Origin of the sequence: Merdimonas faecis (genome assembly GCF_001754075.1) — a bacterium.
In the GTDB taxonomy this organism is placed as follows: domain Bacteria; phylum Bacillota; class Clostridia; order Lachnospirales; family Lachnospiraceae; genus Merdimonas; species Merdimonas faecis.
This window is the reverse complement of sequence record NZ_MIEH01000023.1, coordinates 57672-115342: the sequence shown is the minus strand read 5'-3', so window position 1 is coordinate 115342 and position 57671 is coordinate 57672. Positions and strand designations below refer to the sequence as shown.

59 protein-coding genes, 1 tRNA gene and 1 riboswitch (2 of these 61 cut by a window edge) are annotated in these 57671 nt (G+C 48.2%); of the genes, 9 read left to right on the top strand and 51 right to left on the bottom strand.

Translation table 11 applies throughout. The annotated features are described in order from the left end of the window. Both BKD12_RS13435 and BKD12_RS13430 read right to left on the bottom strand, forming a co-directional pair. A protein-coding gene (locus tag BKD12_RS13435) for a flavin reductase family protein (protein WP_070089859.1) crosses the window boundary here: on the bottom strand, nt 1-110 show its 5' portion. Its footprint begins 457 nt before the window's first position; 110 of the gene's 567 nt are visible here — the first part of the coding sequence; it begins with the start codon at nt 108-110; its stop codon lies off the left edge, out of view. Nucleotides 111-140: 30 nt separating this feature from the next. Continuing rightward, complete coding sequence (locus BKD12_RS13430) at nt 141-1787, bottom strand: putative manganese-dependent inorganic diphosphatase (protein ID WP_070089858.1); 1647 nt, start codon at nt 1785-1787, stop codon at nt 141-143. A gap of 198 nt (nt 1788-1985) precedes the next feature. On the opposite strand from BKD12_RS13430, the gene BKD12_RS13425 reads away from it, so the two are divergent. Then, nucleotides 1986-2657: a S1 RNA-binding domain-containing protein gene (locus BKD12_RS13425; RefSeq protein ID WP_070089857.1), complete on the top strand. Its 672-nt coding sequence runs from the start codon at nt 1986-1988 to the stop codon at nt 2655-2657. Nucleotides 2658-2692: 35 nt separating this feature from the next. Here BKD12_RS13425 and BKD12_RS13420 read toward each other — a convergent pair whose 3' ends face one another. The 8 genes from BKD12_RS13420 to pth form a co-directional block, all read right to left on the bottom strand. Next, nucleotides 2693-4090 carry a sensor histidine kinase gene (locus tag BKD12_RS13420; RefSeq protein ID WP_176730973.1) on the bottom strand — a complete coding sequence of 466 codons (1398 nt, stop codon included), beginning with the start codon at nt 4088-4090 and terminating at the stop codon, nt 2693-2695. Then, on the bottom strand, nt 4087-4758 hold the full coding sequence (locus BKD12_RS13415) for a response regulator transcription factor (RefSeq protein WP_070089855.1): 672 nt from the start codon (nt 4756-4758) through the stop codon (nt 4087-4089). The genes BKD12_RS13420 and BKD12_RS13415 overlap by 4 nt, the downstream gene beginning before the upstream one ends. Then, nucleotides 4755-5516 (bottom strand): lantibiotic immunity ABC transporter MutG family permease subunit, encoded by a 762-nt coding sequence (locus BKD12_RS13410; RefSeq protein ID WP_070089854.1) that lies wholly within the window; start codon nt 5514-5516, stop codon nt 4755-4757. The genes BKD12_RS13415 and BKD12_RS13410 overlap by 4 nt, the downstream gene beginning before the upstream one ends. Further along, nucleotides 5513-6292, bottom strand: coding sequence for a lantibiotic immunity ABC transporter MutE/EpiE family permease subunit (locus BKD12_RS13405; RefSeq protein ID WP_070089853.1), 780 nt, complete (start codon nt 6290-6292; stop codon nt 5513-5515). The genes BKD12_RS13410 and BKD12_RS13405 overlap by 4 nt, the downstream gene beginning before the upstream one ends. Beyond that, nucleotides 6289-7008, bottom strand: coding sequence for a lantibiotic protection ABC transporter ATP-binding protein (locus BKD12_RS13400; RefSeq protein WP_070089852.1), 720 nt, complete (start codon nt 7006-7008; stop codon nt 6289-6291). The genes BKD12_RS13405 and BKD12_RS13400 overlap by 4 nt, the downstream gene beginning before the upstream one ends. A 161-nt stretch (nt 7009-7169) precedes the next feature. Next, nucleotides 7170-8273 carry a peptidylprolyl isomerase gene (locus tag BKD12_RS13395; RefSeq protein WP_070089851.1) on the bottom strand — a complete coding sequence of 368 codons (1104 nt, stop codon included), beginning with the start codon at nt 8271-8273 and terminating at the stop codon, nt 7170-7172. Nucleotides 8274-8325: 52 nt separating this feature from the next. Further along, a complete protein-coding gene (mfd, locus tag BKD12_RS13390; RefSeq protein ID WP_070089850.1) occupies nt 8326-11670 on the bottom strand; it encodes a transcription-repair coupling factor in 3345 nt (1114 codons plus the stop codon). Further along, entirely contained in the window at nt 11671-12261 is a 591-nt protein-coding gene (gene pth / locus BKD12_RS13385; protein ID WP_070089849.1) for an aminoacyl-tRNA hydrolase, read from the bottom strand. A 143-nt stretch (nt 12262-12404) separates the two neighbouring features. Between pth and BKD12_RS13380 the strand changes: the two genes are divergently transcribed. Next, nucleotides 12405-12839 carry an FMN-binding protein gene (locus BKD12_RS13380; protein ID WP_070089848.1) on the top strand — a complete coding sequence of 145 codons (435 nt, stop codon included), beginning with the start codon at nt 12405-12407 and terminating at the stop codon, nt 12837-12839. Between the two features lie 29 nt (nt 12840-12868). Here the strand turns inward: BKD12_RS13380 and BKD12_RS13375 are convergent, their stop codons facing one another. From BKD12_RS13375 to pflB, 20 genes are all read right to left on the bottom strand, one after another. After that, nucleotides 12869-13132, bottom strand: a complete 264-nt coding sequence (locus BKD12_RS13375; protein WP_070089847.1) for a glyoxalase — start codon at nt 13130-13132, stop codon at nt 12869-12871. Between the two features lie 67 nt (nt 13133-13199). Further along, nucleotides 13200-13847 (bottom strand): HAD family hydrolase, encoded by a 648-nt coding sequence (locus tag BKD12_RS13370; RefSeq protein WP_070089846.1) that lies wholly within the window; start codon nt 13845-13847, stop codon nt 13200-13202. Nucleotides 13848-13977: 130 nt separating this feature from the next. After that, entirely contained in the window at nt 13978-14754 is a 777-nt protein-coding gene (gene sigG, locus BKD12_RS13365) for an RNA polymerase sporulation sigma factor SigG (protein WP_070089845.1), read from the bottom strand. A gap of 146 nt (nt 14755-14900) precedes the next feature. After that, nucleotides 14901-16508 (bottom strand): MBL fold metallo-hydrolase, encoded by a 1608-nt coding sequence (locus BKD12_RS13360; RefSeq protein ID WP_070089844.1) that lies wholly within the window; start codon nt 16506-16508, stop codon nt 14901-14903. 50 nt (nt 16509-16558) lie between these two features. Beyond that, complete coding sequence (gene sigE, locus BKD12_RS13355; RefSeq protein WP_070089843.1) at nt 16559-17299, bottom strand: RNA polymerase sporulation sigma factor SigE; 741 nt, start codon at nt 17297-17299, stop codon at nt 16559-16561. Nucleotides 17300-17315: 16 nt separating this feature from the next. Further along, nucleotides 17316-18107, bottom strand: a complete 792-nt coding sequence (locus BKD12_RS13350) for a sigma-E processing peptidase SpoIIGA (RefSeq protein ID WP_070089842.1) — start codon at nt 18105-18107, stop codon at nt 17316-17318. A gap of 237 nt (nt 18108-18344) precedes the next feature. Further along, the gene (ftsZ, locus tag BKD12_RS13345) at nt 18345-19607 is read right to left on the bottom strand and encodes a cell division protein FtsZ (RefSeq protein WP_070089841.1); all 1263 of its coding nucleotides are present in this window, start codon (nt 19605-19607) and stop codon (nt 18345-18347) included. Nucleotides 19608-19749: 142 nt separating this feature from the next. Continuing rightward, complete coding sequence (locus BKD12_RS13340) at nt 19750-20487, bottom strand: cell division protein FtsQ/DivIB (RefSeq protein ID WP_070089840.1); 738 nt, start codon at nt 20485-20487, stop codon at nt 19750-19752. Nucleotides 20488-20537: 50 nt separating this feature from the next. After that, the gene (locus BKD12_RS13335) at nt 20538-21584 is read right to left on the bottom strand and encodes an FtsW/RodA/SpoVE family cell cycle protein (protein ID WP_070089891.1); all 1047 of its coding nucleotides are present in this window, start codon (nt 21582-21584) and stop codon (nt 20538-20540) included. Nucleotides 21585-21633: 49 nt separating this feature from the next. Beyond that, a complete protein-coding gene (gene murD, locus BKD12_RS13330) occupies nt 21634-22989 on the bottom strand; it encodes a UDP-N-acetylmuramoyl-L-alanine--D-glutamate ligase (protein ID WP_070089839.1) in 1356 nt (451 codons plus the stop codon). 13 nt (nt 22990-23002) lie between these two features. Further along, entirely contained in the window at nt 23003-23959 is a 957-nt protein-coding gene (gene mraY, locus BKD12_RS13325; protein WP_070089838.1) for a phospho-N-acetylmuramoyl-pentapeptide-transferase, read from the bottom strand. A 62-nt stretch (nt 23960-24021) separates the two neighbouring features. Then, nucleotides 24022-25746 (bottom strand): peptidoglycan D,D-transpeptidase FtsI family protein, encoded by a 1725-nt coding sequence (locus BKD12_RS13320; RefSeq protein ID WP_070089837.1) that lies wholly within the window; start codon nt 25744-25746, stop codon nt 24022-24024. A gap of 60 nt (nt 25747-25806) precedes the next feature. After that, nucleotides 25807-27663 carry a peptidoglycan D,D-transpeptidase FtsI family protein gene (locus BKD12_RS13315; RefSeq protein ID WP_070089836.1) on the bottom strand — a complete coding sequence of 619 codons (1857 nt, stop codon included), beginning with the start codon at nt 27661-27663 and terminating at the stop codon, nt 25807-25809. Between the two features lie 8 nt (nt 27664-27671). After that, nucleotides 27672-28226, bottom strand: coding sequence for a hypothetical protein (locus BKD12_RS13310; RefSeq protein ID WP_070089835.1), 555 nt, complete (start codon nt 28224-28226; stop codon nt 27672-27674). A 28-nt stretch (nt 28227-28254) separates the two neighbouring features. Beyond that, a complete protein-coding gene (rsmH, locus tag BKD12_RS13305; protein WP_070089834.1) occupies nt 28255-29190 on the bottom strand; it encodes a 16S rRNA (cytosine(1402)-N(4))-methyltransferase RsmH in 936 nt (311 codons plus the stop codon). A gap of 12 nt (nt 29191-29202) precedes the next feature. Continuing rightward, nucleotides 29203-29643 (bottom strand): division/cell wall cluster transcriptional repressor MraZ, encoded by a 441-nt coding sequence (gene mraZ, locus BKD12_RS13300; protein WP_070089833.1) that lies wholly within the window; start codon nt 29641-29643, stop codon nt 29203-29205. A 263-nt stretch (nt 29644-29906) separates the two neighbouring features. Beyond that, on the bottom strand, nt 29907-30173 hold the full coding sequence (locus tag BKD12_RS13295) for a hypothetical protein (RefSeq protein ID WP_070089832.1): 267 nt from the start codon (nt 30171-30173) through the stop codon (nt 29907-29909). 56 nt (nt 30174-30229) lie between these two features. Further along, on the bottom strand, nt 30230-31069 hold the full coding sequence (locus tag BKD12_RS13290) for a DegV family protein (RefSeq protein ID WP_070089831.1): 840 nt from the start codon (nt 31067-31069) through the stop codon (nt 30230-30232). Between the two features lie 119 nt (nt 31070-31188). Continuing rightward, nucleotides 31189-32346 carry an FtsW/RodA/SpoVE family cell cycle protein gene (locus tag BKD12_RS13285; RefSeq protein ID WP_070089830.1) on the bottom strand — a complete coding sequence of 386 codons (1158 nt, stop codon included), beginning with the start codon at nt 32344-32346 and terminating at the stop codon, nt 31189-31191. Nucleotides 32347-32419: 73 nt separating this feature from the next. Further along, nucleotides 32420-34651 (bottom strand): formate C-acetyltransferase, encoded by a 2232-nt coding sequence (pflB, locus tag BKD12_RS13280; RefSeq protein ID WP_070089829.1) that lies wholly within the window; start codon nt 34649-34651, stop codon nt 32420-32422. Between the two features lie 119 nt (nt 34652-34770). Further along, nucleotides 34771-34854: riboswitch (ZMP/ZTP riboswitch) on the bottom strand. Nucleotides 34855-35081: 227 nt separating this feature from the next. Here pflB and BKD12_RS13275 point away from each other — a divergent pair. From BKD12_RS13275 to BKD12_RS13265, 3 genes are read left to right on the top strand one after another with little or no spacing between them, the layout of a single operon-like run. Next, nucleotides 35082-35375: a spore coat associated protein CotJA gene (locus BKD12_RS13275; RefSeq protein WP_070089828.1), complete on the top strand. Its 294-nt coding sequence runs from the start codon at nt 35082-35084 to the stop codon at nt 35373-35375. Beyond that, nucleotides 35362-35634: a spore coat protein CotJB gene (locus BKD12_RS13270; protein WP_070089827.1), complete on the top strand. Its 273-nt coding sequence runs from the start codon at nt 35362-35364 to the stop codon at nt 35632-35634. The genes BKD12_RS13275 and BKD12_RS13270 overlap by 14 nt, the downstream gene beginning before the upstream one ends. A 3-nt stretch (nt 35635-35637) precedes the next feature. After that, nucleotides 35638-36243, top strand: coding sequence for a manganese catalase family protein (locus BKD12_RS13265; protein WP_070089826.1), 606 nt, complete (start codon nt 35638-35640; stop codon nt 36241-36243). A 29-nt stretch (nt 36244-36272) separates the two neighbouring features. Here the strand turns inward: BKD12_RS13265 and BKD12_RS13260 are convergent, their stop codons facing one another. From BKD12_RS13260 to argS, 11 genes are all read right to left on the bottom strand, one after another. Then, nucleotides 36273-37370 carry a uroporphyrinogen decarboxylase family protein gene (locus tag BKD12_RS13260; protein ID WP_070089825.1) on the bottom strand — a complete coding sequence of 366 codons (1098 nt, stop codon included), beginning with the start codon at nt 37368-37370 and terminating at the stop codon, nt 36273-36275. A gap of 91 nt (nt 37371-37461) precedes the next feature. Further along, the gene (locus tag BKD12_RS13255; RefSeq protein WP_070089824.1) at nt 37462-38295 is read right to left on the bottom strand and encodes a MetQ/NlpA family ABC transporter substrate-binding protein; all 834 of its coding nucleotides are present in this window, start codon (nt 38293-38295) and stop codon (nt 37462-37464) included. Nucleotides 38296-38365: 70 nt separating this feature from the next. Further along, entirely contained in the window at nt 38366-39034 is a 669-nt protein-coding gene (locus BKD12_RS13250; protein WP_070089823.1) for a methionine ABC transporter permease, read from the bottom strand. 20 nt (nt 39035-39054) lie between these two features. After that, a complete protein-coding gene (locus tag BKD12_RS13245; protein ID WP_070089822.1) occupies nt 39055-40044 on the bottom strand; it encodes a methionine ABC transporter ATP-binding protein in 990 nt (329 codons plus the stop codon). 267 nt (nt 40045-40311) lie between these two features. Then, the gene (locus BKD12_RS13240; RefSeq protein WP_070089821.1) at nt 40312-41463 is read right to left on the bottom strand and encodes a double-cubane-cluster-containing anaerobic reductase; all 1152 of its coding nucleotides are present in this window, start codon (nt 41461-41463) and stop codon (nt 40312-40314) included. A gap of 59 nt (nt 41464-41522) precedes the next feature. Continuing rightward, nucleotides 41523-42734 carry a PucR family transcriptional regulator gene (locus BKD12_RS13235; protein WP_070089820.1) on the bottom strand — a complete coding sequence of 404 codons (1212 nt, stop codon included), beginning with the start codon at nt 42732-42734 and terminating at the stop codon, nt 41523-41525. A 227-nt stretch (nt 42735-42961) separates the two neighbouring features. Then, on the bottom strand, nt 42962-43387 hold the full coding sequence (locus BKD12_RS13230) for a hypothetical protein (RefSeq protein WP_070089819.1): 426 nt from the start codon (nt 43385-43387) through the stop codon (nt 42962-42964). Between the two features lie 98 nt (nt 43388-43485). Further along, complete coding sequence (locus tag BKD12_RS13225) at nt 43486-44355, bottom strand: sulfite exporter TauE/SafE family protein (RefSeq protein ID WP_070089818.1); 870 nt, start codon at nt 44353-44355, stop codon at nt 43486-43488. A gap of 197 nt (nt 44356-44552) precedes the next feature. Then, on the bottom strand, nt 44553-45851 hold the full coding sequence (locus BKD12_RS13220) for a S1C family serine protease (protein ID WP_070089817.1): 1299 nt from the start codon (nt 45849-45851) through the stop codon (nt 44553-44555). A 108-nt stretch (nt 45852-45959) separates the two neighbouring features. Continuing rightward, nucleotides 45960-47108, bottom strand: coding sequence for an alanyl-tRNA editing protein (locus BKD12_RS13215; protein WP_070089816.1), 1149 nt, complete (start codon nt 47106-47108; stop codon nt 45960-45962). A 4-nt stretch (nt 47109-47112) separates the two neighbouring features. Further along, the gene (argS, locus tag BKD12_RS13210; protein ID WP_070089815.1) at nt 47113-48879 is read right to left on the bottom strand and encodes an arginine--tRNA ligase; all 1767 of its coding nucleotides are present in this window, start codon (nt 48877-48879) and stop codon (nt 47113-47115) included. Nucleotides 48880-49037: 158 nt separating this feature from the next. Here argS and BKD12_RS13205 point away from each other — a divergent pair, with 158 nt between their 5' ends. From BKD12_RS13205 to BKD12_RS13190, 4 genes are all read left to right on the top strand, one after another. Continuing rightward, nucleotides 49038-49676, top strand: a complete 639-nt coding sequence (locus BKD12_RS13205; protein ID WP_070089814.1) for a flavin reductase — start codon at nt 49038-49040, stop codon at nt 49674-49676. A 121-nt stretch (nt 49677-49797) separates the two neighbouring features. Continuing rightward, nucleotides 49798-50172 carry a GntR family transcriptional regulator gene (locus BKD12_RS13200; RefSeq protein WP_070089813.1) on the top strand — a complete coding sequence of 125 codons (375 nt, stop codon included), beginning with the start codon at nt 49798-49800 and terminating at the stop codon, nt 50170-50172. After that, nucleotides 50169-50870: an ABC transporter ATP-binding protein gene (locus tag BKD12_RS13195; RefSeq protein ID WP_070089812.1), complete on the top strand. Its 702-nt coding sequence runs from the start codon at nt 50169-50171 to the stop codon at nt 50868-50870. The genes BKD12_RS13200 and BKD12_RS13195 overlap by 4 nt, the downstream gene beginning before the upstream one ends. Continuing rightward, nucleotides 50864-51691 carry a hypothetical protein gene (locus tag BKD12_RS13190; RefSeq protein WP_070089811.1) on the top strand — a complete coding sequence of 276 codons (828 nt, stop codon included), beginning with the start codon at nt 50864-50866 and terminating at the stop codon, nt 51689-51691. Before BKD12_RS13195 ends, BKD12_RS13190 begins: the two co-directional genes overlap by 7 nt. Nucleotides 51692-51747: 56 nt before the next feature. Here BKD12_RS13190 and BKD12_RS13185 read toward each other — a convergent pair whose 3' ends face one another. The 10 genes from BKD12_RS13185 to BKD12_RS13140 all read right to left on the bottom strand — a co-directional run. Then, nucleotides 51748-52080, bottom strand: coding sequence for a branched-chain amino acid transporter permease (locus BKD12_RS13185; protein WP_070089810.1), 333 nt, complete (start codon nt 52078-52080; stop codon nt 51748-51750). Further along, nucleotides 52080-52778: an AzlC family ABC transporter permease gene (locus BKD12_RS13180; RefSeq protein WP_070089809.1), complete on the bottom strand. Its 699-nt coding sequence runs from the start codon at nt 52776-52778 to the stop codon at nt 52080-52082. Before BKD12_RS13180 ends, BKD12_RS13185 begins: the two co-directional genes overlap by 1 nt. 92 nt (nt 52779-52870) lie before the next feature. Continuing rightward, a complete protein-coding gene (locus tag BKD12_RS13175; RefSeq protein ID WP_070089808.1) occupies nt 52871-53488 on the bottom strand; it encodes a hypothetical protein in 618 nt (205 codons plus the stop codon). Between the two features lie 102 nt (nt 53489-53590). After that, a tRNA-Arg gene (locus BKD12_RS13170) sits at nt 53591-53662 on the bottom strand. Between the two features lie 109 nt (nt 53663-53771). After that, nucleotides 53772-54677, bottom strand: coding sequence for a DUF5688 family protein (locus tag BKD12_RS13165; RefSeq protein WP_070089807.1), 906 nt, complete (start codon nt 54675-54677; stop codon nt 53772-53774). Between the two features lie 183 nt (nt 54678-54860). Next, nucleotides 54861-55424 (bottom strand): elongation factor P, encoded by a 564-nt coding sequence (gene efp, locus BKD12_RS13160; protein WP_070089806.1) that lies wholly within the window; start codon nt 55422-55424, stop codon nt 54861-54863. Between the two features lie 85 nt (nt 55425-55509). Then, nucleotides 55510-56019, bottom strand: coding sequence for a YqeG family HAD IIIA-type phosphatase (locus BKD12_RS13155; RefSeq protein WP_070089805.1), 510 nt, complete (start codon nt 56017-56019; stop codon nt 55510-55512). Further along, complete coding sequence (locus tag BKD12_RS13150; protein ID WP_070089804.1) at nt 56012-56803, bottom strand: shikimate kinase; 792 nt, start codon at nt 56801-56803, stop codon at nt 56012-56014. The genes BKD12_RS13155 and BKD12_RS13150 overlap by 8 nt, the downstream gene beginning before the upstream one ends. Nucleotides 56804-56851: 48 nt before the next feature. Continuing rightward, nucleotides 56852-57547: a peptidoglycan recognition protein family protein gene (locus BKD12_RS13145; protein ID WP_070089803.1), complete on the bottom strand. Its 696-nt coding sequence runs from the start codon at nt 57545-57547 to the stop codon at nt 56852-56854. A 71-nt stretch (nt 57548-57618) separates the two neighbouring features. Further along, nucleotides 57619-57671, bottom strand: the end of a protein-coding gene (locus BKD12_RS13140) for an aldose epimerase family protein (protein WP_070089802.1). The gene runs 988 nt beyond the window's last position; 53 of the gene's 1041 nt are visible here — the last part of the coding sequence; its start codon lies beyond the right edge, outside the window; the stop codon is at nt 57619-57621.

Sequence of the window (57671 nt, the reverse complement as noted above, 5' to 3'; positions counted from 1 at the left end):
GTCCAGGCCACCGTCAGTATATTTGCATTGCCTTCCTTGTCGGCGGCGCTCACCATCACCGCCGGAAGCGGATACAGCATATTCCCCGGCTTCCACACTTGTCTTCCCATAGCATATTATCCTTTCTTTCCTGTCATCTCCTACTGCTGCATTGTGCTCACAAGCGTAGGGATCAGCTGCTTCTTCCTGGATACCACGCCTTTCAGAATGATCCGGTCTGTATCCTCCCTGAGATCAAAGGCCTCCAGCACCTTTTCCTTTGCCCCGGCTCCACAGCACAGAAGCTCTGTGGACTCTTCCAGGATATCTGTCAGCATGAAGAAGATCATCTGCAGATTGTGGTCCTTCAATACCTTTGGAAGATGAGGATCCAGGGTCTGCCGGATCTCATCCAGTTCTTCTTTATTCATCGAATTGATCTGTCCTACGCCGAATACCATATCGTTGACCGTAAACTGCTTAAAGTCCTGGAAGCAGATTTCTTCCGCACTCTTGCCCTGCAGATTGCTTCCTGCCCGGAACATCTCACTGGCCAGCTGTTCCAGATCGACCTCTGCGATCTTCGCAAGCTTTTTGGCCGTCTTTTCATCCACTGCCGTACATGTAGGCGAACGGAACAACAATGTATCCGAAATGATCGCGGAGCACAAAAGCCCGGCAATCGTCCGGCTGATCTTAACCTCGGCCTCCTGATACATCTGATACACGATCGTCGCTGTACAGCCCACCGGCTGATTCCGGAAAAATACAGGTCCTACCGTCTCAATATTTCCCAGCCGGTGATGGTCGATGATCTCCACGATCTCCGCCTCCTCGATGCCGTCTACGGCCTGGGATTTCTCATTGTGGTCTACCAGGATAACCTTTTTCTTACTTACATCCAGGAATCGCCGCCTGGAAATAAAGCCGCGGAACCGTCCGTGCCGGTCCAGGATCGGGAAATCACGGAACTTCTTTTTCGTCATGACTTCCTTGATATCATCCACATAATCATTGAGCTGGAAGCTGGTCAGCGGTGTCTTTGTCATAAAATATTTCACCGGGATACTCTGGTTGATCAGCCTTGCCACCGTAAATGTATCATGCGGCGTGCGGATGATGACAATACTCTGCTCCTCCGCCTTTTTAATCAGCTCATCCGGCACTTCCGCATTCTGGCATACCACCAGGCAGCTGGCGTCGATATCCACCGCACAGGCCTGAGACTCATACCGGTTTCCCAGGATGACCAGATCGTCTTTCTCGATAAACTGTTCCATCAGATCCGGATTGGATGCGCCAATCGCCACTTTTCCTTTGGTGAAATGCCCGTGCTCGTTGCCGGTTACCAGCGTACCGTCCAGCGTTTTGATAATATTACGGTACTGAGTCTTTGCAGCTGACAGTACCCGGTTGTCATATACGTCCATATAGGATGTAGCTATATCTCCGGTAGAGATTACACCAACCAGCTCTTCATCCTTCAGAACAGGAATTGTTTTGATATTATTTTCTTTCATTTTCTGCCAGGTATCTTTAATAGACATCTGCGGATCCACACCGTCGATCTTGTGGATATCGATATCCTTCACCTGGAGTTTGACATTCTGCAGAAGAGGCGGTGCGTCCACACCGAACCGCTGAAGAACGTAGGCTGTTTCTTCATTGATAAGCCCGGCTCTTCTGGGAACATACTCTTCTCCTGTAATTTCTTTTTTCAAATGAGCATATGCGATTGCAGAACAGATGGAATCTGTATCCGGATTCTTATGCCCTACCACATATACTTTTCCTGATTTCTTTCCCATAAATTCCTACACCTCACTCGACATCTGCCATAAAAGATGACCCTAAATTTAAGCTTGCCATCTTTTCTTCCTTTCGTCAACCATAAATTTAGATAAAGAATTCATTTTTCTTTGAACAAGTCCGGAAAATTATGCTATACTGAAAGAAATATGTAAATATGGATACAAAAACTACTCTGAGAAAGGAACTTTAAGACTATGAGCGAAGAATTATTACAGGAAGAAACAACAATGGCTGACCTGGAGGAGCATTTTGATGATGCTAATCCCTGGAACGTTGTACAGTCATACATGGAAAACAAGACCATCCTTCCGGTCAAGGTAGAAGGAATCGTCAATGGCGGCGCCATTGCTATGGTAGAAGGACTGCGCGGCTTTATTCCAGCATCCAAGCTTTCCCTTTCCTATATTGAGGATCTGGAGACCTATCTTCTGAAAGATATTGAAGTCCGGGTCATCGAAGCAGACGAGGCAGAAAACCGTCTGGTGCTGTCTGCCCGTGAGATCCTGAAGGAAAAAGAGAAAAAAGCGATGGAAGAAAAAATCGCAAATATCCAGATCGGCACTGTCATGACAGGAACCGTAGAGTCTCTGCAGAATTACGGAGCCTTTGTCCGTCTGGAGGACGGTCTGTCCGGCCTGGTACACGTTTCACAAATCAGCCAGAAACGGGTAAAATCTCCGAAAGATGTGCTGAATGTCGGGGACGAGGTGAAAGTAAAGATCATCGGCATCAAGGATGGCAAGATCAGCCTCAGCATGAAAGCCCTGGAAGAGCCTGAAGAAGCTCCGGTAGAAAAGGTAGAGATCCCGAAATCAGAAAATATCGGGACAAACCTGGGAGATCTCTTTAAAAACCTGAAACTCTAATTTTTAAGGTGGCCAAATGATCTGGCCACCTTTCTTTATGCCGTAATCGGAAAATGGATGACTACCATTCCTCCTGCATCTCCAGAGTTTCCAAGTTCCAGCCGTCCCCCGTGTTTCTGAAGCAGCGTAGATGTAATATAAAGCCCCATTCCATAGTGTGCGGTCCCTTTCCGGCTCTTGTCCGCCTGGTAAAACTGTTCCGTCCCATGGAGCAGCGCCTCTTCTGTGAATCCCGGACCGCTGTCTGTGACCGTGATCTTTAAGAAGATGACTTCTTCCTGTCTTTCCTCCTCTGCCCGGATCACAAGCGTCCCTTCATAAGGGCAGTAGTCCGCTCCATTGGATATCACATTCAAGACCGCCCTCTCCAGCTCCTCCCGGATTTCCTTTCTTCCCCGTATCACTGTTTCCGGCATCTCAAACCTGGACTCTATCTTCAGTTTTTTCCCTCTTCCGAGAGCTTCTGCCATTTCCCGAATCCCGTTCAGGAAACTGCCGGTTTCAAATTCCCCGGCTTCTTCCGAAGCTTCCCCGCTCTGCTGCAGCGCTTCCTTAAGAGAGATAAGATACTGTTCCATGTCTGCCGTCCGCTCCAGGATCTCCAGGTCCCAGCTTCGGATCTCCTCCAGCTGATCCGTCTCCTGGATCAATTCCGCATTTCCGCGGATAATGGTTAAGGGAGTCTTGATATCATGGGCCAGTGCGGCGATCTGTTCCTGCTTCCTGCGCTGCGCCTCCCACTGCTCTTTCAGAGAACTTTGCAGGGCTTCCTTCATAAGGAACAAAGACGCCAGTACCTGATCGATCTCCTTGATATCCGAATATCCGCGTCCGAAATCCAGATCCTTCCTGGTCACCTTATCCGCCGTCTCTTCTAACACGTCCAGCCGCTTTTTCAGAAAGCGGCCAAAATGCCGGGCATTCAGCCAGACTCCGGCTGCGAACAGGATCAGGAACACCGTCAGCATCAGAAATTCCAGATTGGGGATCAGCCGCCTGAGCAGTGGATTTTCAAACTTGGGGATCAGCTGATACTGGATCAGGACCAGGTCCCCGTTCTCCTTTTCAATCCCGCGGTAAAAGGTGTTATATCCCCTTCCTCTGTCTCCCTGCTCCCAGCTTTCCCAGATACGTCCTGCCTCTTCTTTGTCAAATGTCCCCCGTAGAAACTCTCCTCCGGGACCGAACACGCCAAAGCTGCAGCTGTCCGGGATCAGCGTCTCTTCTCCGCCCGCGCTGCTTCGGATTTCTTCTGCATTTTCCTCGATGCTCGCCTGCTCATAGTCCGCCGTGCGGATGACTCCCGTGCCGGCCAGGAGCAGATATAAAAGCACAAGACCTGCTGCCAGAATCACCATCCAGGCGCAGAACCGGAAGAGATAACGGATAAACACCAGATACAGGCTTATTTTTCTTTCTCTTTTCTTTTTCACGCCTTCCATTTATATCCAATCCCCCATACCGTTTCAATCGGCTCCAGGTCCGACTCCCGGAACTTTGCCCGGATGTTTTTTATATGCTCTGTGATGGCAGAATCGTCGCTCCTGCCATCATATCCAAACACATGCTCATAGATCTGCTCTCTCGAAAACACCTGTCCCCGGTGCAGCGCCAGGAATTCACAGATTTCATATTCCCCCGCCGTCAGAGAAAGTTTCCTTCCTTTTGCCTCTATCCTTTTCTCCTGCAAAAAAAGGCGTACCTCTCCTACAACGGCCGCATATTTCTTTTCCCGTTTTTCCCGGCGGATATGTGCCTCTGCCCGGCACCTGAGTTCGCCGATCCCAAACGGCTTTCGGATATAATCATCAGCCCCAAGCCCCAGGCCCTTCATCACATCCTCCTCTGCCGTTTTTGCCGTCAGGAACAGTACCGGACAGTCCGTCTGGTCCCGCAGCCTTTCAAGAAGTTCAAATCCATCCATTCCCGGCATCATCACATCCAGCATCACCAGATCGTACTGTGCGATCGGAAATTCCGCTTCAAGAAGCCGAAGCGGATCCGATACCGTATCTACTTCCATCCCGCTTCTTTCCAGCGCCGCTCTTATAATCTTTAAAATCCCCTCTTCATCATCTACTGCAAGCACTCTAGCTCTCATTCTTCCTGACTCCTCCTGCCCTCATATTTATAAAACCACACAAACGCCAGTAAGATTATACATATCGCTATTGCAAAGCAGACACCGGCCTCCTTCCAGATTGTTTCTGAAAGCTTCAGCCCCCTGTCCTTTTCCGCCATATATAGTAACAGATAAGTGGAAAATCTTCCACCCCAGGCCCAGGGAAAAAACATCCATTTTCCGTCTCCCAGGCCAGTCAGGAACAGAAAAGAAAGCAGTGTCCCTGCAATTCCAAAGCATATGGACACGCCTTTTCCGGCGGCAAAGGACAAGGCCAGATGGATCAGATACACAGTCACCTGCCCCAGGAAGATCAAAGCAGCACTGGAAAGACAGATCCAGAGCCCATATGCATTTCCATCCGGAAAGCAGCGGTAAACAAGAGAAAATCCCATGAGAGCAGCAAGACCGGCCAGCATCCCAAGCCCCAGCAGCACGATCCATTTCGCAAGCAGCGCATGAAATCTTCTGCCTGGCAGAAGGAAGAAATTCTGATATCCTAAAGCTTCCTCCATCTCCGCGGAAAGCCCGCATATCATGCCGCAAAAGAAGGGCCACACACAGGCCACCGTCTGGAAATAGACCAGGACCTCAGAGCGGCTCTCCCAGCCGGCAAGACTGTAATACCAAAGAAATGCTGCCGTCCCGGCGGCGGGGACAGCTATATGGAGATATAAAAGGGATGTATGCCTCAGCCTCTTAATCTCACTATAAAGCAAACGTCCGAATCCTCTCATACAGCCTGTGCCCCCTTTCTTACATACCAGATCCTTGATACGGCCCAGCACAGGACAAGCCACAGAGCCGTGACAACCGCTCCCGGAAGGATTGCCCCGCTGCCCTCAATCCCTGGTGTGTACGTAACACTTCCCGGGATTGCCAGAAGACCGTTGGGCAATACTCCGATCACTCCTGTCATCAGACGGGACGGCGCCGCCCAGGGATTCAGGATCCAGAACGGTCCCGGCGCCATCACGACTCCGGCTATATTCATGACCATATTCACGATCAGCGCCGGGAGTGTGCCCCACCTGTAATACAAAAGGAGACAGAACGGAACCTGCCAGAGCACTGTCACCGTCATGACTGCAGCCGCCTGTATGGTCTCAAAAACTCCCAGCTCCAGCGACTGGGAAATCCAGAACCTCGGGATCAGATAGTTTCCCAGAATCAGATTGAGTCCCCCTCCCAGAACATTTGCAAGCACAACTGTTTTCATGCAAACTGTCACTTTCGCGTCCCACAGCTTTTTCGGAGCCGCCGGAAGGCAAAGCGCCGCCCGCTCCGAAAGCTTTTTATCCTTTTCTCCGTGCAGACATGCCGCCAGCGCCGTCATCCCCGGAAGCATTGTTGTATACCACCAGTTATAAGCAGAGCTGACTCCATTCTGCTGGGAGATCCCATACGCCAGAAGAAATGTCAACACGGGCATCAGGATCCAGAGCTTTCCTCCAATACTGTGCCGTTCTTTCAGATTTTCAGCCCGCCAGAGTCTTAAGCTTTCCTGCATCATGCCTTTACTCCTCCTTTCCTGTTTTTCTCCGCCACCTTACTGAACAGTTCTTCCAGATGCCCTTTTTCCGGCATCCCTCCCTGATATCCGAGAATGCCGTCTGTCAGGATTCCGATATGATCTGCCATCTGTTCCACCTCACTCAAAATATGACTGGAAACCAGCACCGTGATCCCATGCTCCGGAAAGCTCTTGATCAGGTTCCTGAGCTCCTGGATCCCAAAGGGATCCAGCCCATTGGTGGGTTCGTCCAGGATCAGGAAGTCCGGCCTGCCTATCAGGGCAGCGGCGATTCCCAGCCTCTGCTTCATTCCCATCGAAAACTGGCCCGCCTTCTTTTTTCCCGTATCCGGAAGTCCTGCGATCTCCAATGCTTCTTCTATCCTTGCTTTCGGAAGCCCAAGGGCCGTAGTCCGCACCAGCAGGTTCTCCCTGGCAGTCAGATGACTGTAAACCGGCGGACTTTCGATCAAAACTCCCATATTCCGCAGGCACTCCCGGTTCCAGGCTTTTCCCTTATACCAGACTGTTCCCTGATCCGGCCTCAGCATTCCTGATATAATCTTCAGAAGTGTGGATTTTCCTGCCCCGTTGGGCCCCAGAAGGCCATATACGCTCCCTTGGGGTATACAAAGGGACACCTTGGAAAGCACCGGTCCCTGCTGTTTCTGGAAGGTCTTGCTCACCGCCTTTGTTTCTAATATCATGTCTCGCATATTTATTTTCCTCCTTTATCAGAAAGACTCTTGCCTCTCTGCATTAAGGAGTATAGAGGAGGGTTATAAGGATTTTATAAGGATATCTGATATTTTTTTGCATACCACAAAAGCAGGGAGAACCCAAGGGCTCTCCCTGCTTCTAACACATTTTGAATCTGTTACTCGGATGCTTCTTCTTCCTGCTCTGCCACGTCGTCTGTCTGTACCTCATTGGCATAGTCCTCAGTTTCATCCTGTACATAGGTTACGCTCAATGTCTGGAAATCTATCTTGTCCCACACCCTGTTGTTAACCTTTATATCCGTCTCTTCCTTCCAACCGTCACAAGTTTCATTGTAAAGATCCGTCTGTCTCTGGGCAATGATATTCTGCTTTTCTGTATCAGTAGCTTCCTGATCAAAAAGGCTTGTCACCCTTGCCACATAATAGCCGGTATCTGTCTCGATCACTCCGGTAGTTTCTCCTGCCTGCAGCTTGTCCGCCGCTTCTACCACCTCCGGAGCCGGGCTTTGGGATTCGGCATCAAAGGTAGCTGTTGACGCTTCCAGCCCCTGCTCGGATGCATAGGCCGCAAAATCCGCCTGGCCTTTTACTGTCTCTGCAAAAGACTCTGCCTGGGCCTTAGCTGTCTCCGCCACAATCTCCTGCATGTCTTCGGTTTCCGCGTCTTCTTCGGACGCATCTGTGCCTTCTGCAGAATCTGTGGTCTGGGATGAGAAAAAGACATACTGCATACTCTTCTGTGCTGCTTCTTCATCTGATACCTCTGTATCAACTCCTGCCTGGATAGCATCCATCATCTTTTCCTGGATAGACATCAGCGTCATGATCCGCTCCACAGTATCCACATCCCCGGATACCTTCTCTTTCGCATCCAGTCCATTGGTCTCGTCAAACTGGTCTGCCGCTTCCTGTATGGCCTGTTTTTCTGCATCGGATAAAGAAATATCATACTCGTCCATGTGCTGCTCCAGGAGTACCATATCCTCCAGCTGGTCCAGGATGGAATCCTTAACAAACTCCTCATAGCTCTGTCCCTCTTCTGCTTCGGAGTTCCACATATCGTCTCCCATATATCCCGCATAATAGGTCTCATACTGCGCCTGGGTATATCTGGCATAAAAATTGGCTTCAGCACCGGTAATCTCGGTATCTCCTACCGTGACAGCCACATCATTTTCGTCGATGGAAGAGCTGCAGCCTGTCAGGGCTGATGCCGCAAGAAGCCCCGCCAGCGCATAGATTCCTGCTTTTCTTTTCATTGCTTCCTATATCCTCCTTTTGCACCGTTAACTGTTTTATTATAGCCTTTTTTTAAGCTTCTATCAATCCCTTAAGTCCAATTAATACATTTTTCACAATCTCCAGCGGATCCTCCGTTTCCCCCTTCCTGTTTCTGCTCTTCTTCTCATAGAAAAAGCAGGGCGCCTGCGTATCTGTACGGATGCTTAAGTCTCCATGGAAGGATTCGATCAGCTCAGGAATCCTCTGAGGCGCCACCCTTGCCCTTTCATACATCGTAAAGACAAACCGGACTCCCTTTTGCTCTACGCTGGTCACATATGCTGCATGCGCCATTGTCTTTAGGGCCGCCACTTTAAGAAGCTTCTCCACTTTCTTCGGGATATCCCCAAAACGGTCTAACAGCTCCTCTGTCATATCTTCCATCTCTTCCTCGTTTTCGATAGCGGCAATCCGCTTATAGACATCCAGCTTCTGATATTCATTCGGAATATAGCTATCCGGAATAAAGGCATCCACATTAAGATCCATAGTGGTCGTGAAATCCTCTTCTTTAATCTCCCCTTTCAGGAGTCGCACCGCTTCATTCAGCATCTTACAGTAAAGGTCATAGCCCACGGCCTCCATATGCCCGTGCTGCTCAGCTCCCAGAAGATTGCCTGCTCCGCGTATCTCCAGATCCCGCATAGCGATCTTAAACCCGGAGCCAAGATCTGTAAATTCCCGGATAGCCGCCAGCCGTTTCTCCGCCACTTCTTTGAGCATCTTATCCCGTCTGTAAAGCAAAAATGCATAGGCCATGCGGTTGGATCTGCCAACCCGGCCCCGCAACTGATAGAGCTGGGAGAGCCCCAGCCGGTCCGCATCATGGATGATCATGGTATTGACATTTGAAATATCAAGCCCGGTCTCAATGATAGTGGTAGATACCAGTACATCAATCTCTCCGCTGATAAATTCATACATGATCCGCTCCAGCTGATGCTCCTTCATCTGTCCATGCGCATAGGCTACTGTCACTTCCGGCACCAGCTTCTGGATATGGGCCGTAACCTCTGCGATATCCTCCACTCTGTTGTATACATAGTACACCTGTCCCTGACGGGAAATCTCACGCTCAATAGCCTCTCTTACCATCTCGTCATTATATTCCATCACATAGGTCTGGATCGGCATTCTTTCCTCCGGCGCTTCCTCCAGCACACTCATATCGCGGATTCCGATCAGGCTCATATGAAGCGTTCTCGGAATAGGAGTCGCCGTCAACGTCAGTACATCCACATTTTCCTTCAGCTTTTTGATCTTTTCCTTATGCTGTACCCCGAACCGCTGCTCTTCGTCAATGATCAGGAGCCCCAGATCCTTAAATTTCATATCATCGCTCAGTACACGATGAGTACCGATGACGATATCCACCAGTCCTCTTTTTGTATCAGCCGCCGTCTTTTTCTGCTGGGCCGGCGTCCGGAAACGACACATCAGATCAATCCGCACGGGAAAATCCTTCATTCGCTGTACAAAGGTATTGTAATGCTGCTGGGCAAGAATGGTCGTAGGTACCAGGTAAACCACCTGCTTATCCTCCTGCACTGCCTTAAAAGCCGCACGTATAGCGATCTCTGTCTTTCCGTACCCCACATCTCCACAGATCAGGCGGTCCATGATCTTTTTACTCTGCATATCCTTTTTGACCGCGTCAATAGCCAGCAGCTGATCTTCCGTTTCCTCAAACGGAAACATTTCCTCAAATTCCTTCTGCCAGACCGTATCTTCCCCGTATTCGTAGCCTTCCTGCTCCTGCCTTGCCGCATAGAGTTCTACCAGATCTCTGGCGATTTCACGGACAGCTCCTTTAACTCTTGTCTTGGTTCTGGTCCAGTCCTGTCCCCCCAGCCGGTTCAGTTTTGGTTTCTTGGCATCCGCACTTGCATATTTCTGGATCAGATCCAGCTGGGTAGCCGGAATATAGAGATTGCCTCCCTGCGCATAAGAAATCTTCATGTAATCCTTGGTGATCTTATCCACCTCGATCTTCTCGATCCCTTGATAAATCCCAAGGCCATGATTTTCATGCACTACATAATCGCCCGGCTTCAGCTCCGAAAAGCTCTGGATCTTCCGCCCTTCATAGGTCTTCCGCTTCTTTTTCTTTTTTACCTTGCCGAAAATGTCCGTCTCCGAGATCACGGTAAACTTCAGCATCGGATATTCATATCCTTCTGCCACATGTCCATAGGCAGTCATGATCTCGCCCGGCTCTGCCAGCCGGTCCAGATCGTCGCTGTAGTAGCTGCTTAAATTATAATCCCGCAGATCCTCGGCAAGCCGCTTCGCCCTGGTCCGGGAACCAGATAAGAGCACCACCCGGTAGCCGTTTCTTTTCAGTCGTTTCAAATCCTGGATCAGCAGCTCGAAACTGCTGTTATAAGGGTTCACACTCTTTGCCTGGATATGATAAGACTCCCTGATAAGAAGCCCCTTACATCGCATATCCAGCGCATAGAAACCTATCGAGCTGTAGGTATTGATCCTGTTTAAGATCTCTTCGGTTCCATAGAGGCGCACCTCTCCGTCTTTTAATTCATAACCGCTTTCCACCCTTTTTTTCTGGGCCTCAATAAATTCTTCTTCTACTCCCTGTCCTTTTTCCATCAGCCGCACCGGCTCGTCTAAAAAAAGCAGGGTCTCGTCCGCCGGAAAATAATCCAGAAAAGAAACGCCCTGCTCTCCTTCTCCCGGAAATTCGATGGACGGACTGATGGACACCTCTGTCAGATTCTCGATCGAGCGCTGGCTTTCCACATCAAAGGTACGGATAGAATCCACTTCGTCCCCCCATAATTCAATCCGCACCGGCAACTCTTCCGTCAGCGGGAACACATCCAGAATGCCTCCCCGTACCGCAAACTGCCCCGGTCCTTCGATCTGCACCACACGCTCGTAGCCAAGGTCTGCAAGAGCCTTTTCCATTGCGGACAGTTCCAGTGTGCCGTCGTAGCTCACCCGGATGGTCCTGCCTGCAATGATCTCCTTTGGGAGCAGGGAATCCATCAACGCATCAAAGCTTGCCACCACCGTCAGCGGCCTTCCTTCTATCACGGCCTCCAGCACTTCCATACGTTCCCTGACCAGCTCCTTGCTTCTTAAGTCAGCCTGATAAAACAAAAGATCCTTGGCCGGATACAGATAAACGCTTCTGTCCAGGAAACGGTATTCTTCATATATCTGCTTTGCCTTCGACTCGCTGGAACAGATGATAACCTTATAGCGGCAGCCATCACTAAGCCCGTACATCATATGCGTCTTCTGGGAATTTACGCATCCCAGGATCCGGATCGCTCCGGGTCCCTTTCTTTTGTTTTTGACAATCTCTTCATAATCCGCCAGCTCCGTAAGCGGATGGATCAATGCCTGCATCTATTCTATGGCCTCCTTAGGCTTTGCTTTCCTGTTAAACACATTCATCGCCTCGTCCAGCTCTCCCGCAAGGATCATCTCAACTGCTTCCGCAGCCTTCTGATAGCCCTCTTCCATCATTTCCCGCTCTTCTCTGGAGAAATGTCCAAGTACATAATCTGCAAGATCATAGCCTTTTGGCTTTTCCCCTACGCCGATCTTGATCCTCGGAAATACGTCCGTCCCCAGGTGCCTGATGATATCTTTGATCCCGTTGTGTCCGCCCGCACTCCCTTTTCTGCGGATCCTGAGCTGTCCCACATCAAGACTTACATCGTCGTAAATCACCAGGAGCTCCTGCTCTTCATCCACCTTATAGTAGCTAACCAGTTCTCCAATACTTTCCCCGCTCAGGTTCATATAGGTCTGTGGCTTCACAAGGAGCACCTTCTGTCCCGCTATGATGCCTTTGCCGATCAGCGCCCGGCTTTTTCTGGTCTCTACAGCTATATTATATTTATCTGCCAGTGTATCTATCACATCAAATCCCACATTATGCCTGGTCCCACGATACTGAAGCGTGGGATTGCCCAGTCCTGCAATTATAAACATATCCTATCGCCTCCTACAGTTATCCTAATTCATTCTACAGGAACCCTTCCCTTTTGTCACGCATAAATGTTATGAATAATTTCCGCTTTTTGCTCATACATTATAGAAAGTAACGATCATGATACATGATAAAGGAGGGCTTTATGAGTTCCAAAACAAAAATCGTCGTGCTGCATATGAAGGAGATCATTTATACCGTCATATTCGCAGCCCTGGCACTGCTTCTGATCCTTTTGCTGGTATTTATGTTCCTTCCAAATAAAAATGAATCTGAAAACAGCAAGCAAAAATATATCCCGGGGGTCTATACCTCTGACGTCACCTTAAACAATACGGCTCTGGAGGTAGAAGTCACGGTAGATGAATCTCACATCAATTCCATCCGCTTCTCCAACCTGGATGAATCTGTAGCAGCCATGTATCCCCTGGTCCAGCCGGCCATCGAGGATATTGCGGAACAGATTTATGACAGTCAGTCACTGGAAAATATTCAGTATTCCTCTGACAGTCCTTACACTTCTCAGCTGATCTTAGGCGCCATCGGAGACGCACTAAAAAAAGCCTCAGCCAGTGAATAGCTGAGGCTTTTCATATTCCTTTCTGTAACTTATCCTTCAACAATAAGGTACCGTCCATCCGGAAGCGGGAATATCTCTGAAGCATCTTCGATCTCATCCGCACTCATCCCGTCGATATCCATTCCTTCTTCCTCCAGATAGGACTTTACTTCATCCAGACTATCTGCGATCACTGCCATGCAGTCCTCCAGAAACGCTTCTGCTTCTTCCAGCGTCTCCGCCACCGGCTCATCAAACAGCTGCCCCTGCTTTTTCAGAAATGTTTTCAGACATTCTTCATCATACTCATACATCTTTTCGCATCCCTCCTTACATTTTCTATCTGGATCTGACACTGCCGGCAGACAGTGTCCTATCGGCTCACATATATGAAAGCAGCTCCAGCGGGCTGTCAATCACCGTCCTTGCGCCAGCCTCTTTTAATTCCTCCCGGGTACGGAATCCCCAGGATACAATGATGGTCCGTACCCCTGCATTATTCCCTGTCCGTACGTCCACTTCCGAATCTCCCACGTACAGACACTCCTCATTCGTAAGCTTCAAGGTCTCCATGATATGTATGACCCCTGCCGGATCGGGTTTCTTTTCAATCCCTTCCTGCTGGCCGGACACATAATCAAACCATCTCTCACCAAATATCTCTTTTACCACCTTCACGGCCTGCTCGTGAGGCTTATTCGACAACACAGCCAGCAGAACGCCTTTTTCCTTCAGGCTCTGCAGAAGTTCCGGAATTCCCTGGTATGGTGTTACATGATATGTACAATTTTCATCAAATATACGCCGGTATACGGCAAGACTTTCTTCCAGCCTGGAAAGATCTTTCTCTCCTGCCGCAAGGAGCGAACGCTCCATCAGGACCTTCGCCCCGTCTCCTACGAATCTTCTGCACTGCTCTGTCGTAATCTCGGGAAGCCCCATCTCCCGCAGGGTAGCTTTCACCGAATACGCAAGAGACTCCAGCGTATCTGTCAGCGTCCCGTCCAAATCAAATATACAAGCCTTCATCTTCCTGTCTCCCTTCTGCCATTATCATAGTATGAGTCCCCGGAAAATGCAAGACTATTCTTTTGTATGCGAAAAACCATAAAAGTGCCGGCCGCAAGTCCCGGCCGGCTAAAACTCAAAAAAACATCTGTCAGCTTAAATACTGACGCATTACACGCAGGGCATGTTTCTCAAGCCGGCTGACCTGGGCCTGGGAAATACCGATATCCTCAGCCACCTCCATCTGTGTCTTTCCTTCAAAGAATCTCAAACGGATGATATACCGCTCTCTTTCACTCAGATGATCCATGGCCGCCTCTAACGACAGATCCTCTACCCACTTATCTTCTCTGTTTTTGCTGTCGCTTAACTGATCCATTACATAGAGGGCATCTCCGCCGTCATTATAAACCGGTTCCTGCAGACTCATGGGAACCTGTATTGCATCCAGGGCAAATACGATGTCTTCCTTGGATATCCCGATCTCATCCGCGATCTCCTGGACCGTAGGCTCCTTCAGATTACGCTTTACATAATTTTCCTTTGCGTAAATCGCTTTATAAGCAGTATCACGCAGAGACCTGCTGACACGGATGGAATTATTATCCCGCATATACCGGCGGATTTCTCCGATGATCATCGGCACCGCATAGGTGGAAAATTTCACATCCAGCTCTGTATTGAAATTATTGACAGCCTTTATAAGCCCGATACAGCCGATCTGAAACAGATCATCCGGATTCTCATTGCTTGCGCCGAATCTCTTGATCACACTTAAGACCAGCCGGAGATTGCCTTTGATATATTCTTCCTTTGCCTGCTCGTCCCCTTTCTTGATACGTGCAAACAACTCTTCCTTTTCTTTTTCGCCGAGAACCGGAAGCTTCGCCGTATTCACCCCGCAGATCTCTACTTTTCCCTGTGCCATATTCTAAGAACCTCCTGCCAGATAAATGTATGCTATCTAGTAAAATGATTCTCCATATGGCTTCTGGTTATTCTTTTTTCATCTCAAATAAAAAAACTTTTAGTCCTTGACAAATCGGGTTTTTTCTACTATCCGTCCTCTGTCTGTCAGCGATCCCATTTGTCAGCCAGATTCTGGATCTGACTTTCAAATTTTGCCAGTTCTTTGTTTGCCAGACCTTCATTTTTGTATACCACTTCAAGCAGACGTTTGGCAGCGGCCACCACCCGTTCGAAAGCCGCCTGAGCCCGGCTTCTGGCCGGCTTCTCCACAGCCTTTTTCGGCATCTTTACACCTTCGCTTATGATCTGGTTTGCCGCCAGATCCACACAGCCTCCGGAATAAGGCGCAAAGGCCGGACAGCCGATCTTGTCTTCCACCAGGCTTGCAAAAGAATCTGTAACCGTGTCCTCTCCATGTACCACGATCACCCGTTCCAGGTCTGTTTCGAAGCCCTCCAGCCACCGGATCAGTCCGTTCATATCCGCATGGCCGCTGATCCCGTTCAGGACCTCGATCTTCGCGTTTACTGTGATATTTTCACCGAACAGCTTCACGCTCCCGGCGCCTTCTATCAGCTTTCTGCCCAGCGTCCCCACAGCCTGATATCCTACAAAGCAGACGGTACATTCCGGCCGCCAGAGATTGTGCTTCAGATGATGGCGGATCCGGCCCGCCTCACACATACCGGAAGCAGACAGAATGACTTTGGGCTTTTCATCAAAGTTGATCAGCTTAGACTCCTCGCTGGTAATTGTAGTCTTAAGTCCCGGGAAAACCAGAGGGTTGATCCCCTGTTCAATCAGGGCAAGCGCTTCTTTGTCAAAACAGGAGCGGACATTTTTATTGAATACACTGGTGGCCTCGATCGCCAGCGGACTATCCACGTATACCTCAAATCCCGGATATTCCGGAAGCAGATCCTTTTCTTTGATCTCTCGGATAAAATAAAGAAGTTCCTGGGTTCTCCCCACCGCAAAGGAGGGGATCACCACATTGCCTCCCCGGTCAAAGGTCTCTCTCAGGATCCTGGTAAATTCCTTCACATAATCCGGCCGCTCATCCCCGTGGGTACGGTCTCCGTATGTAGACTCAATGACCACGTAGTCCGCCTCCTTCACCGGCTTTGGATCTTTCAGGATCGGCTGATCTGTATTGCCTACGTCTCCGGAAAATACGATCTTTTTTGACACTTCTCCTTCTGTGACCCACACCTCAATGCTGGCGGAGCCCAGAAGATGGCCGATATCATTGAAGCGGACCTCTATTCCCTCGCACAGCGTGATCTTCTGATCATAATCACAGGGGGCCAGAAGATTTACCGCCGCATCTGCATCCTGCATATCATACAAAGGCTCATACAGGGCTTCTCCGCTTCTCCTCGCCTTCCGGTTTCTCCACTGTGCCTCTGACACCTGGATGTGAGCACTGTCACGGAGCATGATGCTGCAAAGATCCGCAGTGGCAAAGGTGGTCACGATATCCCCCTTAAACCCATGTTTGCATAAAAGCGGGATATTTCCGGAGTGATCGATGTGCGCATGGGTCAGCAGGATAAAATCAATCTCTCCCGGCGCCACCGACAGTTCCTGGTTTTCATAAAGATCCGGTCCCTGCTCCATTCCGCAGTCGATCAGAATATGTTTACCGCAGGCCTCCAGAAGGTGGCAGCTTCCCGTCACTTCATGGGCCGCGCCGATACAGGTAAGTTTCATACGCTCCAACCCCTTTTTCTTTTTATTGTAGCATGATTTGACGGGCCAGGCTATGAATATTTCACCATCTCTTTTTTCAGTCTTTTCATAATCTTCTTTTCCAGTCTGGATATGTAGGACTGGGAAATCCCCAGCATGTCTGCCACCTCTTTCTGGGTCTTTTCCTCTCCGTCCGGCGTGCCGAGTCCGAAACGCATCTTTATGATCGCCCGCTCTCTTCCGGACAGCCGGCCGATCGCCCGGTTCAGAAGCTTTCGCTCTGCTTCATTTTCCAGGTCTTTGTAGATCGTGTCTTCTTCCGTCCCCAGGATATCTGACAGGAGCAGTTCATTGCCGTCCCAGTCCACATTCAAAGGCTCATCGATGGACACCTCCAGCCTGGTCTTATTGTTTCTCCTCAGATACATGAGGATCTCATTTTCAATACACCGGGATGCATACGTGGCAAGTTTGATATTTTTCTGCGGATTAAATGTATTGATCGCTTTGATAAGCCCGATGGTGCCGATCGAGATCAGATCCTCCACTCCCACGCCGGTATTGTCAAACTTTTTCGCGATATATACCACCAGCCGGAGATTATGCTCGATCAGAAGCTTTCTGGCCTGCTCATCTCTCTCGGATCCCAGATCTGCTATGGCTTTTGCCTCTTCCTCAAGATCAAGGGGCGCCGGAAGGATATCCGCTCCGCCGATATAATGGATCTCTCTTCTGTCAGGAAAGAAGAATGTGCGGAAATCCGGCACTACTTTCAGTTTAAAACGATGTGGTACAGCTACTTTGATCATCAAATTTCAGTCCTCCCATTCAGATATCTAGATTTAAAATTATGTCGTACTGTTCCGTGACCTTTTCCTCCTCACAGACGGCCACCAGCGGGCGATCAATTGTTATCGTTTCCGTCTCATTCCCCCGCCGTCTCAGAATCTTCATCCGGTCAAGCTCCAGAAGGGGCATTATGCCGTTTTCCCTGCCTACAGAGTGATAACTCACATACCTAAGTCCTGTAACCGGCTCATCCTTCCACAGTCCCCGGATGGCCTGCCTGCCGACGATATGGACCGGTTTTCCGGACTGTGCGTCTCTCAGGCTGTTCCCACTGTCGATGAGCGCCTGAAGCTTCAGCGTGCGCCCCTTGCAGGAGACCAGTACCGTACACTGAAAGCCCTTTTGCCGGGAAAACGCAGTGATCAGCTCCCACACCTTAAGGAGCAGGTAATAGCTCCCGACAGCCAGCAGGAAAAACAGGCTCAGACTTTGTATATAAGGGCGGAAAACCATCATTGCGCCTCCCAGCAGAAATCCACTGACATACAGGAGTATCCACGCATACACAAGGTCCCTTCCCCAGTTCACGCCAAGTCCCGCTTTCAACATAAAAACATTTACAAATCCATGGAAAAGTATCATTTTAAGCGCCGCGGACGGTATAGGAAGCGCTATGACCAGACAGGTCAGAAGGGATCCGGCCGCTGCCCCCAGAAAAATCCTCTTCCTTTTCACCTGGCGCTTCGAAATCCTGGCGGCAAACAGGAGCAGAAGGGAATCCATCATAAAATTCTCCGCGAAAAATAAATCTATGTATAATTCATAATACACAGTTCACCTTCTTTCCTTTCCTGGAGCCGTCCGGTTCCAGAGGCAAGTTCTATTATACGGATTGGGGCATAAAGAATTTGTCAGACGGTGGAGCAAGATTCCACTTTTTTTCGACACGAACATCGTTCATTAGAAAGATTTTTAAGTTTTGTATTTGGAAATTGAATCTGAAAAAATATGAAAAAGAAAGAATCAGGCGTACTATAAACGTACGCCTGACATAAGATGTAATATCAATTATTTTTTAAAGAAATCCGGAATCTTGATGGACTGCTCCTTCACCTTGCTGGTAGGAGTTTTCGGTGTTTCCAGAGTAGGCACTGTGCCGCCTGCCGGTCTCTTTACACCAGCTGTTCCGCCATTTTTTGTAGGAGCCATACCAAGATCCAGCCTGGATGAACTGCTCTGTGGCGCCGCGGACGCTGCGCGCGGTCTTTCAAAGCTCTGTGCATGTGATGCCGTATGCGAAGCTGTATGTGTTGTTGTGCGTCCCGCAGTGGCCATCCTTGGATTCTCCAGTCTTGACTTTAATTTAGAAGCACTTCCCTCTACATTATGAAGTCCTGTAGCAATAACAGTGATCGTAGCTTCGTCAGCCCTGGAGTCATCATACATCGCACCGAAGATGATGCTCGCCTCTTCTCCTGCAAGCTCCTGAACATACTCAGCCGCATCGGAAGCATCCATCAGGGTGATGTCACCGGATACATTGATGATCACGTGAGATGCACCTGCAATCGTGGTCTCAAGCAGCGGACTTGCAACAGCCTGTTTTACTGCTTCCAGTGCCTTGTCGTCGCCGCGTCCCTGTCCGATACCGATATGTGCAATTCCCTTGTCTGTCATGACAGTCTGTACGTCTGCAAAGTCCAGGTTGATCAGAGACGGTACATTGATCAGGTCGGTAATACCCTGGATACCCTGCTGAAGCACTTCGTCAGCCTTCTTAAGCGCCTCCGGCATGGTGGTACGTCTGTCTACAACTTCCAAAAGCTTATTATTCGGGATAACAATCAAGGTGTCAACGCTTTCTTTTAATTTTTCAATTCCTGCCAGTGCATTGTTCATGCGGATCTTGGACTCAAAACTAAAGGGCTTTGTCACTACTCCGACTGTCAGTGCACCCTGCTCTTTCGCAATCCGGGCAACTACTGGTGTGGCACCTGTTCCGGTTCCGCCTCCCATACCGCAGGTTACAAATACCATGTCCGCACCTTTCAGTGCCGCGGATATCTCCTCCGCACTTTCTTCTGCCGCCTTTTCTCCGATCTCTGGTCTTGCGCCGGCTCCCAGTCCTTTTGTGATCTTATCACCGATCTGCATCAGTGTCGGAGCTTTACATAACTGCAGTGCCTGTTTATCTGTATTAATAGCAATAAATTCAACGCCGGCAATCTGTTCGTCGATCATGCGGTTTACTGCGTTATTTCCACCGCCGCCGACTCCAACAACAATAATTTTTGCCGCCGCTTCTGATTCGTTTGTCTTAATCTCTAGCAAGGGTTTCTCCTCCTTTGTTATCCTTATTATATATATTATACATCCCATATATAGGCAAGGAAATTGTTCACTTTGCCATATATACTATATAATATAGACTTTTGTATAAAATATCAATAGAATTTCCCCATTTTTCTTTTTTTTATTGCGGAATTTCTCCAATATCAAAGGTAATCGTACCGCTCGACTCCGAATAATTTTCCAGATGCAGGGTTCCTTCCTGATCCCCCAGTTTCTCAAGAATCGGCGGCACCTGTGCCACCTGGCTGGAAGACACCTTGTTTCCCAGGTTTACGTATACTTTTCCAATATATAGATAAATCTCATCTCCCTTACATACGATCCGGTCCACGTTCAACTCGTACTTTACCACCTCCTGGGATGCTTCCAGGATTTCCTGGAAAATTTTACTGTCCTCACTTTCCAGCTGCCCGTAAAGCTTTATATCTTTCATGCTGATTCCCTCAATACACGGAAGCCCCTCGATCAACGCCGTGGATTCAGACACCACCATTCCCTCCTGATCGAAGTATGCATAATGATCCTCATTTTCCACATAACCGACAATGGGTTTTTCTTCCACCTTTACTTTCAGCGCCCACGGCGCCTTCAGGCTGACCTTGATACTGTCCAGGCAAGGCAGGGATTCGCCTTTTCCCACTGCATATTTAGCCAGTATATACAGCGTATTGATCGAATACTTATCATTCTTTACTGTATCAACGATCTGCTGGTCCGTACAGTATTCGTTTCCGTCCACTTCAATTTCCTGTACATAGAAAAGAATCAGCACGCCCAAAGCCAGGATGGCCGCGGCGAGCAGAAGCACCACAAAGGCATACAGCCGATGCGACTTCCGTTTTGTTCCTTTTTTTCCCATATGTAATACTCCCCTTAAAAATCAATTATTTACTCCAAAATCTGTTTTTTCTATTTTACCAAAGATGACACACTGAATACAAGCCCCATTTCTATCAGCAGAAATACCACGGAAGTACCGCCGTAGCTGACAAAAGGCAGTGTAATTCCCGTATTCGGTATTGTGTTGGTCACAACAGAAATATTTAAGATCACCTGGATCATCATATGCGCCATGGCTCCGGATGCGATCAGTGCGCCGAACAGATCCTCCGCCCGGGAGGCAGTCACGTAAAACCGCCAGATCAGGATCAGGAACAAAAGAAGAATGATCCCGGCGCCAAAGAGTCCCAGCTCTTCGCAGATAATGGAAAATATCATATCATTCTGGGCCTCCGGCACGAATCCCAGCTTCTGTACACTTTCTCCCAGTCCTCTGCCGAACAGTCCCCCGGAACCGATGGCATAAAGCCCCTGAAGCGTCTGGTAACCTTTCTCATAGTCTTCCGGATTTCTCCAGATAGCGATCCGCTCCAGGCGATAGCTCTCAAGGGCCAGAAAAACTCCCATAAATCCCATTCCCAGCAGTCCCATGACCACAAACTGTCCATACTTGGGGCTGGCCACAAATACCAGCACGACCGCAATCCCCAGAATGATGATCGCGGTACTCAGGTTGCTTGCGCCTACCAGGCCCACGATGGGAAGGATCATGGCCATAATCTTGAGAAGGGTCCGCATTTTTCCCATTTCCTGGATATTTCTCGTGATCACATGGGCGAGAAAGAGGATCACTGCCACTTTTGCAAACTCTGAGGGCTGAAAAGAAAGAGGGCCCAAAGACAGCCATCTTTTGGACCCATTGTATTCATCTCCTACAAACAACACCGCTATTGACAAGAGGACCGCCGCCAGATACCCAAGCACTGCCACATGCCGCCACAAATGATAATCGATCCGGGCCGCCGCATACATCCCCGCAGCTCCAAGAGCCGTGGCAAACAGCTGCTTCTTCAGATAATAAAAGGGATCCTGAAACTTGATCTGACCGTTATATGCGCTGGTACTATAGAGGATCAGAAGCCCTGCCAGCACCAACATACATAATGCCGCCATCATTGTCACATCATATTTCCTTTTTTCCGGTTCGCTCAATCTATGCTTCTCCTTATAAGGAATTTACGATCTCTTTAAACTTATCTCCTCGTACCTCATAGCTTGGAAACATATCCCAGCTTGCACATGCCGGGGACAAAAGAACCGCGTCTCCCGGAACCGCCTGCGCCACCGCAAGATGTACGGCATCTTCAAAGCTTTCCGCAAACAGATAGTCTGTAAACCCGCACTTTTCAGCGTCTTTTGCAATCTTTTCCTTCGTCTCGCCAAGGAGGATCAGCTTTTTCACTTTCCCCTCAAAGCTTTCGATCCATTCCGTATACTCAGAATCCTTGTCGTATCCGCCTCCAATCAGAACCGTTGGACGCTTCATTGCCTGGATTCCTTTGATCGCCGCATCCGGATTGGTTCCTTTGGAATCATTATAGTATGCCACACCGTTCTTTTCCGTTACATATTCGATCCGGTGTTCCACACCGCCAAAAGACTTCACCGTATCCCGGATTATCTCCATCGGCACGCCATAGACATACGCCATGCCTGCAGCCGCCATCACATTTTCAAAATTATGCGTTCCCAGGATCTTCAGCTCGTCGGTATGGCAGATCAGCTCCTCATTTCCGCCAAAGCTCAGGAACAGGCCTCCATTCTCAAGCCAGATCCCTTCTTCTAGTTTACGCTGACTGCTGAAATATAGAACCTTCGCTCTTATATTCTTTCCAAATTCTCTTGTAACCTTGTCCTCATAATTTAGAATGCAGTAGTCTTCCTCTGTCTGATTCTTTGCCACATTTTTCTTTGCCTGGATATAAGCTTCCATGGTATGATGCCGATTCAGATGATCCGGCGTGATATTCAGGATTGCGCTCACCTTTGGCCGGAATTCACAAATTGTCTCCAGCTGAAAGCTGGAAACCTCTGCTACCGTGACAGCCTGATCTGTCATCTCTCCCGCTACTTTCGTATAAGGGTTACCGATATTTCCCACCACATAAACTTCTTCTCTGGCATTTTTCATGATCTCGCCAAGCAAAGAGGTGGTTGTGGTCTTTCCGTTGGTCCCGGTGATGGCAAGCACGTCTCCCTTTCCAAACTGATATGCCAGCTCAATCTCACCGATAATGGAGACCCCTGTCTTTTTCATTTCCTGCACGATCGGAAGATCTGTAGGCACTCCGGGACTTAAAACCGCCATATCCAGCGTATCCAGAGTTTCGCGGGGAAGCTCTCCTATCACTACCCTGACTTTACTTCCTTTCCCCAGTTTTTCTTGTAAGCTCTCTTCTTTTAACTTCTGATTCCCATCATAAAGAATCACCGAAGCGCCATGTGTTTCCAGGAGTCCGGCAGCGCCGATCCCGCTGATCCCCGCGCCAAACACCAGTACATTTTTCCCCTTTACATCCATTGACCTGTTCCTCCTACATTGCCATCAGTGCGATCAGGCACAGAAGTGCGGTGATAATTGAAAATACAGCGACCACCCTTGTCTCTGACCATCCACATAATTCAAAATGATGATGTATCGGCGCCATTTTAAAAATTCTTTTTCCGCCGGTTTTCTTAAAATATGTGACCTGAATGATGACAGACAATACTTCTACCAGATAAATCAGCCCTACGATAATGATAAAAATAGGCATCTGCAGCATATAAGCCGTGGAAGCCACAAACCCTCCCAGTGCCAGGGACCCCGTGTCTCCCATAAACACACTGGCAGGATATACATTGAATAACAGGAAGCCTAACAGCGCTCCCACCACCGCACAGGTGATCGGGGAGATCCCGCTTTCCGTCCCCACTGCCACCACCGTAAAGAAGGTAGCCACCAGCACTGTCACGCTGGAAGCCAGTCCGTCAAGCCCATCGGTAAAGTTAACACCGTTAACCGTTCCGATCACTGCAAAGAACAAAAGCGGAATAGCAAGCCAGCCGATATTTAAGTACTGTCCTCCGGAAAACGGAATCAGCATTGCCAGAGAAACATCCGTAAATTTCACCAGATAAAACGCAAAGATTGCTGTCACAACAATCTGAAGGGCCATTTTCTGCTTGGGATAAAGTCCGTCAGAGCGCTTCATTACTACCTTCAGATAATCATCCAGAAATCCGATCAGACCAAAGCCCAGTGTGACAAATAAGATCGGGATGATCTTTGGATAGGCGGGAATATAAAACACAGATGTGATCACCACCGCAAGCAGGATGATCACGCCTCCCATGGTGGGAGTCCCGGCCTTTTTCAAATGAGACTGCACGCCGTCTTCGCGCTCTGTCTGCCCCATCTTCAGTTTTCTAAGAATCGGAATAATCACCGGTCCCATCACAACACTTAATGCAAATGAGATCAGTACCGGCATAAATATCGTATAATCCATAATCCACCTCTTTATCTTCTCCGTTAATTCTCTTTTTAACCTTACATAGTATACTTCATTTTCTACTGTTTTTCAATGCCAAGATAGGGGAATGTGTTCCGGAAGATGTCCCCGATCACAGGTGCGGCAATCGTTCCTCCATAATAAATCCCCTGAGGATCATAGATCACGCATATAGCAAGGATCTGCGGGTCGTCCGCAGGCGCAAATCCGACAAAAGACGAGATATATTTATTCGCACTGCGGGGCAGTGTCTGAGAGGTGGCCGTTTTCCCGCCGATCCGGTAGCCCTCCACATAGGCATTTTTCCCGGAGCCTTCTGCCACTACGCCCTCCAGCAAAGTACGCATCTGCGCAGAAGTCTCTTCTGAAACGATCCGCCCTCCGGACCCATAGGAAAACTCTTTCACCTTCTTTCCTTCTCCATCCAGAATTCGCACTCCCAGATGAGGCGTCACCCGCTCTCCCCCGTTGATCAGAGAGCTTACGGTAGCCGCCAGCTGGATGGGGGCGATCTGGAAGGACTGCCCAAAGCTCATGGTTGCAAGCTCAACCAGTCCTACATTTTCCTTTTTATGCATGATAGTCCCTGCCTCTCCCGGAAGATCCACTCCGGTCTGATCCATCAGCCCGAACTGCTGAAAATAGTCAAAGAACCGGTCCGTCCCAAGCCGGAGCCCAATATCAATAAATACCGGATTGCAGGAATTCCTGATCCCTTCCACGAAGGTTTCGGCCCCGTGTCCGCCTACCTTGTGGCAGCGGATTTTTCTGTCTTCTACCACCCGGTATCCCGGACACTGGAAGGTATCGTCCAAATCCACCACCCCCTCCTCCAGGCAGGCTGAAGCCGTAATGATCTTAAAGGTGGATCCTGGTTCATAGGTATCATTGATACTGCCGTTCCGCCACATCTGATTTAAAGCTTCCTGCTTTTCTTCGTCAGACAGCGCCGCACCTCCGTCCTCCGTATTCAATGTAAACGGATCATTTAAATTAAATTCCGGCACATTGACCATGGCAAGGATTTCTCCATTTCCGGGATCCATCATCAGAATCGCTACTTTTTCCGCCTTCTTTTCTTCCATTACCTTCTCCGCCATCTGCTGGGCATAGGTCTGGATATTATAATCCAGGCTGATCTGGAGCGTGTTTCCCGCCACAGGTTCGATCCGGTCTTCTGCCACCTGGGAGAGCTCGATCCCTCTGGCGTCGGTGGTGGTAAGGATCTTGCCGTTGATCCCTTTCAGGTATTCTTCGTACATGACTTCCAGCCCGATGATCCCCTGATTGTCCCCGCCGGTAAATCCAAGCACCTTGGAAGCCAGCTCATCGTAAGGATAATACCGTTTATAATCTTCGTCCACTTTTACTCCGTCAAGCCCCAGAGAACGGATCTGATCCCCGATTTCTTTATCTACATTTGTCTGGATCCGCTCCATAGAGGATACCTTTTCCACCTTTTTCCGGACACTTCCCTCATCCAGCTCCAAAAGCCTGGAAAGTTCCCGGATCACCCGCTCCGGATCCGTGATCTGGCTGTGGATCACAGAGATGGTACACACGGTGCGGTTTGTGGCCAGCACAGTTCCATTCACGTCCAGGATCTCCCCTCTGGCCGCCTTGATATCCCGCTCCCTTTCATGAAGCTCCTCGGCCTGTTCCTGATAATATGGAGCTTCAAAGACCATCAGATAGACCAGACGTCCGATCAGCCCTGCAATGATCAGTACCGCAAACAAAAATACGATCAATATCTTCCGTTTGTTGTAGGTTTTATTTCGCATAAAAATAACCCCGCAAAAGCCGTTTCTATAACTTATTACGGATTTTGCAGGGTTATTCTGTTAATTCGTCTGCGTGTCTGCCGTCTCTGACGATTTGGTAATCCCCAGATACGGGAAGATTTCTGACATGATCCCCGACGCCAGCTCTGTCGCATAGGAACTGGATGCCTGCGCCGCCACATTGGGCTCATCAACCACCACATAAACCACAACCTCCGGATTCTCCTGAGGTGCATATCCAATGAATGATACCAGATATTTCCCGTTTCCACGGGGAAGCTTCTCTGCCGTACCGGTCTTTCCTCCGATATCGTAGCCTTCTACCGCGGCGGAAGATCCTGTCCCTTCCTGTACAACACCCAGCATGTAATCTTTGATCACTTCGCTGGTTTCTTCGGAAATGGTTTTCTTTACCAGCACCGGATCAATATTCTCTGTCACGTTTCCGTTTTCATCCTGAATCTGTTTTACCACATGGGGTTCATAATAATTTCCCCCGTTGATCAAGGAACAAAAAGATGCCGCAAGCTGCGTCATGGTCACATTAAAGTTCTGGCCGAACGCATTGGTAGCCAGACTGGCCGCATCCATATTCTCCGGCGTATACAACAGTCCCGAGGTCTCTCCTTCACCCGGAAGGTCGATCCCTGTATATTCTCCGAACCCGAACAGTTCCTGGTACCGGCAGAACTCTTCTGCCCCCAGAGCCTCGCCGATCTCCATCAGCGCTACATTACAGGAATTTTCCAGTGCCTGCTTCAGCGTCTGGGTTCCGTGTCCGTCCCGGTTACTACAGTGGATATCATGATCCCCCACATGCAGTACACCGCCGCAATAATAGGTCTCATCCCCTGTCAGGATCCCGGTTTCCAGCCCGGCCGCAATTGTAAATGGCTTAAATGTGGATCCCGGTTCATAGGTGTCGCTGACACAGAAATTGTTCCAAAGGCTGTTTAAAGTCTCCAGCTGTTCTTCGTCCGACATAGCATCTATCGTTTCCTGAGTATAATACTTCGTCAGATCCCGGGGCTGGTTCAGATCATAATTCGGATAAGAGGCCTCCGCCAGGATCTCTCCGTTCTGAGGATTCATAACGATGACTGCGGTATTCTTGCTTCCTTCTCCCGCAGACGCCTCGTTTTTATGCTGCTCGTTAAATTCCAGGATGTGTTTTTCCACGATGCTTTGCACCTGCAGGTCAATAGTGGACACCACTGTATCTCCGTTCACCGCCTCTTTTACGGTCCTTTCTACGGTAGATGTCTCATCCAGATACCCATATTCTCTTCCGTCTGTTCCATTCAGGATATTATTATAGGAGGCTTCAATACCGTTGCTTCCCACATTTCCGTCTACCGTAAAGCCGATCACGTCGCTGGCCAGTGTGTTATAGGGATATGTTCTCACATAATCTTCTTCCAGCCAGATTCCTGCTACATCCGGATAATTCTCATCATCCTCATCAATAGCCTCAAATTTTTTATATGTCTCGTAATCTACTCCTTTTTTCAGGATATTATAACGGCTGGATGGACTTTCCTCGATCAGGTCTCTGACCTCTTCCTCATCTATCTCGAAGCAGTCCTTCAGGACCTGGATCGTTGGTTCAATACTGTCTTCATCGCTGGTCATCACTTTGACATCCAAAATCACGTTGTAGACCCGTTCGCTGGTAGCCATCTTTGTACCGTTACGGTCCACGATGTCTCCCCGTTTAAAGGGGATCGTCCGGCTGTCATACTGCTGCTGGTCCAGTACGATCCTCGTATAATCCTCACCATTTGCCGCATTGATATATGTAATTCTTCCAATTAAGAAAACAAAAGCTAGTATGATTGCCACGAAGAGCAGTACTAGCTTTTTCTGCATATTTTTGGAAAATTTTTTCCGAAAGAAAGTTTTTGTCTGTTTTGCCATAGATTCACCTATCCTGCATTGTTGTCCGACTGTGCCAAAACTCCGCTTTCCGGAATGTCTTCATATTGTTTCACATAGTCTGCCGCAGGATCTTCATAGTTGATGATCTGATCCTGTGAAGCATATACCATTCCAAGCTCGTTCTGAGCCTTATCCCGGATCTCGTCCAGATTTACGGAATCCAGCACCGCATTTTCTCTTGTAGTGTTTTCTTCCTTCAGCTGTGCAAGCTCCTCCTGCATGGAAGTGATTTTTTTAGAATGTTCCGTGATGGTCGACTGCAGCTGGATATAGTTAATACAGATCACCAGTGCTGCAATGGCTGCCACGGTTAGAAAAATCACATAGGCGGGATTCATGTGCATGGCTTGTTTTCTGTTTCTGCGGACCTGGCTGCTCGCCCTTCTTTTGGGCCGCTGCGGACGCACGTTCTCACGGTCCGGCTCATATGCCGGCTTTGTCACTGTATTTCCATATACGTACATTCCGGACACACTTCTGTCCGTATTTCTTGTCTGTGCATATCTGGTATTTGTTCTGCTGTATGACCGCCTTGCTGCCATGAATACGTGCCCCTTTCAAAAATTACATCTATGCCCGTTCAAAAATCCGAAGCTTTGCGCTTTTTGAACGGCTGTTATACTCCTGCTCTTCTTTACTGGGAAGGATCGGTTTTTTGGTGATCACTTTCCCTTTTGATACATTTCCGCATACGCACACCGGGAAATCCGGCGGGCATGTACATGGATTTTCATTCTTTCGAAACGCACTTTTGACAATCCGGTCCTCCAACGAATGGAAGGTGATAATACACAGCCTTCCGCCCGGTTTCAGAAGATCAATCATATCGTCCAGAGAATCTCTCAACACATCCAATTCCCTGTTTAGTTCGATACGGATCGCCTGAAATGTCCGTTTTGCAGGATGCCCGGACATTTTCTGGTACTTCATCGGGATAGATTCCCGGATGATCTGTGTCAACTGTCCCGTGGTCTCTATGGCTGCCCTACCGCGTGCCGCCACGATATGTTTGGCGATATTTTTCGCAAACTTATCCTCCCCGTAGTCCCGGATCACACGGTAAAGCTCCATTTCACTGTAGTCATTGACGATGTCCCTGGCCGTCATAGTCTGACGTGTATCCATCCGCATATCCAGAGGTGCATCTTCGCGATAGGAAAATCCACGTTCTGCCGTATCTAACTGATAGGATGATACGCCCAGATCAAGGATGATTCCATCGACCTTGTCAATTCCCAATTCATGGAGCCGCGACTTCATTTCACAATAGTTGCTCCTGACTATCGTGACCTTCTCCCCGAAGTCTTTTAAGCGGATGCCTGCAGCCTCGATGGCTGCCGCGTCCTGGTCTATTCCTATAATACTCCCCTTGTCACTGAGGCGTCTTGCTATCTCATAAGCATGTCCGCCTCCACCAAGCGTTCCGTCCACATAAGTGCCGTCCGGCCTGATATTAAGTCCATTGATCGTTTCTTCAAGCAATACTGATTTGTGTTCGAATCCCATATCTTCTCCCTCTTAGATACTGAATCCGCTGGCTTCCATATCCGATGCAATATCTTCAATGTTCTCTTCCACTTCAGTATTCTTTTCGATCCATCTCTGCTTGTCCCAGATCTCGGCACGCTTCCCCATACCGATAAACACAACTTCCTTATCCAGCTGTGCAAATTCTCTCAGGTTTGCAGGGATGAGTGTTCTGCCTTGTTTATCAAGGTCTCCGTCAGTTGCTGCGCCTTGAAAGAAGTACGCAAATGCACGTGCTTTTTTGTCGGTGGTGGTCGGTAAGGCGTTCAGTTTTGCTTCGAAGGTGGCCCATTCGTCTTCCGGATATACATACAGGCAGTTCTCCATTCCCTTGGTGATGACGAAATGCTCCCCTAAATCGTCACGAAACTTCGCAGGAATGATAAGTCTCCCTTTCGTGTCAATATTATGACTGTACTCTCCTTTCAACATAGAACTTCACCTTCTCCCAAGTGGCTACCACTTTTCTACCACTTAGCTCCACTTTCAACCACTTTCTACCACTTGACCCCATTGTAAACTACTTTTTCTCTGATTTCAACCCCTTTTTGTGAAATAGTTGCTTTTGGGGACAGGGGATTTGACGATTGGGGACACCGGCAAACGCGATTGGGGACGTACACCTTTTGCAAAGGTGTACGTCCCCAATCAAAAACTGCCGTACGTTTCCGTACGACAGTTGACTTTTCGCATTTTTACTCTGCTGCGGCCGCATCCGCTTCCTGTGCAGCTGCAAGTTCCTGAGGCAGCTCATCCATAGCCGTATAATCGATCTGAACCTCGTCTACCGGCCGATTCGACTGATATGTGTCGTATGCGGAGTATCCGATCCACCCGATCAGCACGATACCGATAACCCCCACCACACACTTACGTGCCACATTCTGCAGCTTCTGCTTTTTGATATTTTTCTTGCGGTCTGCTTTTTCTTTCTTATATTTATCTACCTTTTCCTGGCTCATGTCACTTAACTCCTTCTGGTTTACATCTGAAGTGTATTTTACCACAATCCCAGGAATTATACAACCACTATTACGCCTCCGTCTGCCGCATACATACTGCTGATTCCGGCTGTGTCCAAAATAACCACATCCTTAAACTGTGCCTTTGCTTTCAGCATATCACACACATATTCCGCCCGTTTCCGGCAGTTGCAGTGAGATATTGCCAGCACCTTTTCTTTTGGGTTCTTTAAATTTTTCACCACCTCATCTACCAGCTTCACCAGCGCCTTCTTTATTCCCCTTGCCTGGCCCAGCTGGCAGATCGTTCCCGCTTCTGTCGCACCCATAACCGGCTTAATGTTTAAAACAGTGGCAACCACCGCCTTCACACCCGTCAGCCGTCCGTTCTTTCTCAGGATATCCAGTGTCTCCAGTACAAAATAGGTGTCCTGCTCCCGGATATAGGCTTCCACCGTCTCAACGACCTTTTCAAATGCCATGCCCTTTTCCTCACACTCCCGGATTTTCATGGCGATCAGAGTTTCTCCCACTGATGCCGAGCGCGAATTAAATACATAGATATCCTTTTCCCCATATTCTTCATGATACAATTCTTTTCCAAGGACAGCACTGTTATAAGAACCGCTCAATTCCGCCGAGAGAGTAACGGCGTAAACTCTATCCTCTTCACAGTGATATCCTTCCATATATCTTTCCGGCGACGGGCAGGATGATTTTGGACATTCCGGAGACTCTGCCACCAGCTTTAAAAACTTCTTCTGATCAAAGGTCTCATCATCAATAATATGATGGCCTGCCACGTCTATCTGCAGAGAAGCAGTTTCAAAATGTCCCGATGCCTTCATTTCCTCTGTCAGTTCTCCGCAGCTGTCCACAATAATCTTATAACTCATTTTCAACCTCCCGGCACGCAATTATTCACAATTCACAGCATGTCTTCCACTTCTATTATATGTAGTTTTGAATACTACATTTTTAATCATAACATAATTATGCCGGATTGAAAAGGCTTTTATTCTTTAATCTTAATCTTCGCCGATATCCCAAGCGCAATTCCCATTTCCGCCATCAGAAACAGGATCGACGTCCCTCCGTAACTAATGAACGGCAGCGTGATTCCAGTGGTGGGGATCAGGTTGATCACTACCATTACATTTAACAATACCTGCAAGGCGATATGGGTAAAGATTCCCGTCACTACCAGCGAACTGTAAACATCCGGGGCATTTTGGGCAATAAACATCAGCCGGAATAAAAGAAGCCCGAACAGGACCAACACGATAATGGCGCCGAACACTCCCAGTTCCTCACATATAATAGAAAGAATCATATCGTTCTGCACTTCAGGAATGACCATTTTCTGCGCACTGTTTCCCAGTCCTTTCCCAAAAAAACCTCCGGAGCCGATAGCATAAAGCCCCTGCATAACCTGATATCCGCCTTCTGAAGCATATTCTTCCGGATTCAGCCAGACCAGAATACGCCTGAGTCTAAAATTCCCGCTCGTAGAAAGCATTGCATCCAGGATCTGTACCCCGACCAGGATCAGCACCAGTCCCGCACCGGCAGCCGCTATAAAAGGTCTGGTCTGGGGATGGACCACAAAGATCATTACACAGGTAATTCCCATGACGATGACAGCGGTACTTAGATTCTCCGTCAGGATAAATACACATCCTGCCGCCACCAGACCCCATAAAAACACCTGCCCCATACCCTTCAGCGTACGTATTTCTCTTCCCAGCTGGCAGATCAGCACTGGAATAAACAGGATCACGGCGATCTTAGTAATCTCCGCCGGCTGCAGCTGCTGTCCGAACGGCAGCTGGATCCAGCGCTTTGCTCCGTTTACCTCGATACCCAGCGGCGTCTGCACCAGCGCCATCAGTACGACCGCCACGAAGTAAATTCCCCGGGCCCATTTAATATAGTAATGATAATCGATTCTGGAAACCACATACATACCGATAAAGCCCACGATACAAAAGAGGATCTGCCTCTTAAAATAGTGCATGCTGTCATTGTGCTGCACCAGCGCGCTGTAGGCGCTGGCGCTGTACAGCATGATCAGCCCGAAGCAGACCAGAAAGATCAGGACAGCCAGCAGACTATAGTCAAAATAAATGGTTTCGTTAGACCTTTTTCGTTTTACACGTTTGGTTTTACTCATCTGATTACACTCCCATCGTATATATTTAATCAGATATAAAAGTAAAATGCAACCGCCAAATCAGATTTCACATTTACATCCTCTGGTGGAACGTACGGGAAATCACCTCTTTTTGCTGCTCTTTTGTCAGCTTATGGAAATTCACTGCGTATCCGGACACCCGGATCGTAAGGTTCGGATATTTTTCTGGATTATGGTATGCATCCACCAAAAGCTCACGGTTCAGCACATTTACATTGAGGTGATGCGCCATCTGTGCAAAATAGCCATCCAGCACCGCCGTCAGATTGGCAAGCCGCTCTTCCTCCGTTTTCCCCATGGCCTGCGGCACGATAGAGAAGGTATTGGAAATCCCGTCCTTGCAGTCATCATAAGAAAGCTTTGCCACGGAATTTAAAGACGCTAACGCTCCGCTTTTGTCCCTCCCATGCATCGGATTCGCTCCGGGTGCAAACGGCTCTCCAGCCTTCCTTCCATCCGGCGTTGCCCCGGTTTTCTTTCCATAAACTACGTTAGAAGTAATGGTCAGGATGGAAAGCGTCGGCTCTGCATCCCGGTACAGCTGCTGCTTTTTCAACTCCTCAAAGAACAGCTTTACCTGCTCTTTAGCGATACTGTCTACCCGATCATCATCATTTCCGTAGGCCGGATACTCTCCCTCCACCTCATAGTCTGTGATCAGCCCGGTCTCTTCATCACGGATGCATCTGACTTTCGCGTATTTAATCGCCGAAAGAGAGTCTGCAAGGACGCTTAAACCTGCGATTCCAAACGCCATGAACCGGTGTACCTCTGTGTCATGGAGCGCCATCTGCGTTTTTTCATAAGCATATTTGTCATGCATGTAGTGAATCACGTTCATGGTATTGGCATACATAGCTGCAAGCCACGGCCGATAGATACTCAGGAGCTTAGTTACTTTATCGTAATCCAGGTATTCTCCCTGATAAGGCTCATGCTCCGGTCCCACCTGCATGTTCTGTTTCTCATCCTTTCCTCCGTTTAAGGCCATCAGGAGCAGTTTCGCAAGATTTGCCCGCGCGCCGAAAAACTGCATTTCTTTTCCAATCCTCATAGCAGACACACAGCAGGCGATCCCATAGTCGTCTCCAAATTTCGGCCGCATCAGATCATCATTTTCATATTGGATCGCATCGGTATCACAGGAAACCTTGGCACAATAGGTTTTAAAATTCTTCGGAAGGCCGGCAGACCACAGCACCGTCAGGTTTGGCTCCGCAGAAGGCTTCAGGTTGTAGAGCGTGTGAAGGATCCGAAAGCTGTTCTTCGTGACCAGCGTTCTTCCATCCTCTCCCATCCCTCCGATGGATTCAGTGATCCACATGGGATCTCCGGCAAACAGCTCATTGTATTCCGGCGTCCGCAGGTGTCTTGCCATGCGCAGCTTCATAACAAAATCATCCATGATCTCCTGCGCCTGCTCCTCTGTCAGGATTCCTCTTGCCAGATCCCGTTCAAAATAGATATCCAGGAAAGTGGAGGTCCGGCCCAGGCTCATGGCTGCGCCGTTCTGCTCTTTGATGGCTCCAAGATAGGCAAAATACAGCCACTGCACTGCCTCTTTAGCGTCCTTCGCCGGCCCGCTGATATCAAAGCCGTACATTGCCGCCATCTCCTTTAATTTCCCCAGGAAATTAATCTGCTGGTACAGCTCCTCCAACTGGCGGATATGGTCCACATCCATCGTTTCCATGCTGATACGGTCTTTATCCTTCTGCTTTTCTTCGATCAGAAAGTCGATGCCGTAAAGGGCTACCCGCCGGTAATCGCCAATAATACGTCCTCTTCCATAGGCGTCCGGCAGCCCGGTGATCAGCCCGCAGTGTCTTGCCGCTTTTGTTTCCTTATTATATACGCGGAACACACCGTCATTGTGGGTCGTCCGGTATTGAAATTCATCCTCTACCTTCCGTGACAGCTCATAGCCATATGCCCGGCAGGCCTCTCTCGTCATGCGAAGTCCGCCGAAGGGATTGACGCCCCGCTTCAGCGGACGGTCCGTCTGGAGCCCCACGATGATCTCCTTCTCCTTATCAAGATACCCCGGCTTATAGTTCAGAAGCGACGTTACCGTCTGGGTATCGATGTCCAGCACACCGCCGAATTCCTGCTCAAGCGCCAGCAGGTTCTCCAGCCTATGGAGCAGCCCCTTCGTCCGCTCAGTCGCCGGTTTCAGAAATGATCCATCCCCGGTATAGGGGGTATAATTCCTCTGGATAAAATCTCTGACATCAATCGTCTCCTGCCAGTTTCCCGGCTTAAACCCTTCCCACTGTGTAACCATTTTTGTATTTCCTCCTTCTTTGTGTGTGACATCCCGGGAACCGCTTTTTTGAAACCCGGCAAAACACATATCAAGCGCGTCTTACCTGAAATCCGGCAACAAAAAAGCAGCATCCCTGAAGATGCTGCCCAGACGGTCGGCTGATACAAAGACGTTCCGTTCCCCTGTGGTAACCCACTGATCCGTCAGTAACGGACGTCCCTATGTTACTTACATTCGTAGTATAGCATCCCGCCTCTTTCCAAGTCAATCCCTTATTTTTATCTGCCTCGCTGCCAATGAAATGACCGCCAAGGGAATAATGCCGGAAACCATATGCCGACAGGCCGGAAAATATGCACAGTTTTCCATCATATCCATACAATATTATTGAAAAGTGTATCTGAACAAGATCCGGATAACCGGAGATTGTCTGAAAGGAGCATGGCAGATGCCAAATTATCGATATCATACAGCTGGTCAAATGCGTCAGAACGGATGTATGCGCCAAAATCCACCGGCAATGCCCCAGGTCGGCGGCTGTCCTCTGCCAACAGAAAACATCTGTAACCCTGACATGGATCATGGCGATCTGGCGGATATGTCACTGGCAATGGCCTATGTCCCCTGGCAGGAATGGAGAAACATCTACAAAGCCGAGAAAGCCTTCCAGCGTGGAACTATTTTTGAAGAACTGGATAAACCTTTCCGGGGAATGGGAGGTGTCTGCAATGGAAGAGCGTAAACGTCCCTGCCGCAGGGAGTTGTTAAACTGGATCAATGTGGTCAGCTTTGCCGCAGACGATACCAAATTGTTTCTGGATACTCATCCGCACCACCAGGAAGCCCAGCAGTATTTTGACACCTTGAAAAAACAGCGTGTGGAATCCCTAAAAGAATATGCAAAGTATTACGGCCCCCTGACCCTCGATACCGCCGCGGCCTCTTCGGACCGCTGGAGCTGGATCAACGAACCGTGGCCATGGCAGGAAGGAGGATGCTAATTTATGTGGAATTATGAAAAAAGACTGCAGTACCCGGTAAAGATCACCCGAACCAATCCTAAGATGGCCCAGGTCATCATCAGCCAGTTCGGTGGCCCTGACGGCGAACTGGCCGCATCCATGCGGTACCTTTCCCAGCGATACACCATGCCGTATAAAGAAGTCACCGGAACGCTGACAGACATCGGCACCGAGGAGCTGGCCCACTTAGAGATGATCTGCGCCATCGTCTACCAGCTGACCAAAGACCTGACACCGGAGGAAATTGAAAAATATGGATTCGAGAAGTACTATGTGGATCACACGCTGGCCCTCTGGCCCCAGGCGGCCGCCGGTACCCCCTGGACGGCCACCTATTTTCAGTCCAAAGGGGATCCCATCACGGATCTCCATGAAGACATGGCTGCCGAACAGAAGGCCCGCACCACTTATGACAACATCCTTCGTCTGATCAAAGATCCTGAGATCTGCGATCCCATCCGTTTCCTCCGGGAACGGGAAATCGTCCATTACCAGAGATTTGGTGAAAGCTTAAGGATCGTACAGGATCATCTGGACAGCAAAAACTTCTACGCCATCAACCCGGAGTTTGACATCAAAGGAAAATAGACATATACCGCAATGGGGACGGGGGATTTCTAAAAATCCCCCGTCCCCATTCGTATTCCTTTTGGCATATGCCCTTTTCTTGCACCTCTCCCATATATTGCAGCCGCATTCATAAATGCGATCATATTTTCTTTGGAAGTTCCCACCGGCGTCGTACACCCGGGACATAAATTGTAGCCGCAGGGATTGTCTGCCGCATCTGTAATACACTGGCGGACGTTTTTTGCAATTTCTTCCGGCGTGCCGTTGCGCAGCACATCTACCGGTACCACATTTCCGCTGATCGCGATCCTTTCCCCATAGGCTTCTTTTAATTCTTTCAGACTCTCGCAGTTATCCACCCAGAAACTGCTGACTCCTGCGTCCACCACTTCCGCCCACCGGTCATGGGTAGTGCCACAGATATGAATGCCGGTGGCTCCCTGAAATTCATTCATCCTCTCTACACACTGTCTGAGATAAGGGACAAAAAACTCCAGGAACTGCCGCTTGCTCAGCAGATTTTTAGAAACCATGGGCTCGGAAAGGGTAAATTTGATCCCCAGCTTCCGGTTGAGATCCCGGGAGCACTTCACCACACAATCCGTGCTGTACTGCAAAAGCCTGTGCACTCCTTCTTTATCCTTTACCGTTGCTTTTAAAAATTTTTCTGTTCCATACAGGCTGGCCGCCGTCGTAAAAGGTCCCGCAAGACCGCTTCCTAAGATCCTCTCCTCTCCAAACCGCTCCTGCAGACGCTCAAAGGCTTCCGTAATCAGCGGGAAACGTCCGTCCTTTTCCACATTGATCAGTTCCATATTTTCCACATCCTTTAAGGACGACAGCGCCGGCTTCACAATGTAGGATACACTTTCTTTCGGATAGGCAAGCTCTGTCCCAAGCGCCTCCACCAGCGTCCGAAGTCCCAGCCCGATCCCCATGTTATCCGCCTGAAAGTCTTCTGCCAGCCGGGTTTCCACTTCTACCATGGCGTCTGCGGAAAAATAATAATCACAGATGGTGATCCCATAGAGCGGAGGCGCTGTCTCTGAAGCGCTAAGAGATGTAGGGATCCGGTCCACTTCTTCTCCTCTTGCGTAGGCAAGCGCCCGCTCTTTTGGAGTCATTTCCAGTTTGATCAATTCCATTTCACTTCAACCTCTTCTCCTCGCTTTTTCAACATGGAAAAAGGCAGCCAGACTGCCGCCCTTTTCTTATCACATCTATGATTTTCAGCGCCTATTCCCAGCACGGAATCTGTGTTCCTGCTTTATCTGTCTTAAAATATTCTGCAAGGTCGTCGCACTGTACAGCTTCTGCGATCTCTTTTGCCCACTCGGCGTCTTTGTCTTCAGCCCTTACAACAAATCCCACTGCATAGGTCTCATTGTCATCGGACTGGCACAGATAATTGTCCGCCGGAAGTCCGGCATTGACCATATGACCTGCTGCTAAACAGATGGCGTCTGCATCTTTGAGAGACTGCGGAAGTACAGACATTTCCGCCTCAATAAACTGGAAGTCATGAGGGTTTTCTGCAATATCATACATGGTCGGGGACTCTACGGAATCATCCAGTGTGATCAGCCCCTGGGATTCCAGCATGTTCAGGCCGCGGGCCTGATTGGTGGCATCGTTGCAAAGGCCGATGGTCGCGCCATCCGGGATTTCCTCTACAGAATCCCACTTGTCAGAATACATGGCAAATAACGGGTAGAATGTTTTTGGCTCGATCATGACAAGATCCGTACCGTTCTCCTCATTGTAGCTCTGCATATAAGGCTCATGCTGATACCAGTTCATATCCAGGCTTCCTTCTGCAAGGGCCACATCCGGCTGTACACTGTCGTCAAATACGCTCTCCTCTACCGTATATCCCAGTTCTTCGATCTCATCTCTCACGGATTCCAGCTGGTCTACCATATCCGCACGGATCCCGATCTTTACAGTCGTCTTTTCTCCGTCCTCCCCGGAGCCCTCGGAAGCGCTGTCATCAGAGCCGCCTCCACAGCCTGCCAGCAGAGTTCCCGCCATAGCCATTACCAAAAACATGCTCAACACTTTCTTTTTCATAATCCTTTGTTTCCTTTCTTCAAATATTCTTAACATATATCCTAAAAATAGATGGTTCTATTTTTATTCCTTATTTCAGCTTTTTGTAGATCCAGTCTCCGAAATACTGGATGGCCGCAACCAGGACGATCAAAACTACACAGATGGAATACATGATCTCCTGATTAAAGTTCTGATACCCATAGGTCAGAGCCACGGCTCCCAGTCCGCCGGCTCCCACGGCCCCGGCCATAGCCGTCGCGCCCAGCAGATTGATGATGGCAAGACACAGGCCGGAAATGATGGACGGCACAGATTCTTTGAGCATAACCTTTACTACGATCTGCGCTTTGGAGGCGCCAAATGACTTTGCCGCTTCGATCAAAGCCGGGTCTACTTCCTTAAAGCTGTTCTGGAAAATCCTTCCCATAAACGGCGTGACCGCTACCGTCAGCGGAACCAGAGCCGCCGTATCTCCGATCGAAGTCCCCACGATCAGACGTGTAAACGGGATGATGGATACCATCAAAATGATAAACGGGAAGGATCGCACAGTATTCACGATAAAATCCAGGATCCTGTTTACGACCACATTTTCGCACAGACCGCCTTTTTCCGTAATGATCAGGATCACTCCCACAAAGAATCCCAGGAAAGTAGAAAGGACTCCGGAAATCACCAGCATTTTCAACGTATCAAAAAACGCCGGAACAATGATCATCTGACAGATTTCTGCAAATGTAAAGTTATTTAATGCCATGCTAATTCTCTCCTTTCCTCTTAAGCCTCTTCCCCGGCACTTTCCAGTTCGTGCCAGTTATAATTTCTCTGTGTCAGGTAACCGGTAACCGCATCCAGATGTTCATCATCTACATTGATCACAAAAATCCCCATGTTGTCGTTCTGGTATTCCATGATCTTTCCGTCCAGTATCGGGAACACATAATCCAGATCCCGGGACATCTTCCCAAAAAGTTCGCCGTCTTCCAGGCTGCCCAGCAGATGGGCGATCTGGATATTATGTCCGGTTTCCGGAAGCTTCATCTCCTCTTCTCCCAGAAGTCTTCTCAGAGACCGGGGCTGTTTGATGAAGATTTCTCTTACCGAGCCCTCGTCTGCGATCTTACCGCCTTCCAGGATACAGGCTTTATTGCAGGCCTTTCTTACTACCTCCATCTGATGGGTTACGATCACCACCGTGATGCCGGTCCTGGCATTGATCTCCATCAGAAGTTCCAGGATGGAATTGGTGGTCTTCGGGTCAAGCGCCGATGTCGCCTCATCACAGAGAAGGATCTTCGGATCCATGGTCAGAGCTCTTGCGATCGCCACTCTCTGTTTCTGCCCGCCGCTTAAGTTTCTGGGCCTGGCATTCATCTTATCTGACATTCCTACCAGTTCCAGCAGCTCCTTAACCTTTTTATCAATCTCTTCTTTACTGTATTTCCAGCATTGCATGGGAAGCGCCACATTCTGATAGACTGTCTGTCTCTCCAGAAGTGAAAACTGCTGAAAGATCATACCCACATGTCTTCGGAATTCCCGCAGTTCTTTTTCTTTCAGCTCCTTTACCTCGCACCCGTCCACTTTCAGACTTCCTTCCTGATAGGATGTCAGACCGTTGATACAGCGCAGCAGCGTAGATTTTCCCGCACCGCTTCGTCCCACCAGTGCATAGATATCACCATCTTCGATTTTCAGGTTGATGCCTTCCAGCACACTGCTGCCATCATCTTCCCAAATCTTTTTCAGATTTTTGATCTCAATCAATGTTCTCCCTCCCATGCTTCCTTGTCATGTCGCTTTTTCACGAAACCTGTAAAATTATACCACGATGCATTTTTCGCTTCATTGGCAGTGAAAACAAATTTTTCCAGTTCTGTTGTGTATTTTATCCATACAGCTTTTCTATTTTCCAGATAACTTATTTGCTTTTTCTATCAATATCTTCCCAGTCTCTTTTTGTTCCGGTTGGTAGAAAAGGGATTAAAAAAATCGCCAAAGCCATACGACTTTGACGATTTTTGTTCTCCTGTTTTACAGCATCTCCAGAAACGCAGAGATACGGACGCTCAGCTGGGCGATATCCGCCCGGGAAAAATCAGTGGTCACATCCATATAAGGGATGTGCTTTTCCTCATGGATAAAGTTACGTACACTGATGGATTCTATGCTGTCGGAATGACAGCCCTGCAGGATCATCTCAATCACGCCGTCCACATGGAATTCATCGATGATCCGTCCCAGAAGTTCGATCCGGTTGTCGTTCGGGGTCATGATTGCACAGCCGATCATCAGGTAGCGTTCTGCAAGCGCCTCGTAGATATCCGGGGTTTCTTCATCAACCAGGCGGTCCTGCGCTTTGATCCCGGTACAGTTTTCAAAAGCCACTACCACGCCTCCGTTGTCCTCAATAATGTCTACTAGCTTCGAGGAATCCCCTCCCATGGGACAACCGGTGATAAGGATCCTGGGCTTCTTTTTTGCCGGCGGATCCCTGTGGTATTCCTCCAGGATCTTTTCCCTCACCTGATCCAGGATCCCCGGTACTTTCTCCAGATCCAGCTGATATTTATTTCCATACAGAATCTGAAAAAGCTCCCGTCCGCTCATCGGCGGAGGATCCAGTTTCATCAATCCATACAGCCGCTGTACCGCCCTGCGGTTTTCGTTGCTTAAATGGATCGCCTTCTTTACCATCTCGTCTGTAATGACAATATGGAAACGCTCTTCTAAATATTCCTTGAAACGTATGATCTCTTTTCTCCATAATTCCAGCCCGTATTCTGACTGACGGTTGGGAAGCTCCATCACATAGACTTCCTTAAAATCCGACATCAGCTCATACATCTTCTTTTTGCCGTCGCAGGTCGTCTCCCCGATCACAAGATCTGAGAAATAATAGAAAGGACACCTGTCTGAAACCGCAAATCCATAGCTGGACTTGATCAACGGGCAGATATTTGAAGGCAGCGTCTGCTCCGCGATCGCTACCGTATCGTTTGACGAAGAACACAGCCCCACCGGGATTGCCCCGATCGCCATGGCAAGCTCTCTCGGGAAATAGGAGCAATAGGCTCCGATCACCGGTTTTCCTGCCTCTTTGTACTTTTTTACTTCCAGAAAGGATGCTCTTTTTTGTTCTCCGAATTCTTCGAATATCTCCGGCAAATCTTTGACTAGCTTCATATTTCCTCTCCAATTTCTGTTGCTGACACTATCTTATCATATTCCGTATAAAATGCAATCTACTCTTTTTGTCCGCACTGAAATTCCCGGAGGATCATGGTCAGAAGAAGCTTTCTGGAAATATCCGGCTGATTGATGTCAAGTCCCAGGATCTCATGGATCTTGGCAAGACGGTATACCATAGTATTCCTGTGAATATACAGATTCTTCGCCGCATGATTGACATGATTTCCAGAAAGAAGATACTCTTTCAGACTTCTGTAAAAATCCGTGCCTTTTTCCCGGTCTTCTGCCGCCAGCCGGTCCAGATCCCTGTATCCGTATCCTTCTGCCCCCAGCTTCTCATAGGCATAGGAACAGATTAGCTCCATATAATGCTCATACTCTGTAAAGAAATGTGTGTCCGGTTCTACCCGCATTCCGATCTTTAAGATCCGTTCCAGGATCCGGCGCTTTTTCCATATCTTTTTTTCATCCTCGAACACCTCTGTGATCACCGCTGTCCCTTCACATTCCAGTGTGATCTTCTCTGCCAGCAAAGCCGCTTTTTTCTGCTTTTCTACAGAATCGCACCGGGTAAAAAGGACAGCCGCCTCCTCTTCTTCTATGCACACCAGTACATCCTCGAAATGATCGCAGATCTCTCTGTGGAGATGCGGGCTTTGCTTCATAAAGTCCCGGGATGTTTTCAGCAGCACCAGAAGAAACGGACGGACCACATATTGCCGGAAAGAGCTCTCAATGCCCGCCGGAAGCTGGTCAGGGACGGCATCCCTGCCAAGAAGGAGTCTGCTCAGCATCTGCTTTGTCCCCAGATCCCGGTAACCGTATATCTGTTTATTCCAGCTCATTCCGATGGAAACCGCCCTGGTGATCATCCGGTTCAGGGAAGCGGCATTCCGTCTCTTTTCATGAAACGTAATGCAAAACCCAGTCAGGATCCCTCTTACCAGAAGCGGTCCTGCTGCCATAAGGCCCTTCCCCACCTCCTTTTTAAGGATCTTGTCCGTCTCTCCTTCCGTACTCTCACCTGCGTAATACTCTCCCATCAGGCCTGTCCAGAACGAACGGCTGCTCTCTTCTATACCCAGCTGTTCATAGAGCTGTTCCGCACCGGAATCAAATTCTATCTTTCCAGAGGGATCGATCACGATCACCGGCAGATCGAATGTCGCCGACAGTTCCTGCAGCATCCCTTCCATCTGATCGTTTCTTTCCAATACTCCAAAAATGATTTCACTATACCGTTCGTACTCTTTTCCTTCCGCCATACTCAACTTCCTATCTTCCACCTTTTACTCTGCCGATATATACTACTATTTACATCCTACCACAAACAGAAAGGCTGCCCAAATTGCTTATTTTAATGCAGTTATAGAAAACATCTATATTTGCCCGTCGGTGTCTGCCACATAGGTATGTTGGCCGCCCTCCGGGTGTACGCACAAAAAAGGAGACGCTACGCTTTTAACGTATACGTCTCCTTCACACTTTCTTATTACCGGAAAAACAGCATATATACAATCAGAGCCGCCACTACGACGATGGCGATCGCAAGAACAATGATCGGAGCTTTGGACATTTTCTCCTCTTCTTCCTCCAGGTCGTCAAAGAAATCATCGTCAATTTCTTCTCTCTTTCTGGTCTTTTTCTTCTTGCCTCTCTTACCTTCTTCTACAGCAAGCATTTCATCATATGCCTTACGCATCTCAGTCTCCCGTTTTTTCCGCACGTGTTTTGGCGGTATATTGGAATAAGACTGTTCTTCTTCTGCCGATGCCCTGCGTACTTTCTTTTCTGCCTTCTCAGGCTTTTCTGTCTTTTTCTGTGGAACCTTAAATTTCTTCTTGCATTCGTAGCAAAGGAAATAATTCGGATCTTTCTTACTCGGCCGTAATTCCTGACCACATATTGGACATTTCATCAGAATGTGCCTCCTCGTAATTGTAATATATTTAGCATTATACTACATCTGACAAAAAAATTCAAAAATTTCTTTTAAGATTCCTCATTCCTTCTCTGTTATTTCTGCTTCCTTGCATCATGGAAGAACAGAATTGCACAGATTACCATTACCACACATACAAGATATGTAAGAACAGTAAGCGGAAGACTCGTTACAATAAATCCGGCAATCAAAACGCCGATCGCACCACTTATAATCATCGGAATCGTTGCCGCACGATTATATTTTCCCTCTTTGATAAATGTAATACCACATGCCGGACAAAGATATGCACAGGATCCCATCATAACAGGGAACGCCACATCCGCACTCATTCCAAGCAGAAGTACAACCGCCATACAAGGAGCATACAGTCCGATCCCGGCCGTCATAAGGATACCCAGGATAAAGTTGGCAACAACACCAGCCACCAGAAGTCCTCCGGTCAGTCCTCTTGCCGTACCCAGGATACCGAAAGGACCAACGCCGTTAATCTTGCAAAGAGTAATAATCGCTACCAGGATCAGTGCGACACCCATGATCACACGAATCTTCATAATATCCATTCTGGAAATGATCTTTGCTCCAAGAATAGACCCCACGATAGCTGCCGCTATCATCAGAACCAGCGTCAGGGAATCCATCTCAATTCTGGTCATTGTGATTGTTGCTTCCACACAGATCGGAATACCGAATGCCACATTCAATGTACCGGGAATCAGATCATCTTTAATCGACTTGTTGAACTTCCATGCGGAGGTTGCGATAGCATAGCTCCCGATTCCCAGTGTGTCAAAGAAGTTTGCCACCATACTGACAATCACGTTGAATCCCATTTTACTCTTATCCAGCTCATTTTTGTGTGCAATGACATCCTTCACCAGCACTACAAAAAATACAGCGGCAAAGATCCACATAATAATTAATAAAACTGTTGCTGCGCTCATAATTTTCCTCCCTTGAAACATATATTTCGTGCACTATGCACAACTTTTGATAAATTTTATTATACCCCTTCGTTAAAAATGTGTCAATAACAAATCATTATAAGCGCGCTTTTATCTGCCTGATAAAAAAGCCGTAAACCTTTATCAAAAAGATTTACGGCTTCTGTCAACTCTTATTCATCTATCTGTAACCGTTCTTACTGTGCACTCTTGCCCAGGGTCACTTCCACATCCGAGCTCTCGTACTCACCGTTGTTTCCGGCAGTTGCTACCGTCAGTGTCACGGTCTCCCCCGCTCTGTAATACTGAAGCTGTTCCTGAAGCGCTGTCATGCCATCTACAGATGTACCATTGATCGCAGTAATGATCGAACCTCTCTGGATGCCTGCCTTCTGCGCAGCACCACCGTCAATGATCTCTGATACATAGACGCCGGTAGGCATATTATACATATCGGCAAGGTCGGAGGTCACATCCGCTTCACTCCGGATCCCAATGTACCCCTGCTCCTCTTCCGATACCTTTGTCTTGGTTTCCTGGTTCATCAAATCTGTAATAATGTCACTGGCATCTGAAATCGGGATTGCATAGCCCATGCCTTCCACACTGTCTGCTGACACCTTGGCTGTATTGATGCCTACTACCTCGCCATTGGCATTCAGAAGGGCTCCGCCGCTGTTTCCAGGATTGATCGCCGCGTCTGTCTGCAGCAGGCTGCCGTCGTAGCCGTCCATGGTACGGTCTTTTGCAGAAATAATACCCGTAGTTACGGATTGTCCGTACCCCAATGCATTTCCGATAGCAATCGCAGGCTCTCCGACCTGAATCTCATTGGAATCTCCCATAGTCGCCACAGCAATCTCTTCTTTCGTAGAGTCTTTGATGTTATTCAGGTTCACCGCTACTACAGCCAGATCCTTACTGGAATTTGTACCTTTGACATTGGCCTCTACACTTTCCTCATCGATAAATGTAACAGTCAATGTATCATTCCCTTCCACTACGTGGTTATTTGTTGCGATCAGAAGTTCCGAATCATTCTGTCCGATGATGATTCCTGATCCTACGCTTTCACTCTGCTGCTCCTGTATACCGCCAAAGAAATTCTGCACTTCTTCCACGCTCATGTTTGTGATGGATACGATAGAAGGCATCGCATTTGCAGAGATCGTGGCAATATCCGAGGACACTGTGCTTCCCGAAGAAGTAGTGAGTTCTGCATTACTGGATGTAGATGTCTGCTTAACCGTTCCCGCGCTGTCATTATCATTTGTGCCGAAGACTCTGTCGCCGATCACATTCACTGTCTGAAAAGACGCACCTGCCACAAGGCCAAACACCAGACCCAGGCATGCCACCTTTATCCATTTCGGCATCTTCTTTTTCGGCTGTCTGTAGGGATCCGGCTCCGGCCCCTGTGTCTGAAATCCATTTCCTCCTGTATATTGGTTGCCGCTGTCCTGCTCCGGATTGTAATACGTATACTGGTTATCCATAATCTATTTCTCCTTTCAGATAGGTCAATTTTCTTTCTATATCTGTAGTGTATCCTGAAAATGTGTTAAAACTGTGATGAAAAGATAAGGAAACTATGAATTCCAGTTCTATTTTCTACATATCCGGCGGATATCTTCTTCAGTCCCTGTAAGAGAGCCTTGTACCATCTCCGGCTTTCCGCCTCCCCGGCCGTCAAACGCCTCGTTAAGCATCTTTCCGACAGGGCGTACGTCTTCGCTCCTGCTGCCGATCACATACCGGTATCCGGAAGCATCATCCCCTGCAAAAACCAGGCAGATCCCTGCTCCCCGTTCCAGCAGAAGGTTCATAAGCTCTCTTGGGCCATTTCCGGTAAGGCTGGCGTCAAACACCAGTGTCATCTCCTCGACAGGGATTTCCTTCGCCTGAAATCTCAAAAGCTTCTGCTGCAGGGCTCCCAGTCTTTCTTTCTGCTCCTTCGCCTCTTCCTTTAAGCGTGCAACGGCCTCAGCCGCCTCATTCTCCTTTGCGCACAAAAGCGCCGAGATTTCCTTGATATTTTTTTCTTTTTCTCCGTAATCCTTAAGCGCCCGGTCTCCGGCCAGCATCGTGATACGCTCGCCGCCTTTATAATGATCCATCTGCACCAGCTTGATCAGGCCGATCTCCCCTGTCTTTTTCATGTGCGGCGCACAGCAGGCACATACGTCATATCCAGGGATTGTAATGATCTGCACCTCTCCGCTCAGTTCAATCTTGCTCCGGTACTCCATCCGGCTCCGCTCCTCTTCAGAGGGGAAGGAAGAAATCACATCTAAATTCCGGAACACCGCGCGGTTTGCCTCCCGCTCGATCTCCTTTAGCTCATCCTTTGTGATCGGGCCGTTGAAATCCATGGTGCAGTAATCTTCTCCCAGATGAAAGCCCACATTATCATACCCAAATTTCTGATGTACCAGTCCCGAAATAATATGCTCTCCGGTATGCTGCTGCATCCGGTCAAACCGCACCTCCCAGAGAATACGGCCCTCCACCTTCTGTCCTGCCTCAATAGGCTCCTTCGTATAATGATAGATCACACCATCCTTCTCGTGAACATCCACCACTTCCACTTCTCCCAGGAAGCCCGGATCAGCATACTGGCCGCCGCCCTCAGGAAAAAACACTGTACGGTCCAGCACGATCCGCCAGCCATCCTTCCATGGTTCGCAGGACAGCACCCGGGCATCGAAAACGCTTCTGTGGCTGTCCTGAAAATATAATTTTTCCGTCGTCATCTTTCTACATCCTCTCCGGAGCCTCGAAGCCAAGCACTTCAATACACTCCTCCAGCACACACCTTACCAGCAGCAGCAATGCAATATAGCTCTGCTTTTTCTTTGCATCTTCCTCTGCCAGAATCTTCACCTCATGATAAAATCTGTTAAAAGCATTGGCCAGATCATAAATATAGGCACAGATCTTATGAGGCGCCAGTTCTTCATAAGCCGCCGCCATTACATCATTGTATTTTGAAGCCTCCAGCTGAAGCGCCTTTTCGCTGTCGCTGTCCGCGGGCATCACACAAAGCCCTGCAAGGTTTCCTCCGTCTGCCTGGTATTTATTCAGAATGGATTTGATCCTCACAATCGTATACAGCACATATGGCCCGGTATTTCCTTCAAATGAAGTAAACCGGTCTACATCAAACACATAATCCTTGGATGCCTGGTTCGAAAGATCGCCATACTTAATAGCCGCAAGACCTACCAGTCTGGCGGTCTTTCTGGCCTCTTCCTCATCTACAGTCCGGTTGTCCATAATTTTTTTCAGCATTTCGCCTTCTATCTCAGCGATCAGATTCTCCAGACGCATCACGCCTCCTTCTCTGGTCTTAAAAGGCTTTCCGTCTTTACCATTCATAGTTCCAAATCCCAGGAACTTAAGATCCGTCTCTTCTGGTACGATCCCTGTCTTTTTTGCCGTCCGGAACACCTGGACAAAATGCAGCTCCTGGCGTTTATCTGCCAGATAGATCACCTGGTCAGGATGATAGTCTTCCTCTCTTTGCACCAGTGTTGCAAGATCCGTGGTGCTGTAAAGCGAGGCTCCATCTGATTTCTGGATAATACAGGGCGGCACATCCTTTGTGTCTGTCTCTTCTTCCACATCTACCACCAAAGCCCCGTCATCAATATGCGCATACCCTTCTGTTTTCAAACGTTCCACCATATCCGGGATATAAGCCTGCGCATCTGACTCGCCCTTCCAGAGATCAAATTCCACATGAAGGTTTGCATAGTTTTTCTTAAGATCGCTGACAGAGACCTGTATGATATGATTCCATAGCGCTGTATATCCGCGGTGTCCATTCTGCAGAAGATATGTGGCATGCAGAGCCTTCTCCCTGTACGCCTCATTCTCCTTAGCCTTCTGGCTGGCTGTCGGGTAAATTTCCTCCAGTTCGCCAATGGTGAACGGCGCCTCCTTCGGATACTCTCCTTCATATTCCTCCTGGAAATAAGGAAGTTCCGGCTTCCTTTCCATAAGCTCTGTAATGATCAGTCCCATCTGATATCCCCAGTCTCCCAGATGGATATCTCCCAGAACCTTATGCCCCATCTTTCTCGCAATACGCTTCACACTTTCTCCAATGATCGCAGAGCGCAGATGTCCCACATGCAGCGGTTTCGCCACATTGGGGCCGCCGTAGTCCACCAGGATCATCTTGGGATCCTCTACCTTCTCAAGTCCCAGATCCTGATCTCCCGCCATCTGATTTATATAATCCGCGATATATGTCTTCTGAAGCTTTAAATTAATAAATCCAGGCTTCACAACAGAAACCTCTTCAAAACAGGGGCGCGCCTTAATTTTTTCCGCCACGTCTTCCGCAATCATAAACGGCGCCTTCTTATAAGCCTTTGCCCCGGCCAGGGCTCCATTGCACTGGTATTCACAGAGATCCGGGCGGTTGGAAATCGTCACTTTTCCATAGGATGCATCATATCCTGCCTGTGCGAATCCATCTGCCAGCTCCTCTCCGATCAGATCTATTATCTTCTTCATTTTATACCTTCCTTCCATCTTGCGTTTACTTTGTTATTCTATCACAAGCCCGGGGCGTCAACAACCAAATCTTAAAACTCTTCTTGCAAATCCGTCAGATCCGTGCTATCATTTTAGTAACAATTACTATTATTAAAAAATAGACAGGAGGAAGCACTATGAATAAAAAGGTTTTCCGAAATCTCTCTTACGGCGTCTATGTAGTCTCCACTCTTGACGGAGACAGACCGGTAGGCTGTACTGCCAACAGCATTATGCAGATCACTTCTGATCCTGCAACCATTGCCATCAGTATCAATCATGACAATTACACCAACTCCTGTATTGCAAAAACAGGAAGATTTGCGGTTTCCATCCTCTCCGAGAAATCTGACCCGTCCTTAATCGGCACTTTTGGGTTCCAGTCCGGAAGGGAGATCAACAAATTTGACGGTGTACCGCATACTTTCCGCGAGGATATTCCGGTGTTGGATGACAGTTGCGGCTATATCGTCTGTCAGGTAACCGACACGATGGAGACTTCCTCGCACACGGTATTTCTAGGGACTGTTCTGGACGGAGACGTACTAGATACCTTCCCTGCCATGACCTATGCCTACTACCATAACGTTATCAAAGGAAAGAGCCCGAAAAATGCTCCCACCTATCTTCCCGAAGAAGATCCTGCAGATAATACAAAATGGGTCTGCAGTGTCTGCGGATATGTCTATGACGGCGACATTCCTTTCGAGAACCTCCCCGATGACTACACCTGTCCGGTTTGCCGGCAGCCAAAATCCAAATTCATCAAAAAGTAAAAAAGAAAGGGCCATATGGTCCTTTCTTTTTTACTTTTTCTTGACATTCCGTGCAAAACGCATTATTGTATTAATTAGATAATACAATTGTATTCTTTATAATAAAAGAGAGGTGAAGTCTATGCCATGGGATCTGGATAATGACCGCCCTATTTACCTGCAGCTGATGGAACGTATCCAACAGGATATCGTATCCGGCGTCTACAAAGCCGGCGATAAACTGCCCTCTGTCAGGGAACTCGCCATAGATGCCGCGGTAAACCCAAACACAATGCAAAAAGCCTTGTCCGAGCTGGAGCGGGACGGACTGGTACACTCCCGCCGTACCAGCGGACGGTTTATCACGGAGGATGAGACCATGTTAAAAAACTTAAGGGATGAGCTTGCTTCCCGCCACATTCAGGATTTTATGGAAAAAATGAAACAGCTTGGTTTCCAGGAGAAGGAGACTCTTGAAAAACTCCAGGACACCATAAAGAGGGGGACACTGATATGAATCCAATCTTAGAATGCCGAAATCTATCCAAAAAATACTGCAACCACTTCTATGCCCTGAACGACCTGACTCTATCTCTGGACAGCGGCCAGATCGTCGGTCTTCTGGGACCGAACGGCAGTGGAAAAACAACACTGATCAAACTCATCAACGGCCTTTTAAACCCTTCGTCCGGGGAGGTGCTGATAGACGGAAAAGCTCCGGGAGTGGATACAAAGAAGATTGTTTCCTATCTTCCGGAACGCACTTATCTGGATGAATCCATGAAGGTCCGGGACATCATCCGCTTCTTTGCCGATTTTTACGATAACTTTATCACAGACCGGGCTTACCAGATGCTTTCGGATCTGGAAATTTCCGCAGACGCAAGGCTGCGCACCCTGTCCAAGGGTACGAAGGAAAAAGTACAGCTGATTCTGGTCATGAGCCGGGACGCTAAGCTTTATATCCTGGATGAGCCCATCGGCGGTGTGGATCCTGCTGCAAGAGATTATATTCTGCACACGATCCTGGCAAATTATAACGAAGAGTCCACAATCCTTCTATCTACACATCTGATCCACGATATTGAAAATATCCTGGACCGTGTAGTTTTCCTTAAGGAAGGACGTCTTGCCATGAACGCTCCCGTGGATGACATCCGCATGGAGCAGGGCAGATCCGTAGATACTTTATTCAGGGAGGTGTTCCGATGCTGATCAAATTAATTAAATACGACCTCAGATCCCTGAACCGGTTTCTGATTATCCTGCACGGCTTTTTACTGCTGATGACCATATTTTTACGAATTTTTATCACCGGGCAGATCCACCTGTCCACTGATACCGACGGCTTCCTGTTCGGTCTTGCGATCGTGATGTATACGCTCCTGATCACAGGAATTACTTTTGGTACATCCATTGTCATTGTCGTGCGGTTCTACAGAAACCTGTTTTCCGACGAAGGCTATCTTTCCCAGACCCTTCCTGTGACTCCCGGCCAGCATCTTCTTGCCAAAACGATCTCCGGAAGCATCTGGGCTATGATCGACTATGTTTTTATCCTGGCATCCCTGTATATCGGGATTGCCACCCCAGCTTTCATGGAACTGTTTTATGAAAATCAGGGGGAACTGATGAAGGAACTTGGCTTCACAGGGAAATATGCAGATGTCACCGCGGGCCAGATCATCCTTGTCCTCCTGATCTCAGGATTTATCGGATGCGTCGGCAACATAGTCATGTATTACGCCTCCATCGTGCTTGGCCAGCTGTTTTCCTCTCACCGTGTGATTGGAGCTATCGCCTGCTATTTTGCACTATCCACACTGATGGCTGTAATTTCCTTTATCGTTATGTTTGCCGCAGACCTGGCATACGGAAATTTTGCTATTGTTCCCGCGGGAACAGAAAGTTCCTTAAGTCTGGTCGAATATATGGTCAGAATATTGACGTTCTCACTGGCTCTTTCTGTAATTACGGCAGTGGTCCTCTATATCCTGTCCTATATACTGATGAAGAAAAAAATGGATCTGAATTAAAAATAAACAGCGGGCCAGAAAACCGGAAGTCTTTTCCGGATTTGGCCCGCTGTTTTTTAGGAAAAACACTGGATCAGAAACATATAAAGAACAGTCCCCACGCCTATACTCAGAAGGTTATTCCGTTTCCAGACATGAAGCGCCGCCGTCACTATGACAGCTGCCGCTTCCGGAAGTCCATAGGGTGCAGCCAGGATCTTTGTCGAACGCAGACAGTAAACTACCAGCATCCCGATCACTGCCGGCGTCAGCACCTTTCCTAAATATTTCACTACATCCGGAATTTCTTTCCCTCTTGGAAACACCAGAAAAGGGAACACTCTGGTGGCAAAAGTGGTAAGCGCCACTGCCAGAATGATCAGAAAAGAAGTTATCGCATCTACAGGCATCAGCCTTCCACCTCCTTTTCCAGACGGGTTCTCCCCACAAACAGCAGAAATGTGATCAGCAGCATAGACGGAAGAACAAAATTATCCGCACCGAAGATACTAAGACAAAGCAGTGCGGCGGCCACCCCGATCATTTCAGGGATGCGGTTTTTCGCCTCCATCCACTGTTCCACGAATATTACTACAAACAGCGCTGTCATGGCAAAATCAATGCCTTCCGAATCAAAAGGCAGGAAATTCCCTGCAAGACCTCCGATCACCGAACCTATGACCCAATAGGATTGATTCAGCAGAGAAACTGCCAGCAGAAATTTATCTTCCTCTATGTCTTCCGGGATCTTTGTGGTACACAAAAGGGAATACGTCTCATCTGTCAGGCCAAAGATCATATACCATCTCTTTTTTCCCATACCGTGAAACTTTTCCAGCAGAGAAATCCCATAGAAAATATGCCGGATATTAACCATCAAAGTCATAAATACCACCTGCAGGAATGAAACACCCGGCACAAAAAAATTCACGGCAAGATATTGGCCGGATCCCGCATAGACCATAAGGCTCATCAATGCCGCCCATAAAAAGGAATACCCCTTTTCTTCAAACATCACCCCAAAGGCAATCCCGATAAACAGATATCCCGTCAGCACCGGAATTGTATACGGAAATGCTTTTTTAAATGCCCTCCCATAATTCCTCATCATTTTTCTCCTAATGTTCTTTATTCATTATAAAAAGAAGCCGTCCTTACAGGGATCGGCCTCTCTTGTCTCTATCATTTATCGTATATTCTTCAGCTTCCGGCTGAATCTTCATAGGCCTGCTTTAAATCCAGCAGAGCCTCCTTAAGCAGTGCATCTGACTGGACAGCCTGCCGGTAAGCATTCTGCGTCTCTGTAAGCAGCGCCTGCACATCCTCATGGCCGGTGACCGCCTCTACAAGATCGTGAATTTCATCTTCCTCCACCTGGGTCTCCACCTGGCACTTACCATCCTCATCCTCTGTTACATAAAGTGTACCCAATCCCGGCACTCCGGTATAGACATCCCTGATCTTCATATCATACCGGACAAAAGCCACATATGTATCCTGATATTTCCCAAGCTTTGTATAAACATTCAGATTCTCATATCCCTCCACAAAGCTTGTCTCATCTCCAAGCGCACTGTAATACGCCTCCACCGCCCGGGTCACCTGCGGATACTCTCCTTTGAGCAAAGGATTATCAGCCATATTCTCCCAGCCTTCATTTTCCTTTTTCTGCTCTTTTAAACTTATCTTTTGTGCTTTCTGGCTTTTATCTTTAGTCAGGATCCATCCGCCTGCTCCTACCGCAAGAACCAGACCGGCCAATACAGCAACAGTCACGATCTTTCTCAGCAGGAGTATGCCTTTTTGTCTTCCTTCCATAAAGACTACCTCCATATATGCACATGCTGATTTTGTCCGTCCCGCATAACTCTGCGAAACGTTTATCAGATGGAGAAATCTCTCCATCTGATAAAAAAAGTACACACCCGGGCGGATTCGAACCGCCGCTCCCGCCTCCGGAGGGCGGTGCTCTATCCCCTGAGCTACGGGTGCATAAAAAGGCTTTATGAAATTGCCTTAGTTATATTAACACATTTTTTTTATAAAGTAAAGGAAATGATGAACACAAATCTCACATTTCCTTTACTTTTTTATACAGGCATCAGAAATATGTCAATTCCCCTCGTGTCCTGTCGTAATAATAGGCATGGTCCGAGAGCACTTCCTCCGCTTCTACCTGTGTTTCATTAATCTCCTTTACCATAGCTGACAATTCTTCATAAGAGAACTGATGTCGGTCCGGAGTAATGATCACTTCATGAATACTGCTCGGCAGCACAAAATAGTTGCAGAAAAGCTTCTTTGCAATCTGTTCTAAACACCCCTCATAGAGAAGCGCCGACGCACCGTGACTTCGAAGGCGGTTCGTCAGTACATAGAGGGTCTCTACAAACTCTCCTTCTTCGCTGTTTACGGATGCTTCCCGGGGCTCCAGGTCAAACATGTCCTGTATCACAGTATGCATAGTACAAAATTCCTCCGGCAGGATTCTCCTGGTATTTTCTCCGGCCCGCCGGTAGAGCTCATCCTCTGTTACCTGCCACAGCTTCATATGCTCCTTTTTAATCATCATTGCCGCCGTCCCAAAATCATTTACCTCTAGCAGCACATAGTAAACGACCGCCAGATCCAGAAATTCTCTGTGGGGAATTTCCTCTAAAAGACGCATATTCGCCTTCTTTCCTATCAGCCGGTAGATGATATGATCCCGGACAGATACATATTTTTCAAGCTTTCCCTTTTCCCAGGAACGCCCGGCGCGCACCTGGTCATAAAGCTTTATCACTTCCTTTGCCGCCTTTTCTTCCGTCATTCCTCTAAGGAACCTCTGATAAAATTCCTCCAGATAGATAGTTGGTGCGATGTTCACTCCTTTTTCCGTCAAAGTCAGGCCCTTTCGCTTTGTGCCATTGTTCTTCACCGCTGTATAGACAGATACAGACACAGAGTCCCCCACACCTTTTTGCACCCTTTCCAGGATACTCATAACAAAACGGTCATACGTCATTGAATCTCCTTTCTTTTGCTGCAGTTTTTTACATTCTGTGAAGATACCGGTGAAATACCGGATTGAAAAATAGTAGAACAAGAATCTGCCGGCAGGAACACCGGCGCGTATTGGATAGATATGAACATTATAAAAAAGCCCTGCACAAATTGCAAGGCTTTTCCTAAGATCTTTATACGATTCTTAAACTCTTGACAGATATTCTCCGGTACGGGTATCAATCTTGATCATCTCTCCCTGATCAACGAACAACGGAACTGATACCTGAGCTCCTGTCTCTACGATAGCCGGCTTGGTAGCACCCTGAGCTGTGTTTCCTTTGAATCCCGGCTCAGTCTCTGTTACCTGCAGCTCTACCGTAAGAGGCGGCTCAATCGCAAACGGCTTCTCCTGATAAAGGCTTACCGTTACTTCCTCGTTCTCTTTTACAAACTTCAGAGAATCTCCTACATCCTCAGCTCCTACCGCAATCTGATCGAAGGTCTCATTGTCCATAAAGTAATAAAGATCTCCGTCATTGTAAAGATACTGCATCTTCTTTCTCTCAATAAATGCTTCCTGGAAAGACTCTGTCGGACGGAAGGTTGTCTCTACCACACCACCGTTGATGATATCTTTTAATTTTACACGGACAAATGCCGCTCCCTTTCCGGGTTTTACATGCATAAACTCCATTACCTGACATACCTTGCCGTCAATTTCAAGTGTCATGCCATTTCTAAATTCGCCTGCTGACTTTGTTGCCATTATATAATCCTCCTTAAACCGTGCCTCTCCGGCACTTCTTACGTTCTATTCGCTCTAATCATTTTATAATATATTCCGCCTATTTTCAACCCTTTTTTCTCTTCTGCTCTCTCCGATAAAAGAAGAGGACTATTTTCTCCAGATACCTCTTTAAAACAATCTGGATCTCCTCCTTAGGATGAATCGGCTTTACCAGGATATTAGGGATCCCTGCCCTTTTTGCTCCCCACACGTCTGTAAAAAGCTGGTCGCCGATAAAAATCGTGTTGCTCCGGTCCGTTCCCATGATCTCCATGGCGCGGATATAATTTTTCGTAGATGGCTTATGGGCATTATACACATAATCCACCTGGATTTTTTCATTAAACATTTTTACTCTGGGCTCCTGATTATTTGAGATCAGGCAGCACCGGTAGCCGATCGACTTTAACCTCTCAAACAGCGCAATGGCCCTGTCGTCTGCCGGGGCGTTATGCGGCACAAGAGTGTTGTCAATATCAAAGATCAGTCCCCGGAATCCTTCTTTATATAGCTTTTCAAAATCTATCACATAGGTAGATGCCAGGTACTGATCTGGATAAAACGTCTTAAACATAATCCTCTTCCATTTCCGACAGCCGCCGCACCAGCTCCTCGCAGACCTGAAGCACAGTCTTGTGATCTGTCTGTACCACGATATCAGCGGCCGCCTCATATTTCTCCCGGCGCTGTTCCATCAGTTCTGCAATGCCGTCCACATTTTTACGGCCTTTCAGCACCGGTCTGTCGTCACTGTCCTTCACTCTCTCGTAGATTGTCTCCGGGCTGGCCGTCAAAAGGACGACACGGCCGTTTTTCTTCATCTCAGCCACATTGTTTTCCCGAAGAGCAGTCCCTCCGCCGCAGGAAATGATCACATTTTTACGGTCCTGCAGCTCCACCAGAAGACTGGTCTCCAGATCCCGGAAGTACTCTTCCCCGTATGTGGCAAAGATATCCGGGATGCTCATCTCTTCCCGGTCCGTGATCTCCTGGTCCATCTCAATAATATCCATATCAAACATCGTACTTAAGTAATCGGACACGGTAGTCTTTCCTGCTCCCATAAATCCGATCAGCACGATATTATAATCAAACAGTTTTCTTGCCTGGATCCGCTTGCTGTTTTTCAGGATCCTCTGGAACACATCATAGATCTCATCCTGGTACTTATTGTGTTCCAGTTTCTGCTCCAGCCTTACCTTCTGCTTTCTCTCCTGCTGAGGCTGCAGGATCGGCATCCCATATTCTTCTTTATATGCCATGATCTTTTCGATGATCGCGTTTCTTTCCATCAGCGCATCGATGATCTTATCATCGCAGAGGGCAAGCTGTTCTCTGTACATCTCCAAATCGTTCATGCCTTCACGCCTTTCTTCTCTTCCTCTACATTTACCTGTACAATCATATCAGTAATTCTGCTGCCTGGCAAGAGTTTCCTTCACATCCTGCCGGAAGTTTTCCCAGGCGTCCTCATGATCCACAAAATATTTGGGACACTCTTTCCCCGTCACGTCATAATGACGGATCACGTCATCGGCTCCAAGATCAAACTTCATGCACAGCCAGGCGCACAAATTTACCACCGACCGGTATGTGGCATCCGTAAATTTTCCGGTCTCATCCGGATGACAGCACTCAATGGAAACCGTATCAATATTCCGGCTGTTGGACGCGTATGCCACCTCCCAGGTCGGAACGCACTGTACAATCTCACCTTCAATCCCCACCACAAAATTACTGCTGGCTTTTGTCTCATGGGTATCCTTAAGATTCTCAAAATAATTCCTGTTCTCCATGGCAGTTGCCCCGGGATTGGCTGTGTAATGCACGACGATCCCGGTGATCTTCTGTGTACTGGTCCCCGGTCTGGAATAGGGATTTACTGTCAGAAGCTCCACATCCATCTCCGGCCGGAGCGCATCTATGGCATCTCCTGTCCGCTCTGAATATTCATTGGAGCACCGCCCGGAAACCTTCATCACACCAAGCAGCAGGGCCAATAAAATCAGCAGCACAAAACCGAGGCGCAACGCACGTTTCATCCGCCTCTTTTTTTGTGCTGCTGTTCTTCCTTTGATCTTTTGTGTCCGTTTTCGTTTCATCAGATATCCTTCCCATCTGCTGCTATCTTATCACAGAACCAGGAAGATTTCCGAAAAAGAACCTTAGGATTTTATGAATTTTTAAAAAAGTGATATTCCGTGGTGGTGTCATAGATCTCCCCGG

Coding starts and splice junctions, on each gene's coding strand:
- BKD12_RS13430 (WP_070089858.1), bottom strand. CDS start 1,787: ATGGGAAAGAAATCAGGAAAAGTATATGTGGTAGGGCATAAGAATCCG.
- BKD12_RS13425 (WP_070089857.1), top strand. CDS start 1,986: ATGAGCGAAGAATTATTACAGGAAGAAACAACAATGGCTGACCTGGAG.
- BKD12_RS13415 (WP_070089855.1), bottom strand. CDS start 4,758: ATGAGAGCTAGAGTGCTTGCAGTAGATGATGAAGAGGGGATTTTAAAG.
- BKD12_RS13410 (WP_070089854.1), bottom strand. CDS start 5,516: ATGAGAGGATTCGGACGTTTGCTTTATAGTGAGATTAAGAGGCTGAGG.
- BKD12_RS13405 (WP_070089853.1), bottom strand. CDS start 6,292: ATGATGCAGGAAAGCTTAAGACTCTGGCGGGCTGAAAATCTGAAAGAA.
- BKD12_RS13400 (WP_070089852.1), bottom strand. CDS start 7,008: ATGCGAGACATGATATTAGAAACAAAGGCGGTGAGCAAGACCTTCCAG.
- BKD12_RS13395 (WP_070089851.1), bottom strand. CDS start 8,273: ATGAAAAGAAAAGCAGGAATCTATGCGCTGGCGGGGCTTCTTGCGGCA.
- mfd (WP_070089850.1), bottom strand. CDS start 11,670: ATGCAGGCATTGATCCATCCGCTTACGGAGCTGGCGGATTATGAAGAG.
- pth (WP_070089849.1), bottom strand. CDS start 12,261: ATGTTTATAATTGCAGGACTGGGCAATCCCACGCTTCAGTATCGTGGG.
- BKD12_RS13380 (WP_070089848.1), top strand. CDS start 12,405: ATGAGTTCCAAAACAAAAATCGTCGTGCTGCATATGAAGGAGATCATT.
- BKD12_RS13375 (WP_070089847.1), bottom strand. CDS start 13,132: ATGTATGAGTATGATGAAGAATGTCTGAAAACATTTCTGAAAAAGCAG.
- BKD12_RS13370 (WP_070089846.1), bottom strand. CDS start 13,847: ATGAAGGCTTGTATATTTGATTTGGACGGGACGCTGACAGATACGCTG.
- sigG (WP_070089845.1), bottom strand. CDS start 14,754: ATGGCACAGGGAAAAGTAGAGATCTGCGGGGTGAATACGGCGAAGCTT.
- BKD12_RS13360 (WP_070089844.1), bottom strand. CDS start 16,508: ATGAAACTTACCTGTATCGGCGCGGCCCATGAAGTGACGGGAAGCTGC.
- BKD12_RS13340 (WP_070089840.1), bottom strand. CDS start 20,487: ATGGGAAAAAAAGGAACAAAACGGAAGTCGCATCGGCTGTATGCCTTT.
- BKD12_RS13335 (WP_070089891.1), bottom strand. CDS start 21,584: ATGATGGCGGCATTATGTATGTTGGTGCTGGCAGGGCTTCTGATCCTC.
- murD (WP_070089839.1), bottom strand. CDS start 22,989: ATGGATGTAAAGGGGAAAAATGTACTGGTGTTTGGCGCGGGGATCAGC.
- mraY (WP_070089838.1), bottom strand. CDS start 23,959: ATGGATTATACGATATTTATGCCGGTACTGATCTCATTTGCATTAAGT.
- BKD12_RS13320 (WP_070089837.1), bottom strand. CDS start 25,746: ATGCGAAATAAAACCTACAACAAACGGAAGATATTGATCGTATTTTTG.
- BKD12_RS13315 (WP_070089836.1), bottom strand. CDS start 27,663: ATGGCAAAACAGACAAAAACTTTCTTTCGGAAAAAATTTTCCAAAAAT.
- BKD12_RS13310 (WP_070089835.1), bottom strand. CDS start 28,226: ATGGCAGCAAGGCGGTCATACAGCAGAACAAATACCAGATATGCACAG.
- rsmH (WP_070089834.1), bottom strand. CDS start 29,190: ATGGGATTCGAACACAAATCAGTATTGCTTGAAGAAACGATCAATGGA.
- mraZ (WP_070089833.1), bottom strand. CDS start 29,643: ATGTTGAAAGGAGAGTACAGTCATAATATTGACACGAAAGGGAGACTT.
- BKD12_RS13295 (WP_070089832.1), bottom strand. CDS start 30,173: ATGAGCCAGGAAAAGGTAGATAAATATAAGAAAGAAAAAGCAGACCGC.
- BKD12_RS13290 (WP_070089831.1), bottom strand. CDS start 31,069: ATGAGTTATAAGATTATTGTGGACAGCTGCGGAGAACTGACAGAGGAA.
- BKD12_RS13285 (WP_070089830.1), bottom strand. CDS start 32,346: ATGAGTAAAACCAAACGTGTAAAACGAAAAAGGTCTAACGAAACCATT.
- pflB (WP_070089829.1), bottom strand. CDS start 34,651: ATGGTTACACAGTGGGAAGGGTTTAAGCCGGGAAACTGGCAGGAGACG.
- BKD12_RS13275 (WP_070089828.1), top strand. CDS start 35,082: ATGCCAAATTATCGATATCATACAGCTGGTCAAATGCGTCAGAACGGA.
- BKD12_RS13270 (WP_070089827.1), top strand. CDS start 35,362: ATGGAAGAGCGTAAACGTCCCTGCCGCAGGGAGTTGTTAAACTGGATC.
- BKD12_RS13265 (WP_070089826.1), top strand. CDS start 35,638: ATGTGGAATTATGAAAAAAGACTGCAGTACCCGGTAAAGATCACCCGA.
- BKD12_RS13260 (WP_070089825.1), bottom strand. CDS start 37,370: ATGGAATTGATCAAACTGGAAATGACTCCAAAAGAGCGGGCGCTTGCC.
- BKD12_RS13255 (WP_070089824.1), bottom strand. CDS start 38,295: ATGAAAAAGAAAGTGTTGAGCATGTTTTTGGTAATGGCTATGGCGGGA.
- BKD12_RS13250 (WP_070089823.1), bottom strand. CDS start 39,034: ATGGCATTAAATAACTTTACATTTGCAGAAATCTGTCAGATGATCATT.
- BKD12_RS13240 (WP_070089821.1), bottom strand. CDS start 41,463: ATGAAGCTAGTCAAAGATTTGCCGGAGATATTCGAAGAATTCGGAGAA.
- BKD12_RS13235 (WP_070089820.1), bottom strand. CDS start 42,734: ATGGCGGAAGGAAAAGAGTACGAACGGTATAGTGAAATCATTTTTGGA.
- BKD12_RS13230 (WP_070089819.1), bottom strand. CDS start 43,387: ATGAAATGTCCAATATGTGGTCAGGAATTACGGCCGAGTAAGAAAGAT.
- BKD12_RS13225 (WP_070089818.1), bottom strand. CDS start 44,355: ATGAGCGCAGCAACAGTTTTATTAATTATTATGTGGATCTTTGCCGCT.
- BKD12_RS13220 (WP_070089817.1), bottom strand. CDS start 45,851: ATGGATAACCAGTATACGTATTACAATCCGGAGCAGGACAGCGGCAAC.
- BKD12_RS13215 (WP_070089816.1), bottom strand. CDS start 47,108: ATGACGACGGAAAAATTATATTTTCAGGACAGCCACAGAAGCGTTTTC.
- argS (WP_070089815.1), bottom strand. CDS start 48,879: ATGAAGAAGATAATAGATCTGATCGGAGAGGAGCTGGCAGATGGATTC.
- BKD12_RS13205 (WP_070089814.1), top strand. CDS start 49,038: ATGAATAAAAAGGTTTTCCGAAATCTCTCTTACGGCGTCTATGTAGTC.
- BKD12_RS13200 (WP_070089813.1), top strand. CDS start 49,798: ATGCCATGGGATCTGGATAATGACCGCCCTATTTACCTGCAGCTGATG.
- BKD12_RS13195 (WP_070089812.1), top strand. CDS start 50,169: ATGAATCCAATCTTAGAATGCCGAAATCTATCCAAAAAATACTGCAAC.
- BKD12_RS13190 (WP_070089811.1), top strand. CDS start 50,864: ATGCTGATCAAATTAATTAAATACGACCTCAGATCCCTGAACCGGTTT.
- BKD12_RS13185 (WP_070089810.1), bottom strand. CDS start 52,080: ATGCCTGTAGATGCGATAACTTCTTTTCTGATCATTCTGGCAGTGGCG.
- BKD12_RS13180 (WP_070089809.1), bottom strand. CDS start 52,778: ATGAGGAATTATGGGAGGGCATTTAAAAAAGCATTTCCGTATACAATT.
- BKD12_RS13175 (WP_070089808.1), bottom strand. CDS start 53,488: ATGGAAGGAAGACAAAAAGGCATACTCCTGCTGAGAAAGATCGTGACT.
- BKD12_RS13165 (WP_070089807.1), bottom strand. CDS start 54,677: ATGACGTATGACCGTTTTGTTATGAGTATCCTGGAAAGGGTGCAAAAA.
- efp (WP_070089806.1), bottom strand. CDS start 55,424: ATGGCAACAAAGTCAGCAGGCGAATTTAGAAATGGCATGACACTTGAA.
- BKD12_RS13155 (WP_070089805.1), bottom strand. CDS start 56,019: ATGTTTAAGACGTTTTATCCAGATCAGTACCTGGCATCTACCTATGTG.
- BKD12_RS13150 (WP_070089804.1), bottom strand. CDS start 56,803: ATGAACGATTTGGAGATGTACAGAGAACAGCTTGCCCTCTGCGATGAT.
- BKD12_RS13145 (WP_070089803.1), bottom strand. CDS start 57,547: ATGAAACGAAAACGGACACAAAAGATCAAAGGAAGAACAGCAGCACAA.